General features: G+C 40.4%; 50 protein-coding genes, 1 tRNA gene and 2 pseudogenes (1 of these 53 only partly in view). 41 read left to right on the forward strand and 12 right to left on the reverse strand.

Annotated elements, in window-relative coordinates; translation table 11 throughout:
* Nucleotides 1–910, forward strand: partial view of a nitrogenase cofactor biosynthesis protein NifB gene (gene nifB, locus FXW07_RS15075; RefSeq protein ID WP_229396124.1) — the 3' portion only. The gene continues 56 nt to the left of window position 1, outside the view; 910 of the gene's 966 nt are visible here — the last part of the coding sequence; its start codon lies off the left edge, out of view; it ends in the stop codon at nt 908–910.
* Nucleotides 911–1,131: 221 nt separating this feature from the next.
* On the opposite strand, the gene FXW07_RS15080 is transcribed toward nifB, so the two are convergent.
* Nucleotides 1,132–1,308, reverse strand: a complete 177-nt coding sequence (locus tag FXW07_RS15080; protein ID WP_048118722.1) for a 4Fe-4S binding protein — start codon at nt 1,306–1,308, stop codon at nt 1,132–1,134.
* A 473-nt stretch (nt 1,309–1,781) separates the two neighbouring features.
* Between FXW07_RS15080 and FXW07_RS15085 the strand changes: the two genes are divergently transcribed.
* On the forward strand, nt 1,782–2,762 hold the full coding sequence (locus FXW07_RS15085; protein WP_229396155.1) for a methanogenesis marker 2 protein: 981 nt from the start codon (nt 1,782–1,784) through the stop codon (nt 2,760–2,762).
* A 210-nt stretch (nt 2,763–2,972) separates the two neighbouring features.
* Here FXW07_RS15085 and FXW07_RS15090 read toward each other — a convergent pair whose 3' ends face one another.
* A complete protein-coding gene (locus tag FXW07_RS15090; protein WP_048118716.1) occupies nt 2,973–3,287 on the reverse strand; it encodes a hypothetical protein in 315 nt (104 codons plus the stop codon).
* A 903-nt stretch (nt 3,288–4,190) separates the two neighbouring features.
* Between FXW07_RS15090 and FXW07_RS15095 the strand changes: the two genes are divergently transcribed.
* The 5 genes from FXW07_RS15095 to FXW07_RS15120 all read left to right on the forward strand — a co-directional run bounded on the left by FXW07_RS15095 (nt 4,191) and on the right by FXW07_RS15120 (nt 9,264).
* Nucleotides 4,191–4,505 carry a DUF5611 family protein gene (locus tag FXW07_RS15095; RefSeq protein WP_048153991.1) on the forward strand — a complete coding sequence of 105 codons (315 nt, stop codon included), beginning with the start codon at nt 4,191–4,193 and terminating at the stop codon, nt 4,503–4,505.
* A 67-nt stretch (nt 4,506–4,572) separates the two neighbouring features.
* On the forward strand, nt 4,573–5,085 hold the full coding sequence (locus FXW07_RS15100; protein WP_229396125.1) for a chorismate pyruvate-lyase family protein: 513 nt from the start codon (nt 4,573–4,575) through the stop codon (nt 5,083–5,085).
* 199 nt (nt 5,086–5,284) lie between these two features.
* Nucleotides 5,285–5,356, forward strand: a tRNA-Thr gene (locus FXW07_RS15105).
* Nucleotides 5,357–6,291: 935 nt separating this feature from the next.
* A complete protein-coding gene (locus FXW07_RS19470) occupies nt 6,292–8,706 on the forward strand; it encodes a PGF-pre-PGF domain-containing protein (protein WP_276573355.1) in 2,415 nt (804 codons plus the stop codon).
* Between the two features lie 384 nt (nt 8,707–9,090).
* The gene (locus FXW07_RS15120) at nt 9,091–9,264 is read left to right on the forward strand and encodes a hypothetical protein (protein ID WP_229396126.1); all 174 of its coding nucleotides are present in this window, start codon (nt 9,091–9,093) and stop codon (nt 9,262–9,264) included.
* Between the two features lie 641 nt (nt 9,265–9,905).
* Here the strand turns inward: FXW07_RS15120 and FXW07_RS15125 are convergent.
* Both FXW07_RS15125 and FXW07_RS15130 read right to left on the reverse strand, forming a co-directional pair.
* Nucleotides 9,906–10,556: a methyltransferase domain-containing protein gene (locus FXW07_RS15125; RefSeq protein WP_229396127.1), complete on the reverse strand. Its 651-nt coding sequence runs from the start codon at nt 10,554–10,556 to the stop codon at nt 9,906–9,908.
* Nucleotides 10,557–10,906: 350 nt separating this feature from the next.
* Nucleotides 10,907–11,899: a hypothetical protein gene (locus tag FXW07_RS15130; RefSeq protein ID WP_229396128.1), complete on the reverse strand. Its 993-nt coding sequence runs from the start codon at nt 11,897–11,899 to the stop codon at nt 10,907–10,909.
* Nucleotides 11,900–12,214: 315 nt separating this feature from the next.
* Here FXW07_RS15130 and FXW07_RS15135 point away from each other — a divergent pair, with 315 nt between their 5' ends.
* The 5 genes and pseudogenes from FXW07_RS15135 (at nt 12,215) to cydB (ending at nt 18,793) form a co-directional block, all read left to right on the forward strand.
* Entirely contained in the window at nt 12,215–13,147 is a 933-nt protein-coding gene (locus FXW07_RS15135) for a class I SAM-dependent methyltransferase (RefSeq protein WP_229396129.1), read from the forward strand.
* A 922-nt stretch (nt 13,148–14,069) separates the two neighbouring features.
* Nucleotides 14,070–15,322 (forward strand): annotated as a pseudogene (gene prf1 / locus FXW07_RS15140) (peptide chain release factor aRF-1).
* A gap of 333 nt (nt 15,323–15,655) precedes the next feature.
* Nucleotides 15,656–16,066: a Fur family transcriptional regulator gene (locus FXW07_RS15145; RefSeq protein ID WP_229396130.1), complete on the forward strand. Its 411-nt coding sequence runs from the start codon at nt 15,656–15,658 to the stop codon at nt 16,064–16,066.
* A 364-nt stretch (nt 16,067–16,430) separates the two neighbouring features.
* Nucleotides 16,431–17,747 carry a cytochrome ubiquinol oxidase subunit I gene (locus tag FXW07_RS15150; RefSeq protein WP_229396131.1) on the forward strand — a complete coding sequence of 439 codons (1,317 nt, stop codon included), beginning with the start codon at nt 16,431–16,433 and terminating at the stop codon, nt 17,745–17,747.
* 2 nt (nt 17,748–17,749) lie between these two features.
* Nucleotides 17,750–18,793 (forward strand): cytochrome d ubiquinol oxidase subunit II, encoded by a 1,044-nt coding sequence (cydB, locus tag FXW07_RS15155; RefSeq protein ID WP_229396132.1) that lies wholly within the window; start codon nt 17,750–17,752, stop codon nt 18,791–18,793.
* Nucleotides 18,794–19,085: 292 nt separating this feature from the next.
* On the opposite strand, the gene FXW07_RS15160 is transcribed toward cydB, so the two are convergent.
* Nucleotides 19,086–19,451, reverse strand: coding sequence for a hypothetical protein (locus FXW07_RS15160; protein WP_048123708.1), 366 nt, complete (start codon nt 19,449–19,451; stop codon nt 19,086–19,088).
* A 272-nt stretch (nt 19,452–19,723) separates the two neighbouring features.
* On the opposite strand from FXW07_RS15160, the gene FXW07_RS15165 reads away from it, so the two are divergent.
* The 3 genes from FXW07_RS15165 (at nt 19,724) to FXW07_RS19390 (ending at nt 22,255) form a co-directional block, all read left to right on the forward strand.
* Nucleotides 19,724–20,611, forward strand: coding sequence for a DHHA1 domain-containing protein (locus FXW07_RS15165; protein WP_229396133.1), 888 nt, complete (start codon nt 19,724–19,726; stop codon nt 20,609–20,611).
* A 382-nt stretch (nt 20,612–20,993) separates the two neighbouring features.
* Nucleotides 20,994–21,218, forward strand: a complete 225-nt coding sequence (locus FXW07_RS15170) for a hypothetical protein (RefSeq protein ID WP_229396134.1) — start codon at nt 20,994–20,996, stop codon at nt 21,216–21,218.
* Nucleotides 21,219–22,126: 908 nt separating this feature from the next.
* On the forward strand, nt 22,127–22,255 hold the full coding sequence (locus FXW07_RS19390; RefSeq protein WP_255679102.1) for a hypothetical protein: 129 nt from the start codon (nt 22,127–22,129) through the stop codon (nt 22,253–22,255).
* Between the two features lie 358 nt (nt 22,256–22,613).
* Here the strand turns inward: FXW07_RS19390 and FXW07_RS15175 are convergent, their stop codons facing one another.
* The 5 genes from FXW07_RS15175 to FXW07_RS15195 form a co-directional block, all read right to left on the reverse strand.
* Nucleotides 22,614–23,747: a TIGR04279 domain-containing protein gene (locus tag FXW07_RS15175; RefSeq protein WP_229396135.1), complete on the reverse strand. Its 1,134-nt coding sequence runs from the start codon at nt 23,745–23,747 to the stop codon at nt 22,614–22,616.
* 246 nt (nt 23,748–23,993) lie between these two features.
* Nucleotides 23,994–24,857 (reverse strand): hypothetical protein, encoded by an 864-nt coding sequence (locus tag FXW07_RS15180; RefSeq protein ID WP_229396136.1) that lies wholly within the window; start codon nt 24,855–24,857, stop codon nt 23,994–23,996.
* Between the two features lie 333 nt (nt 24,858–25,190).
* A complete protein-coding gene (locus FXW07_RS15185) occupies nt 25,191–26,150 on the reverse strand; it encodes a hypothetical protein (RefSeq protein WP_229396137.1) in 960 nt (319 codons plus the stop codon).
* A gap of 700 nt (nt 26,151–26,850) precedes the next feature.
* Nucleotides 26,851–28,653: a TIGR04279 domain-containing protein gene (locus FXW07_RS15190; RefSeq protein ID WP_229396138.1), complete on the reverse strand. Its 1,803-nt coding sequence runs from the start codon at nt 28,651–28,653 to the stop codon at nt 26,851–26,853.
* A 486-nt stretch (nt 28,654–29,139) separates the two neighbouring features.
* The gene (locus tag FXW07_RS15195; protein WP_229396139.1) at nt 29,140–32,094 is read right to left on the reverse strand and encodes a TIGR04279 domain-containing protein; all 2,955 of its coding nucleotides are present in this window, start codon (nt 32,092–32,094) and stop codon (nt 29,140–29,142) included.
* Between the two features lie 1,339 nt (nt 32,095–33,433).
* Here FXW07_RS15195 and FXW07_RS15200 point away from each other — a divergent pair.
* Nucleotides 33,434–33,601 (forward strand): hypothetical protein, encoded by a 168-nt coding sequence (locus tag FXW07_RS15200; protein ID WP_197078830.1) that lies wholly within the window; start codon nt 33,434–33,436, stop codon nt 33,599–33,601.
* An 858-nt stretch (nt 33,602–34,459) separates the two neighbouring features.
* Here FXW07_RS15200 and FXW07_RS15205 read toward each other — a convergent pair.
* The gene (locus FXW07_RS15205) at nt 34,460–34,630 is read right to left on the reverse strand and encodes a hypothetical protein (protein WP_229396140.1); all 171 of its coding nucleotides are present in this window, start codon (nt 34,628–34,630) and stop codon (nt 34,460–34,462) included.
* Between the two features lie 53 nt (nt 34,631–34,683).
* Between FXW07_RS15205 and rpl3p the strand changes: the two genes are divergently transcribed.
* The 25 genes from rpl3p (at nt 34,684) to FXW07_RS15330 (ending at nt 48,535) form a co-directional block, all read left to right on the forward strand.
* Nucleotides 34,684–35,697 carry a 50S ribosomal protein L3 gene (gene rpl3p / locus FXW07_RS15210; RefSeq protein ID WP_048118683.1) on the forward strand — a complete coding sequence of 338 codons (1,014 nt, stop codon included), beginning with the start codon at nt 34,684–34,686 and terminating at the stop codon, nt 35,695–35,697.
* A gap of 6 nt (nt 35,698–35,703) precedes the next feature.
* Nucleotides 35,704–36,465 carry a 50S ribosomal protein L4 gene (gene rpl4p, locus FXW07_RS15215; RefSeq protein ID WP_048118681.1) on the forward strand — a complete coding sequence of 254 codons (762 nt, stop codon included), beginning with the start codon at nt 35,704–35,706 and terminating at the stop codon, nt 36,463–36,465.
* Entirely contained in the window at nt 36,462–36,710 is a 249-nt protein-coding gene (locus FXW07_RS15220) for a 50S ribosomal protein L23 (RefSeq protein WP_048118677.1), read from the forward strand. Before rpl4p ends, FXW07_RS15220 begins: the two co-directional genes overlap by 4 nt.
* 10 nt (nt 36,711–36,720) lie before the next feature.
* Nucleotides 36,721–37,437 carry a 50S ribosomal protein L2 gene (locus FXW07_RS15225; RefSeq protein WP_229396141.1) on the forward strand — a complete coding sequence of 239 codons (717 nt, stop codon included), beginning with the start codon at nt 36,721–36,723 and terminating at the stop codon, nt 37,435–37,437.
* A 15-nt stretch (nt 37,438–37,452) separates the two neighbouring features.
* On the forward strand, nt 37,453–37,863 hold the full coding sequence (locus FXW07_RS15230; protein WP_048118671.1) for a 30S ribosomal protein S19: 411 nt from the start codon (nt 37,453–37,455) through the stop codon (nt 37,861–37,863).
* An 11-nt stretch (nt 37,864–37,874) separates the two neighbouring features.
* Nucleotides 37,875–38,330: a 50S ribosomal protein L22 gene (locus FXW07_RS15235; RefSeq protein ID WP_229396142.1), complete on the forward strand. Its 456-nt coding sequence runs from the start codon at nt 37,875–37,877 to the stop codon at nt 38,328–38,330.
* The gene (locus tag FXW07_RS15240; protein WP_229396143.1) at nt 38,331–39,266 is read left to right on the forward strand and encodes a 30S ribosomal protein S3; all 936 of its coding nucleotides are present in this window, start codon (nt 38,331–38,333) and stop codon (nt 39,264–39,266) included.
* Nucleotides 39,266–39,469, forward strand: a complete 204-nt coding sequence (gene rpmC / locus FXW07_RS15245) for a 50S ribosomal protein L29 (protein WP_048108859.1) — start codon at nt 39,266–39,268, stop codon at nt 39,467–39,469. The genes FXW07_RS15240 and rpmC overlap by 1 nt, the downstream gene beginning before the upstream one ends.
* Entirely contained in the window at nt 39,459–39,791 is a 333-nt protein-coding gene (locus tag FXW07_RS15250; protein ID WP_229396144.1) for a ribonuclease P protein component 1, read from the forward strand. The genes rpmC and FXW07_RS15250 overlap by 11 nt, the downstream gene beginning before the upstream one ends.
* Nucleotides 39,792–39,795: 4 nt before the next feature.
* Nucleotides 39,796–40,125 carry a 30S ribosomal protein S17 gene (locus FXW07_RS15255; RefSeq protein WP_229396145.1) on the forward strand — a complete coding sequence of 110 codons (330 nt, stop codon included), beginning with the start codon at nt 39,796–39,798 and terminating at the stop codon, nt 40,123–40,125.
* Nucleotides 40,122–40,520 carry a 50S ribosomal protein L14 gene (gene rpl14p / locus FXW07_RS15260; protein WP_048118652.1) on the forward strand — a complete coding sequence of 133 codons (399 nt, stop codon included), beginning with the start codon at nt 40,122–40,124 and terminating at the stop codon, nt 40,518–40,520. The genes FXW07_RS15255 and rpl14p overlap by 4 nt, the downstream gene beginning before the upstream one ends.
* A 10-nt stretch (nt 40,521–40,530) precedes the next feature.
* Nucleotides 40,531–40,881, forward strand: a complete 351-nt coding sequence (gene rplX, locus FXW07_RS15265; RefSeq protein WP_048118649.1) for a 50S ribosomal protein L24 — start codon at nt 40,531–40,533, stop codon at nt 40,879–40,881.
* A 13-nt stretch (nt 40,882–40,894) separates the two neighbouring features.
* Nucleotides 40,895–41,602: a 30S ribosomal protein S4e gene (locus FXW07_RS15270; protein WP_229396146.1), complete on the forward strand. Its 708-nt coding sequence runs from the start codon at nt 40,895–40,897 to the stop codon at nt 41,600–41,602.
* 4 nt (nt 41,603–41,606) lie between these two features.
* Nucleotides 41,607–42,104, forward strand: a complete 498-nt coding sequence (locus tag FXW07_RS15275) for a 50S ribosomal protein L5 (RefSeq protein WP_229396156.1) — start codon at nt 41,607–41,609, stop codon at nt 42,102–42,104.
* Nucleotides 42,105–42,257, forward strand: coding sequence for a 30S ribosomal protein S14 (locus FXW07_RS15280; protein ID WP_048118645.1), 153 nt, complete (start codon nt 42,105–42,107; stop codon nt 42,255–42,257).
* Nucleotides 42,258–42,267: 10 nt separating this feature from the next.
* A complete protein-coding gene (locus FXW07_RS15285) occupies nt 42,268–42,660 on the forward strand; it encodes a 30S ribosomal protein S8 (RefSeq protein ID WP_229396147.1) in 393 nt (130 codons plus the stop codon).
* Between the two features lie 15 nt (nt 42,661–42,675).
* Complete coding sequence (locus FXW07_RS15290; RefSeq protein WP_229396148.1) at nt 42,676–43,206, forward strand: 50S ribosomal protein L6; 531 nt, start codon at nt 42,676–42,678, stop codon at nt 43,204–43,206.
* 10 nt (nt 43,207–43,216) lie between these two features.
* On the forward strand, nt 43,217–43,654 hold the full coding sequence (locus FXW07_RS15295; RefSeq protein WP_229396149.1) for a 50S ribosomal protein L32e: 438 nt from the start codon (nt 43,217–43,219) through the stop codon (nt 43,652–43,654).
* Nucleotides 43,655–43,656: 2 nt separating this feature from the next.
* Nucleotides 43,657–44,109, forward strand: coding sequence for a 50S ribosomal protein L19e (locus FXW07_RS15300; protein WP_048118636.1), 453 nt, complete (start codon nt 43,657–43,659; stop codon nt 44,107–44,109).
* Between the two features lie 16 nt (nt 44,110–44,125).
* A complete protein-coding gene (locus FXW07_RS15305) occupies nt 44,126–44,650 on the forward strand; it encodes a 50S ribosomal protein L18 (RefSeq protein ID WP_229396150.1) in 525 nt (174 codons plus the stop codon).
* A 9-nt stretch (nt 44,651–44,659) separates the two neighbouring features.
* Nucleotides 44,660–45,286 (forward strand): 30S ribosomal protein S5, encoded by a 627-nt coding sequence (locus FXW07_RS15310; RefSeq protein ID WP_229396151.1) that lies wholly within the window; start codon nt 44,660–44,662, stop codon nt 45,284–45,286.
* Nucleotide 45,287: 1 nt separating this feature from the next.
* Nucleotides 45,288–45,749, forward strand: coding sequence for a 50S ribosomal protein L30 (locus tag FXW07_RS15315; RefSeq protein WP_048118626.1), 462 nt, complete (start codon nt 45,288–45,290; stop codon nt 45,747–45,749).
* A gap of 10 nt (nt 45,750–45,759) precedes the next feature.
* Nucleotides 45,760–46,182 carry an uL15 family ribosomal protein gene (locus tag FXW07_RS15320; protein WP_048118622.1) on the forward strand — a complete coding sequence of 141 codons (423 nt, stop codon included), beginning with the start codon at nt 45,760–45,762 and terminating at the stop codon, nt 46,180–46,182.
* Nucleotides 46,183–46,324: 142 nt separating this feature from the next.
* Complete coding sequence (gene secY / locus FXW07_RS15325; protein WP_229396152.1) at nt 46,325–47,803, forward strand: preprotein translocase subunit SecY; 1,479 nt, start codon at nt 46,325–46,327, stop codon at nt 47,801–47,803.
* Between the two features lie 84 nt (nt 47,804–47,887).
* Entirely contained in the window at nt 47,888–48,535 is a 648-nt protein-coding gene (locus FXW07_RS15330; RefSeq protein ID WP_229396153.1) for an adenylate kinase, read from the forward strand.
* A 196-nt stretch (nt 48,536–48,731) separates the two neighbouring features.
* Here FXW07_RS15330 and FXW07_RS15335 read toward each other — a convergent pair.
* Nucleotides 48,732–49,238 (reverse strand): annotated as a pseudogene (locus FXW07_RS15335) (IS1634 family transposase); the annotation flags it as partial.

Here is a 49,238-nt window from a genome sequence, read left to right on the forward strand (position 1 = left end):
CCTGAGAAAAATTGCCGAACATCCCTGCTACGACAAGAAAGCCCAGCATAAGTACGGGAGAATTCACCTGGCTGTGGCTCCTTCATGTAATATCCAGTGTAATTTCTGCGTCAGGGAATTTGACTGCGTAAACGAGAGCCGCCCAGGAGTTACAAGTAAGGTTCTTACTCCACAGGAAGCCCTTGAAAAGACAAGGCAGATTATAACAGATTATCCCTTTATCAAGGTTGTCGGAATTGCAGGCCCGGGTGACCCTCTGGCCAATAAAGAGACTTTTGAAACCTTTGAACTGATCAAAAACGAATTTCCTGAACTCACGCTTTGCATGAGTACAAACGGGCTCTTGCTTCCCGAAAAACTGGAGGAAATTCTGCGTGTAGGAGTTTCGACATTAACGGTAACAATAAACGCGATTGACCCCGAAATTCAGGCAAAAATCGTGGATCATGTAGTTTATCACGGGAAGGTATACAGGGGAATCGAAGGCGCAAAAATCCAGATAAAGAACCAGCTTGAGGGCGTTAAAGCGGCTGTAGATGCAGGTATTGTTGTCAAGGTAAACACCGTACTTGTCCCGGGAATTAATGACAAACATGTGGTTGAGATTGCCAGAAAACTCAACGAACTCGGGGTCTACATAATGAATATCATGCCCCTTATTAACCAGGGAGCTTTTGCCGACATTGAGCCGCCTACCGCAGAGGAAAGAAAAGATGTACAGCAGGCATGTGAACCCTACGTCTTGCAGATGCGCCATTGCAGGCAGTGTAGAGCTGATGCATATGGATTACTTGCTCAGGATATGTCGCAGATGAGTGAAGAACGCAGAAAGCTCATAAAAATCCAGACAAAAGAGGATATCGAAAAAGCAAGAAAAATCCTTAAGGAAAACGGTGAGCAGGAAGCTTGAGATGAGAAGGAAATCAGGCTTTATTTCTCCAGTAGCATGAGTAATTTTTAGCTCTGGAATCAAAAAAGCTTTTTAATAAGAATTCAGGAATGAAGTCAAATAAAAGTTCTGGCTTGAAAACCTGATAAAAGAGTTCAGGACCAATACCTGAAAAGTCGGAGTAAGATTACTCCGCTTCTCAGACCTATTTAAAAACGCACTTAAAATTACATTTATAATAATTACTCGATTGTGATTGCGTTGTTCGGGCAGGCATCTTCGCATGCACCGCAGTCAAGGCATTCGTTTTCATCGACGACTGCAATATCATCGTCGCTGAGAGAAATTGCAGCTGCTGGGCATTCGTCTACACAGGTTCCACAGCCAGTACAGGAATCGGCATTAACTTTTGCTACCATTTTTTTCACTCCTATTCTAACAGTAAGGGTTTTTTATATATCAATACTTATATTAAATTGCCTTAATAAGATTGAATTACTTAATAAAAAGCTGTCGCTTCTTCTCTGTGAAACAAAGAACAAAAAAGATAAAGGATAAACGAATAGGTACTCACGAAAATATCTCAGGATTCATTCATAAGAGATGTTTTGTAATTTATCTAAGCCCATCGATAGCGTACTAATCGTACTACTTATATTTGTATTACCGACATGTTCTCATATTTGTATTACCGACATGCTCTCATATTTGTACTAATTACTTGTATTTATACTACTGAAATACTCGTATTTATGCTACTGAAATACTCGTATTTATACTACTGAAATACCCGTATTTATTCTACTGATTACTCGCATTTGTACTGTTAATATTCGTATACATGCTACTGAAATACTCGTATAAATTCAAAAACAAAAAAGGAAGCCTGACATTGAACCTGGAAGAGCTTGCAGAAAGGATAAAAAACTTTGAAGGGGTTACCCGAAAAAAACAGATTGAGGATATCGTTTCAGTTTTCAAAGCCGTTCGTCCGGAATATCAGAACGCTATCGTTGATTTCGGAGACGATGCGGCAGTTATTGATATAGGAGGAGATGATGTTATCCTCTTTGCAGCAGATGGGATCTGGGGAAAGCTACTGGATGCCAGTCCCTGGTGGGCAGGCTATGGAGCCGTAGTCGTTAATGTAAATGATATTGCAGCAATGGGGGGAAAACCTCTTGCTATGGTAGATATTGCTTCCTCTAACTCCGAGACAGCCTGTAAGGAACTCATGGAAGGCCTGGCTGAAGGGGTCAGGAAATTCGGGGTTCCGGTTGTAGGTGGTCACGTCCATCCTGATACTGATTATAACTCTATTTCCGTTGCTATTATCGGGATAGTAAAGAAAGATTGCGTAATCCGGAGCGATACTGCTCGGCCTGGAGACCTGGTTATTGCAGCTTACGATATGGACGGAAAAATAGGGCCAAATTCCCCTTATAGCTGGGACACAACATCTTTTAAAGATCCGGCAGTGCTCAGAAAGAGCTATCTTGTAACCCAGGAAATTGCAAAAAGAAAACTTGCTACTGCAGGAAAAGACATAAGCAATCCCGGGCTCATAGGAACGCTTGGAATGCTCTGTGAAACAAGCAGAGTTGGCGCAGCCGTAGACCTTGAAAAAGTCCCGAGACCCGAAAACGTGGATTTTGAGCAGTGGCTAAAAGTGCATCCCGGAACAGGCTATGTGTTTACTGCTGATCTGGAAAAGGCCGAAGAATGCAGAAAGGTCTTTGAAGAGGCTGGGCTTACGGCTGCTGTTATTGGAAAAATTGAGAAAGGTTCAAAACTCGATATGTATAATAAAACAGGTAGAGTTACGGTATTTGATTTTTCAAAGGAAAGCATTACAGGCATCTGTTCCGAATAATAGGAACTTTTCTGCCTTTTTCCTTTTTAACATGTTTTCTCTTTTAAAGTTCAGATCTTCACTTTTCGTCAAAAAAGATTAAATTTTCATTGTTGTTTTTCAATCCGGAATTCCATTTTCTTCAAGCTACTGACCCAAAGAGATTTTACCGGATTGAGAAACCTTACTGGGGTTATTTGTAAAATCTAGCCGAATTGAGAGTTCAATTAGTTACTGGCTTTCTATCCAGTCTTTCATTTCATCATAGAGGAATTTTTCAGCAGCCTGAACCTTCTCCAGAGGGCCACGGAGAACCAGGAGTTCTCTTTCTTCGCTGTTTGCTATGCCCACGAACACCTTCCTGGTAACAGGTTCAAGCCCGAACTCTTCAACAATATCGTAAATAATAGATACAACCGTGCCTGGGGGGATTATAAGGTCATACAGTTCTTCAATATTAAGATCTTCACATCCGTTACCTTTTTCCTTTTCCTTTTCAAGTTGCTTTGAGGCAATTAAGTCTTCCAGATTAAGTATCTTATGCATCCTTGGGTCACCTTCTTATTTTTCCTTCTATTTTTCCTTCTATTTTTCTGTTTGCATCTTCGATCAGTTTTGGTCAGCTTCAATAAAAAGAAGCAGGTTTAGTCAAGCGGAAAGGTTTTTTGTTTGCGAATTGTTAGAGTAATGAACATTGCTAAAGTAATAGCATTGTTAGAGTAATGGACATTGTTAAAGTAATAGACATTGCTAAAGTAATGGACATTGTTAAAGTAATATAAGGTAAATCAAACTAAACATTACGATATTAAACTTTGAGATATCTCAGGTAGTTACTCAGATCTTTTTTGTATCAACTTATGATAGGTATAATCATATTTATGATTGATTCTCATTGGCATTATCTGTTAAGACCTGAATACCTAATTCGAACTATATAATTATTAAATTATAAAATTGTTTCATAATTCAAGAAGCTAAGTTCTAATTCTGGATGTAATTAGATGCGAATTTGAGGGCGAAAGTAATGAAAAACGTATTATATACTCCTATATTGCACATTTCGAATCCCTGCCAATTTGGGATAATAATCCCTTGATATTTGGTCGTTTTGTTAATGGATAACTATAATAATTATAATTTTGTGATTTTTAATTATACCAAAGTATCAAAAATCGGAATGTGAGTATATTCGGAATATGTGAAAAATTAGTTAATTCTATGTCAAATAATAACCAATGTTAAATATGAGCAGAGTTAAAGTATTAGAGTACAACTTGAAAAAATAGTAACGCCTCCTTTACTTATTATGATGTACAGAAACGTAAGTAAACATACTGTATTTCAAGGATATAGGAAAATGTAAGGGAATATGAGGAAAATGGTTCTAAGCAGACCGATTCTGAGCAAACTTTATCTGAGATGAAACTCTCTTATAAGAGGATAGCAATGCAGCAGTATAAATTGAAGCGCGGTTTTAAGCCGGATATTGACAGGATTTATTCTGTAATGGCGGAGTGTTTTTCCGGGGAGATCTCCAAAAGCGAAGGAGTCCTTGAAACCTCCTATGGAGCTATGTCAGAGATTAAAGTCTGGATTGAGAAAAAAATGCTCTATGTGGACACAGTTTCCGATAAAACAGTAACTGATGATGGAACTGTCCTGCAGACCAATAAGGCCTTCCGGGATTTCCTGTATAAGGCTACCGGTTACACAGCAAAAGAGCGAGTAAAAAATGCTAAGAAAGAAGTCGGTGAGGAGTAAAACTCCTGACGACTTAATCCTATTTTGAAATTTTTTCTACCTGACACCCCTACCTTGAGGTATCTTTTTGAGTGGCGATTTTCTGGAAAAACTGAAGAGCTTTGAGATTCCCACCTGCCTGCGGGTCTGCTGCGGAACCGACGGCTCTGTGACCTTTCTGCTGGAAATAATGACCCGAAAGCCGGTAAATGTAACAACTGAGTCTCAGTATACCATTAAGGCTGACAAAACGATTGCTGCGCTTCTCGGCGTAGAAGAAGGCAGTGAGGTAAACGATAGAATAGTCAGGCTCTCTGCAGGGAACACAACTTTTGTCCATGCAAGGTCCCTCTCCCCTCTGGATCGCATGCCTGATACCATGAAGGAACAGCTCATGCGGGCTGACATCCCGATCGGCAGAATCCTGCGCAGCCATAACCTTGAAACCAGACGCGACATGGCTGAACTTGAAATTCTGGAAGGGGAATCAACTTTCGACGGCATACCTGTCCTTTCTCGCTCCTATAAGATCGTCCACAATAACCATGTCCTCATGTGGATTAACGAGCGCTTCCCTATAGATGAGCGCTGGAAGTTATAAAGGGAAACCTCGGGGAATGACAACTTAAGCGATAAAATTGGAATAAAACAGCTTTTTTCAAGCAATTTATTTCCAATTTATTTAATACAAACTCGCAAATTTTCCAGCAGTCAGGGGAAAAATCCCACTGATTTCTGCTTTCACTCGAAACCTTTATATCTCTGCTGTGATATTTTGGAGATGCTCTTTGAGCATCATTGCCTTGGTGGCTTAGGGGTATAGCGCGTCCTTGGTAAGGACGAGGTCGCGGGTTCAAATCCCGCCCGAGGCTTTTTTCTTTTTTTGTTTAAAGTCTTTTTTTCTATTTTGTCCTAATTTTTTACTTGGAATTTCATTAAGGCATAGTACTGTAGGCAGTGTAGAGAAAGTTCTGTAAAATATGATTGACTCTTTCTTGGCTCTTCGTTGTTTTGTGGATATTCTCATAATATTCTCACAAAAACCAATGCGGTCTTGAATTGAAAATCATCTTATCCATAGGAAACGACGAAGAGCCCTTTCAATTCTTTCACCACAAAAAACAGGATGCGGAGTCAATGGTTGATATTGTCTCATTTATAAAAGATTATTTTTCGATCAGGAAGATGGAATCTGCCGGAGTAGGTCATGTTTGGCTATTTCTGAGAATATTATATTTTTAAATGAGTTACTACCAATTTGGTAGGAATTGGTAGTCTTTGGTAGTCTTTGGTAGTTTTTGGTAGTAATTGACATTAGAGTTTCAACCATTATTTTTTACTCCTTTACACCTGTACATATAACTCTGGCCTCTTTTTATCAGTTCAATGTAACCAAGCTTTGCAAGATATTGCATATCATTCCTTGCTGTATCGTAAGCCACATTGTATTTACGATGGCAAGATAAAGAATTTGACCATTACAACCCCCAGAATTCTCATTCTTAAAGAAATCTTTACTCAGGTCAACTATTGCGTCTGCAACTATAGAGGCAAAATTAAACCCGTTTATTAGGCGAAGACGAAACATTTGTTCCTTCGTCATCCCACTTTTTAAAACATATATGTCGTTCATATGAACTGCCAAAGATACATTTGGGTCGTGGGGTCATATGAACCAGTAGGAAATTATAGTCATATTTTGAGTATCCAGCCAATACAGGTTAAAATTAGAAGGAAAGGCTTAAAGAATATTGAAATGCAATCTCTAGATATATTTTTAAAATGTTTGTAGGGCGAAGGAAAATAAATGACAAATAAGAAAAAATTGAATTCAATACCTTTAACCGCATCACTCTTGTTTTGTTTAGTTTTTGGCTCATGTATGGCATCGGCTGGAACAGAAACTCGGCTCACTCATGGTGAGCGATTAACATCAGAAATATCTTTCTCTGGCAACTACGTTTTTTGGACAGAGAGTGCTGGGAATGACGTACATGCTTATGACCTGACTACAGGAAAACGAACAGATATCAGTGGTCATGCTGCAGACGGCCAAATTAATGCGCATGAAAAAACCCACATAAAAACAAGTACTACTGCATTTAGTCCATCTATCTATAATGATAAAATCGTATATGCAGATAATCGCAATCTAGAGACCAATCCAGATGTAAGAGAAAATGACGCTGGCAATAGTACGGTGACGAAACCGAATTGTATTAATGTAACTCCCCCACAGGTACAGGTGGCAGATTTTGCTGCACCTAACGATACTATAGTGTATAGTTTTTGGCCCAGCTGGTTTTACCTTGAATCCTATCAACCAGATTGGAATACCTTAACTCATGTTTCATATTCTAAATGGACTGTAAACAATGATGGCACACTTACGGACCCCACAAATATGAGTAACTATTATGTAATTAGGGATCAGGCACATCAACGTGGAGTAAAAGTAACGCTGTGCATCTATTCAGATGACCCATATGTAATGGACAGTGTAATTGCAAACCACCAGACAGATTTCATAAACAATATCTCAAATTCGTTACAGATGTATGGTGCAGATGGAGTGAATTTAGACCTGGAAACGCCGACCGATATAAACAGTATCACTGGGACTTCAAATGTTCCTTTATTTGAAAATTTAATGGCAAATCTTCATATAACGTTAAAAGCTGCGAATCCCGCTTATCATATTTCTCTCGATGTTCCCTGGGGCATAAAATATGCTGCAACCTTCAAAAACGCAAATCTTACAAAATATACCGATTCCGTTTTTCTCATGAGTTATGATTATTGTAATCGTAAAACCACTGCTCCCAATTCACCATATAACAGTTCAATTCGATATGATGCGATTGACTCGATAAGTGAAACATCAAAATATTTTAATAAAAATCAAATAATATTAGGCTTGCCTTTTTATGGTTATGATTATTCGACAGACTCCAATCAACCAGGAGCAAATATTACCAGGGAACAAGCCGTATTTATAGGAACTGCGGTGAATAATTCTCAGGTTCATGGTAGAATTTGGGACTCCGATTCCAATACTCCCTGGTATTTTTATAAGGCTGGTGATACATGGCATCAAGTATGGTACGATGACGATGAATCACTTAAATTAAAATATCAATATGCAAAATCCGAAAATCTAGGTGGAGTAGGTTTTTGGGCTTTGGGATACGAAAGAAATTATTCTAACATCTGGAAAGTGTTTCAATTAGATCCTGTAGCGGACTTCAGCGCCAGTGTCACGAGTGGCTATACCCCTCTCTTAGTCCAGTTTACCGACTTGTCGCAACACGCAATATTAAGGAATTGGAACTTTGGAGATGAAAACACTTCAACTGAGCAGAACCCATTGCACACTTACTCTGCAGCAGGAACCTATATTGTTAACCTGACAGTAAGCAATGGAAATCATACGGCCTCAAAAACTGCTACAATAATTGTGTTTGAAGAAAACAACTCAAGTGGTGGCACTAGTGGAAGTGGTCATAGGAGCTCAAGCGGTGACAGTAGTGGAAGTGGCCATAGCAGCTCTAATGGTGGAGGAGGTGGAGGCGGGTCTCCAGAGCTTCAAAGCAATGTCCAGGTAAAGGAACTTTCACAAGCTGCTGTTATAAATGGAAAATCTGTAACGTTCGATTTCCCAAAAAATGTAACCTGTGTTGTGTATGTGAATTTTGATGCAAAGAAAACTTTCGGGAAGACAACAGCCATTGCTGAACAGCTTAAAGAGAAATCTTCTCTGGTTTCCATACTGCCCGATGGTGAAGTCTACAGATCCTTTAATGTCTGGGTAGGAAATGGAGGAATTGCAACTTCAGAGAACATGGAAAATCCAATCGTGTGTTTCAAGGTTGAAAAATCCTGGGTAAAGGACAAAGATATCGATAAATCTTCTATTACTCTTAATAGATACAACGATAAAAAATGGGAGCAGTTTCCAGTAAGTCTTTCAGGAGAAGATGATGAATTCTTATATTTCACAGCCAAAACTTCAGGGTTCTCTTCATTTGCAATAACGGGTACATCGAAACCATTACCTGAAGAAATTGTAACGAAGATAGAGATTGATTACCCTGAAACAATTAACAATACCTCAAGTAAAGAACCACAGACTGAACAAAAAGAAATTCCAAGCACACCAGGTTTTGAGATTTATTACGGAATAGCCAGCCTGTTTGCAGTGCTCCTGTATAAAAGGAAGTAAAAAAGGCAAAATCCAGAATTAGATGTGAAATGAGAGGTTGATCCTCTCATCTTTTTTGGAGCGGGGGCGCGAACATACCACGTTGCTTGCAGCAGGATGCGCCAGCACAAAGTTGAATTTTGCTCCTACCTGCTTGAAATATACAAGAACTATTAATAGTTTAAATTAATAATTGATATGAAAAGCTTTTATATTTTTATTATATATGCTTATATTGTGGGGAAAAATAATATGAGGCTGGTGAGTGATTCTTTCAACCTTCTTGATGTTCTGTCAAGTCTATGGAAGCTAAGAACTTTTTTTTCAGCTACAGTTGAACCTATAAAACGACCAGTTATCATAAACTTAAAAGTACAGTAAATTATATGAAGAGGTGAAATCTTAATGAGTCACCAATTTCCTCCAAAAAAGAGAGGTCAGAAACCAAAATTTGATCATGAAAAAATCGAAGAACTCCTCAAAGCAGGCGAGAAACCCTTTAAAATTATGCTTCTATTGGGTTGTTCCTATGGGGTTTTACGATATGTACGAAAGAAAATGGGAAGAAAAAAAGTATAATTTTGAAAAAATATTCTTTTGTATTCGGTTAAGATACGATTTATAAAATGTGTTGCTTTTAATGCATTTTCCCGTTAACCTATTATTGTTAAGTTTATGAGTCGTTGAGGTGAAAAATATGACTAAAAAACTATTTGCAATCACTTGTACCTTCTTATTCATAATAGGTCATATGTTCAAGCGATGGAAACATATGCAAAAATCTGTTTTCTGGCGAGGGTTTCTAAGCGAATCTATGTGGGTAGAAGACTATGAAAATCTATCGCTTTTCAAGAAGCTGGTTTTTTGGGTGAATTATCCTTTTTCTTATGCTAAATTTTTATGGGTTGTCGTATGGGACCGTATTGACAGATTATTCACTAGAGATTCAAGAGCAAGATATACTAAAGTAAAGATGGAATTCCAAAAATCATGTAAAATACAATAATAGAAAAAGTTATTAGATATCTCGTATCAATAACCACTTTTCCATTTTCAGCATTACCTGCAATCTTCACACTTTTCTCAAAAATTGAAAATTAGAGAATTTCAAACCGTTGAAAATGGGGAATTATTAACCACTGTTGACAACTTTTAAAGTTAACATTGTCCACTATCCAATTGTATTAACGAAACGAGTCTTGACAGGTAAACAAACTTTTTCACATAGGTTTCTGTGCCTTAAATCTTACAGTATAATTCCAGAGATTTCCTGCAACTTTATCCAGGATAAAACCAGCTTCTTCTCCTAACTTAATAGTAGTAGATTTTAAAGGGTAATCTGGATCAAGTAAAAATTCTGTTACTGCAAGAATTCCACCAGGTTTCAGAACTCTTTTCATCTCCTTTAAAGCCCTATTTTTGTCTGGGAGTTCCTGAAGAACTGTTACCGTATACACCAAATCGAATGAATTATCATCAAAGGGTAGTTTATGCACATCTCCTTCTACAAGCTTGATATTTTTGATATCTCTGTTTTCTGGTCTGGATAGTTTCTTCTTTAGCTGCAGTAACATTTTTGGTTGAATATCAAGAGCGTATACTTCTCCTGTAATTCCACTGGCCTTTGCAGCGAAGGTTGTAAACGCTCCGCTTCCGCATCCAACTTCCAGAATACGCATTCCTTCTGTTATCCCGCTTCGCTTTATTACTTTATCAGGAGGTTGCAATTTTCTTCTAAAACCACTATCTAAAAAAGGTCCCATAAATGCTGGTGGTGAAAATACATAAAATCTTTTTAGAATTCTTAATGCAATTTGCAATAAAACAAAAAAACCTAAAATTTTCAGTAAACTCTTTGTAATTACCCGCATATCTAACCACTTTTAGAATACCAATATTTCTGAATTTCTTTAGTTCTGAAATTCATTTTTACACACTGAAATATTATCAAAAAAGCATTGGAGACTATGGAATCATTTGTTCTGAAACAGAAAAGTAATTCCATGTTTGATGTAAGCGCAGCCAGATTGTTAGGCATATCTTATGAATTGTTTAGTATCATTAATATAATAGTTTATCTGTGATATAAATTCAAACCTGTAATTAAAAAGTAAGTAATAAAGGTCATTATTCTATATTGTGATCATATCATGTCTATTTTCAATAAAGTCGATGTAGACGGCTTAGTAGCATTTTGCCAGATATGCAGTAAATATTGCTTTTAGCTCTCAGCTTTGAGCTTGAGGTCATATAGATAAATGTCTCTTACGTCAGGATATTTCGAATTTTTGCCATCTGCATATACGATTTTATCTCCATATATAGATGGTTTAAATGCATTGGTGCTGGTAGTTATGCGGGTTTTTTTGGTAGTAGATATGTCATACATGTAGATGTCCCCAATACCAGAAAAGATAGCTAATGTATATACTATCCGTTTGCCATAGATTGCAGAATCAGTTGCATTTCCACTTTTGGTAACCTGAGTTATTTTATGGGCAGTAATATCATACATATACACATTGCCTGATTCTGTCCATACAATGACATTTCCGTAGATATCGAGTCCGCTGGACTCGTAACTTGAACTATTTGTAGTTGTTATTATGCTTGTTTGGTGAGTACATATGTCATACATGTAGATATCATAACCACCGCTGTTGTTAGCTTGAGACCATACAACTGTCTTATCATATATAGCAGAATATCCGTGAACAGTGGCTATTTTAGTTTCATTGCCGGTATTGAGATCGTACAGATAAATTCCGTCATTTTTGTGATCTTGACCATAAGAATAGTTGCTATTAGTATAGACTATATAATTACCATAAATATCAGGAACATGCCGGTAAGATGCTATCATAGTAGGGGCACGCCGTTCAGATGCTATCACAGTTTCGTTACCTGCAGAAACGTCGTATATATAAACGGCATCACCCATATCACCAGCCCATACGACCTTATTTCCATGTGCATGAGTTCGGCCGGTTGCAGCATGACCATCAATATCTATTCGTTTTCCTGTGGTCAGGTCATAAGCATGTACATCATTTCCAGCACTTTCCGTCCAAAAAACATGGTTTCCATAGAATGATATTCCTGATGTTAATCGCTCACCGTGAGTGAGCTGAGTTTCTGTTCCAGCCGATGCGACTGTTACTAATGCAACGAAAAGAAAGAAAATTAAAAATGCTGAAAGAACTTTATTTTTCATACTTTTCCTCGCTGATAAACTATACCTCTGCACGCAGAATAATCCTGTAGAAAATCAGATTAGGAGCTAACATAGAGCAGGCCAGAGAAATCCAGTACTTTTCCCCATAAATTACTCAATAGGCTTTCTTGTGTGATGGCATCTGAGCTGGTACTATAAACGGAATTATATCAAGTAGACCTGAAAATCATTTACGATTAAATTGTATCTTCAGTAGTCGCTTTCAATTTTGCCTCTGCAAAAGATAGATTTTTAATTTGAAAAATTGATTAATGTTGACCTTAAATGAGCAGATAATAAAGGAGAATATTATGTATGGAAATGTCTGAGAATGCAGAGAAAGAGTTCAACAATATGAACAAAATATTTAAGGAAATAACAGGACCAGGCAGCAAGACAGCCATGGGAGTTTTACTTGCCAGACATTTTGAATCGCAGAAGCCCGAAGACGAACGAATCTGTTATGACCCCTATGCAGTCTATTTCATCAACCCGGAGATTTTAGAGTGGGGAGCTAACCATCCGGATGAAGCAAGAAAAATGCATGAGCAGCTGGACAGATTTTTTCCGGGAAGAAATAACTCAATCGCTGCTAGAGTCAGATTCTTTGACGACTTTGTTAAAAAATCAATCGATGAAGGTATCGAGCAACTGGTTATATTAGGTGCAGGATATGATTCACGTGCCTATCGGATTGAAGGATTGGAGAAAATCAAAACTTTTGAGGTAGACCATCCTGCTACACAAAATATAAAAATGGAAAAACTAAAAATGATCTTTGGCAGTTTGCCAGATCACGTTGTCTATGTCCCTTGCGATTTAGAAACCGAAGACTTTGGTCAAAGGTTGATAGACATGGGATATAGCCGGCACGTTAGGACTCTTTTCCTGATGGAAGGGCTCTTAATGTATCTTCAGCCAAAGGTGGTAGATGAAATCCTATCCTTTATTGTAAAGAACTCAGGAAAGAACAGTAGCATTCTCTTTGATTATTTTCCCCAATCTGCAGTTGATGGAAGTTCCAAGCTTGAGGCGGGGAGGAACATTCGGAATCAAGTGTCACAGCTGGGAGAACCGTTTAAGTTCGGTATCAAGGAAGGGACAGTTGACATATTCCTTACACAACGTGGATTTACACAGGTATGCAATGTAACTATGGAAGATTGTAAAAAAGCCTATTTTCAAGGAATAAATAAAAACAGAATAGTTGATAGCCTGAAGTCGTTCGTCTACGCCGTTGTTCAATAAATTTATTGTATCGGCTAAAAAGGGATAGCAACCGAAAGGACATGAGTAAATCGATAGAGTCGAAAATGGAGAGATTATGAGCCTATCCGAAAGTCATGCATATAGTAAAGTTACTATCGGTATGTAATATCCAATACCAATCTGAGTATGAAACTGCTAGTTGTAAATATAAAGTAAGTCACAAAGTAAGTCGCAAAGTAAGTCACAAAGTAAGTCACAATACTTTTCGGATAGGTTCTAAGTGCCATTAAAAGTCCAAATTACTTGAATCGGATTAAAAACGCTATCAGACAATATTTGATTTGAAAATCAGTACTGTGGAATATGAGATCTTCAATCGAGTATCTAAGAAAATTTAAAATCATAATTAATATTTAAATGTTGTTTGCTAACAAAACATTTGACATGAAAATATTATTTGTTCAGAACCAATTTTTCATATAATTTATTTTAAATAAGTTTAGGAATAATTGTAGGTTGTAACCCCACGAATAAGAGAACAGATTAAAACGAATGGATCAAAGCGAATGGATTTATGCCACCAAGAAAAAACGGATGGATCAACAAAAACGGGCACCCGAAAATAAGGTTGTGATGGAAGATCTCAACTTGTTTCGGTGCAAATATTGATCGCATGCAACGGTTCATGGACATATAATGCCCATGAACCCTGTTCTTTCCATAATTTTTATGTGCAAAGCCATTGTGTATTTGCAAATTCACTCTCATAAATATGAATCTAAGTATAAATATAAATATAATAGTCATCGGTGATACTTACAACTCGGAGTCTTTTCCACGGGTTTCGATGACTTCCTTATACAAATAAAAAACAAGGGATAACAGATGGTTGAATTGCTTTTATTAAGTCGGCTTTATTTTGCCACACCAACTGAGTTGCATTTTTATGAGATAGGAGGAAATCGAAACGGCTGAATACTGTACATATGAAAAATATGTATTAAAAAAGAAGCTTGAGATTCTTAAAAATAAAAGTGGAAAGAACACAGAATTACTTTCCCTTTATATTCCTTCTGATAAACAGATTTCAGACGTCATATCTCATTTGAGAGAAGAACATGAGCAGGCTTCAAGCATTAAGTCAAAACTTACCGGCAATAACGTACAGGGAACCCTTGATTTTTTGTTGGCAAAGTTAAGATCTCTTAACAAAATACCCGAAAACGGGATAGTTTATTTTGCAGGAACTGTCAGTGCCGGAGCTAACAGGACAGGCATGGTAAATGAAGTTCTTTTTTCTCCAGAACCTGTTGTAGATTACATATATCACTGTGATTCCATTTTTTATCTTGAGCCCCTTGAGGAAATGCTCAGAGAGTGCAGTACTTATGGGCTCATACTTCTAGATCTAAGAGAAGCAACTATCGGTATGCTTGTAGGCAGGCAAACTGAAGTTATTAAGCATCTCCACTCCACCGTCCCTGGCAAACAAAGAAAAGGAGGTCAGAGTGCACATCGTTTTGAACAGCTCAGACGCATTTCGATTCATGATTTTTACAAAAGAATAGGGGATGCTGCAAGTGAGGCATTTCTTGAAGTGGAATCATCTGAACTTAAAGGCATTCTTATAGGAGGGCATTCCCCGACTAAAGAAGAGTTTAATGAAGGTGGATTTCTACATTATGAGCTTCAGAAAAAGGTTCTTGGACTTTTCGATACAGGGTATACTGATGAATCAGGTTTTTCTGAGTTAATAAATGCAGCAGAGGATACTCTCCAGGGTATTGACTTGATTAAGCAAAAGAAAGATATGAAATTATTTTTTAAAGAACTCGCTACTGAGTCTGGTAAAGTATCCTATGGAGAAGACAGTGTAAGGGCAAATCTGGAACTAAAGGCAGTTGATGTGCTTTTACTTTCTGAAGACCTGCGATCTGAAAGAGTAACGCTCAAATGCAGTTTTTGCGGATATGAGAATAAAAGAACAAGAAAATGGAAGTCCAATGAAGTTATTCCTGCGGCTGGAAATTGTCCTGAATGTGGTTCTGCGCTTGAAGTTACGGATATTACTGATATCGTTGGAGAATTTCAGAACTCGCTGATATAGGCAATGCAAGGACTGCTTTTATATCAACAGATTTCGATGAAGGTTCTCAACTTATGATAGCCTTCGGTGGAATTGCTGCAATCCTTAGATATAGCACAGGGGTGTAGGTTAGTTCAGAAGTGTAGGTTAGTTCAGAAGTTTATTAGTTAACGAATTATATTAAATTCAAAATAAAGATGTAAGAAACTATAAATTTTATTTAAAAGACGTACAATCTTGCTCTGGCAAGTTCTATCCAACGTTACTGTTCTTTAGCTGTACTTTTAGTGGGGAAAACTGCAAGCTACGGCGCCAGAAAAAGAAAGCAGTTACAAGGCTTCTCTGAGTAAAGAAATAATAGAGATAATAGTAATTATTAAATAATAATAAATATCATTTAGTAATAGATATCATGTATATCTAAGTAAACCTGCTTTCACAGGTAATTTAGGTGGACAGCAATGAAGCCCACAGAGAAAGCTGACATGAAATACACAAACCAGAGAGTCGAAATACTTACTTTCCTGCGCGAACACGATGGTCATCCCACTGTAGACGAAGTTTATGATGGGGTTAGAAAAAAACTGACGCGTATAAGCAAGGCTACCGTATATAAAAATCTCAAATTCCTTACGGAGAAAGGTTTACTGGAGGAGGTGAATGTAAAAGGAGTCTCAAGATTTGAAGCAAATTTCATTCCACATCACCATCTAATCTGCCGGGAATGTGGAAGGATGGAGGATTTTAATTCGGAACAATTGTTGGATTACTCGATGAAGATAGCTGAGGAAATAGAAGGATTTACTATTGTTTCAACGAGCACTAACTTCTATGGTGTCTGTAAGAAGTGTAAGGAGTCTCAGGGAATCTAAGGGGTCTCAGAAATCTAAAGAGTTTCAGAAATCTAAGGAATATAAAGAGTCTCAGAAATCTAAAAAGTCTAAGGAATGTAAAAGAATCTAAGGAATCTAAAAAGTTTCAGGAAACATAATTTGAGCAGAACATCAAGGGGAAACAGTATGTTATCCGGGTGCACAATGGTATATTCTTCAGATGGTCAAATATATAGATCCGGTGACATACAGCATTTTACTTCAGATTCTCACTGATGAGATTGAGCATGAAGATGATCTGCAAATCATGGACGGAAGATATCGGCTTGCTTCAACGCAAATATGCTTGCAAATATGATCCTGTGAAGTAAGTAACAAAACGAGGGAAAACGAGGGGTAATGAATGATTGAATTGCTTTTATTAAGTCGGCTTCAGTTTGCCATAACAGCTGCGTTCCATTTCCTGTTCGTTCCACTAACATTGGGACTTGCATTGTTAGTGGCAGGCATGGAAACAATGTACTATAAGAACAAAGATGAAAACTGGCGAAGGATGGCCGACTTCTGGGGTAGGATATTCAAGATAAATTTTGCAATAGGTCTGGTATCAGGTCTTACATTGACTTTCCAATTCGGCACTAACTGGGGTGCCTATGCAGAATTCATGGGAGATGTCTTTGGACCGCCTTTAGCTGTGGAAGCATTACTGGCTTTCTTCCTTGAAGGTACTTTCTTTGGCGCATGGATATTCCTGAACCGCGACCGTCAGAAACTAAAGGCATTTTCTATGTGGATGGTCGCTCTGGGCACTAACATTTCATCATTATGGATTATCATTGCTAACGGTTTTATGCAGCATCCAGTCGGCTATAATATGGCTGCTGATGGGAGTAAGGTGGTTATGACAGATTTCCTTGCTCTAATAACGAACGGCTATGTTTGGTACATGATGGTACACACTCTGCTTGCAGCTTACCTGTTGACCGCATTTCTGATGATGGGGATCTGTGCATATCATTTCCTTAAAGGAAACAACAATGAAGTGTTCAAGAAGTCTTTCAGAATAGCAGTTGCCATAGCACTTGTGACTGCAGTCGTGCTTCCTGTTCTTGGCCACGGTTATGCACAATATGTTACTGAGCTTCAGCCTGCTAAAGGAGCGGCAATGGATGCGATATGGGAAACAGGTTCAGGCGAACCCATGTACCTGATACAGGTCCCTGATTCAAGCACTGGTTCAAATAGTGTTCAGTTGCTGGGAATTCCAGGTCTTGCAAGTTTCCTGTATACAGGAAGTTTCAGTGGAACAATAACAGGACTTAACCAGCTACCTCATGATGAATTGCCACCTGTAGAAATGATATTCTGGAGCTTCAGGCTGATGACAATTCTGGGGTCCCTATTCATTATCGAGGCTCTATTAGGCTTATATCTTCAAAAATCAGGCAAGCTGTACACATCAGATAAGTATCTGAAGCTGATGATGTGGTCTATTCCTCTTCCATATATTGCCATAACTGCCGGCTGGATTGTAGCTGAGGTTGGAAGGCAGCCATGGATAGTATATGGTCTGCTAAAGACAGCAAATGGCATATCATCGGTTCCCATATCGGATGTGTTGTTAAGTATCACCCTTATAAGCGCATTCTATCTGATCCTGATGGTCTTTGAGATATACCTCATAAAGAAAACCGTAGTTAATGCTACAGGAGTTGAGTGAATATGTTTGATTTCCTTACTCATGATACGCTTGCCGTTATCTGGTTCTTCCTGTGGTGTGTAATATGGGGGGTTTACTTTATTGCCGATTCCTTTTCCCTTGGAGCAGGTATTCTAACACCCTTTATTGCCACAGATAAAGTGCAGAGGGCACAAATCCAGAGCTCTGTTGGTCCTTTCTGGGGCGGTAATGAGGTATGGCTCATCCTGGCTGCAGGCGGAACATTTGCTGCATTCCCTCTGGTATTCTCGAAGATGTTTACATTCCTTTATATTCCGATGCTGCTGCTTCTTATCGGCTTAATTGCAAGGGGAATTTCCATAGAATATCTCCACAAAGACGAGAATCCCCAGATACAGAAGATCCTTATGGGGGGATGGTTCGCTGGAAGCCTGCTGATTTCTCTTGTCCTGGGAGTTGCATTTGCTAACTTCTTCAAGGGGCTCGAAATTGCTTCAGGAGGAGTTTATGAAGGTACTCTTCTAGGACTTTTCAGTCCGTATGCATTGCTAGGTGGCGTCCTTTTCGTGCTTATGAGTGTTACTTCAGGTGCGCTCTGGATCAATGTTAAAACTGAAGGTGACATAGCTGCAAAAGCAGGTAATCTGGCAAAGAAGAGTACTCTTATTGTACTTGTACTTGCCCTGGTCTATCTAGCATATTCCTTTGTGGGTATAGAAGGTTTTACGACCAATTATTCAGCTACGCCAGCTATGTATTTATTGCCAGTTCTTGCGGTAGTGGGAGCTGTCCTTGCTGTGTTTTTTGCAAAAAAGGACAGAGGATTCCCGGCTTTTTGCAGCAATCTCCTGACGCTTCTTTTTGTTGTTGAAAGTGGGCTTGCAAGTATCTATCCTTACATGCTTAAGTCCTCTATTTCTCCTGAATACGGAATAAATATCTTTGAAGCAGCATCAAGCCACATGACTCTGAGCGTCATGCTTGGAGGAGCATTGGTATTCGTGCCCATAGTCATCATCTATCAGCTTTGGGCATATACTTTGTTCAAGGAGAAAATAAAAGAAACAGAGCAGGTTGAATACTGATCTACTTTCTCTTTTCTTTTACTTATTTTTCACTTATTTTTTACTTTATCTACAAAGAGGTAAAAAATGCTAACCTTCGCTAAATATCCCAAAGCATGAAAGCTTTGAAGAAGCTCAAAATATAAATAAAAAAAGTTAAATGATAAAACTATTATAAAAAGACTAAAAAGTCAGCTCTATTCTTTTTCATATGCGTGAAATTCACTCAGGCACATGATCCTGATTTTTGCCCATAAATTAAAAAAAATTAAGGGCAGAGTATAGAGCAAAGTTTAGAGACAGAACTATCCATTTAGTCTTTTTCTTCGTTCTCTTCAGGGTTCAGAAACTCTTCATAACACATAATACAGATACATTTATCTTCAGCGGTTATGTCTTCAGAGTCCACCTTGGGGCCACCAGGTTTTATAGTTCCTTTCTTTAATACATAGAAGTGTTCACCGAATTCGACGGGTTGCCCGCATCTCGAACATAAGAAGGGCGGATTCTCAACCGATTCAGTTGCACACTCAATGCATATCAGATCAGACTTATCCCCGTGAACGTCCTTGAATTTTATTGGTTTCATGTCCTGGCTGGTATCAACGACCAGCACGTCTTCCAGCAATTCCCGACCACAGATATTGCAATATTCTTTAGTCTTGTCGCCTCCCTTCATTATGTCACCTCTGTTCTTCAAAATATTTTTTTCACAAACTCATGCACTAAGCCTGCAGGGGTTTTAATGTCTCCTTTTTTTCACTCAACTTTATCCCTTTTTGGCTTATATTATAATTATATCAACTTAGATGTTTAAAACTATTTTTATTTAAATGCATTATCACTTAATTGAGAATCTTCCACATCGGGTTTTCTTTAAATATATTATGAAATTAAATTCACAGCAGAAAATATGAGAAAGAAATCCAATAAAACAATGGGGAATCGAAAATGACAGATGATAAACGCATGATTTTAATTTATCACCATGACGATAATGACGGATGCTGTGCAGCCGTTATTGCTGGTAATTCCTATGACCGGAATGAATTTGACATAAAATTTGTTGCTATAAATTATGGCAAAGAGTCTTGGAGTGAGGGGGAAATAAAGGCAGCGGAAGAAGTATGGCTTGTTGACTTTACCAGCGATAAAATGGATGAATTTGTAAAAGTTTGCGGACCTAAACTAATCTGGATTGATCATCATAAGACCGCTGTAGAGAAATTTCCGGATCTTTGGAATTCAAGCAGTATTCCGGGTATTCGGTCTCTTGAAAAGGCAGCCTGTGTACTTACATGGGAGTTTACGCATCCTGAACATACTTCCCCTCCGGTGGCCGTTGCTTATATTGGAGATAAAGACCTGTGGAAGTTTGAATACCCTGAAACCAGGGCTTTCAACGCAGGATTTAATCTGATGGTGAAAACCCCCTATGATGCCGTATGGGATGTGCTTCTTGGTCCGGAATATGAGGATACCGTAAACAATATGATATCTATAGGGAAATTGCTTCTCGAAGCTCAAAACTACAAGCTCCAAAAAGCCTTTGACCGTGGGGTGGATTGCACTTTCCATAACTGGAAAGCCAGGCTTGTAAACACTACCGGAAACATCTCCGAGCTTGGAGAGTTCATCTACAAGAAGCCTGAATATGATATTGCTGTTATGTGGCAGGCTGTAGAGGATATGGTGGTATTCAGCTTGAGATCCGATTCAGGAAATCCCAACTCGCCCGATTGTGCCGAAATCGCTCAACAATATGGCGGAGGAGGACACAGGAATGCTGCTGGATTCCAAAAAAAGAACATGGATTTTCCAGGCCTGCTTTTTACATGAAATTACCCCTGATGGCCTGGAGCATAATCAAGTTCTGGATTCTAACTTTATCGTGGTGCTATCAGGTAAAATAGCTCCAATTTGACCTGGAAATCCCACTGACTCTTTTTTTGTGGATTTTGCGTTTCTGTAAAATAGTACTTGAAGTGATCTTTTTTTCACAAATATCTAATTTATTCATACCCGAGCTTTTAGAAAAGTATTTATATTTTAAAACTACCTTATTCAAGAAAATTCGTCAGGACATATAAATAGTAGTGGGATCTATTGACCTGGAGGTTAGTTTACGTTTAAAAATATAATTCAGTTCTATAATGTAAATGGTTTGACTAGAAGTCCTTTTAAGCACAGTCTGACGGTACTACTTAATAATTTTATAAACATGGAGTTTAGTCCTCTATACTGGTTTACCCTTCCAGGTTTTGTTCTTTGTTCAGTCGGGTTATACGTAGGTCTTGATTTATTACAGACTTTCTATCTTGGCGGAAGTCTTACCTTCGGGCCAACGGTTTTGATGGTAATTCTTACCGTTATAGGGACGGGCATGATTTTTACCGGAATTTTGCTTCACTCTATCTCAGGTTTACTGCAGTATATAAGAGAATAAACTGATATCTCGGGTTTACTGCAGCATCTATGGGAATAAACTGATAACTCCAAAAGATTTACTTAATTAGCTTACCTAAAACCAATTTTGTTCTCAAATCAGTAAAGTTTCATACCTATTTCATGGCCAGAAACTCAGTTAATTATTGGAACACAGGATTTAGAGAAACGATTTTAAGTTTTGGGATGAGCTCAATATTTTTTCTTAATATTGATTTCTGTTTTCCAGTAGTCTTTCTTAATAGTGTTTTTCTCTATCGCTAATAAGCTATATCAATATTGATCTGCGCAAAAGGAATAAGAAAGGCAATTGACTGAAAACGCACATGAAATTCTTCTAATCACAAGCACAAATAAATGAAAGTACTTGAAGAACTTTCATGCCGTGCGACAAGAAGTTATGTCATGAATTACTTTAATGCTGCCTTTTCCATTTGGGGTAACCCTACCAGAATGTGCGTCATTAGTAATGATGGGGTGCAAAGCTTCTGGGACAATGTGAAGCTCTCTGAAAATCCATTTCAGACTATTTGCTAGGGTAAGAGTTCCATGGGAAACGTAAAGTGAACCATTGTAAGAGTCGTTAAGTTCGCCAAGCGAAACTGGATTGATACGCTTGAACCAACAGGTATGAAATCAGGCTTTAACGGTGGCATGACGTTAAAGCAAATGGACAAACGGTTTCCGGCTCATAGATGGCCCCTAAAGAACTCATAATTATTCATGACATAGAACTTGGTAAGCCCTATTTGTTCCCTTAAAAAGGGTAGGAACTTCGTAAGGAGCAACAATGACAAAGAGGGTAGAGGATTCAGTAAAAAGCGAATGCTGATCTGTAATAGATCAGATAGAGGTTCAAACTTTGCCTCGATCCGAAAGGATGCTGACTTACTGATGGTGTTTTCTTGTGTGAACGGAAACAAACTCACGAATGTAAGATACTCAAAGACACCAACAGGTGAGAGGCTTACAGACAGTAAAGTTAGTGGGCTGTTATCCAGAATCACAAAATCAGTTATGCAAATAACTGATGCCTGATACAGAAAGGGTTTGAAAACACTCGAGCCGTATGAGGGGAAACTTTCAAGTACGGTTCCTAGGGGAGAAAGGAGGAGCAATCCTCCCGACTTACCCAACAAATAAATATAGAACAGTTTGGAACTATTGATGAGTATTTTACAATTAAATAGAGAAAAGCAAAATACAATGGTAAAAAAATCAAAAAAAAAGGCGGTTTCATAAAGAAAACCGCCTTTAAGCCTTTAACTCTATTCTGTCTTTTGCTGTTTTTAGAGTTTTAGCTTTGTTTTAACCTTTTCTGAATTTCAACATAGATCAGATCCGGCTTAAATATGTTTTTGGAGTCCGGGATCTCTGTCAGCTTCGGAGTCTCCGATTATACCGGTGAGGTTCCGTCTGCGCTTATTTTCAGTTTTTGCTGGTCTATGCCTACAAGACCTTTGCCAGGTTCATAGGCGCCTGTAAAGAGGAGGTAATTTCCTGGCGTGAGATCAAAGGCTGTCAAGGAAAGGGTAGTCTGGTTCTTCTCGCCTATGCTTATAGTACCGTTACCTTCTCCAATAAGCGTCTGGAATCCGTTTGCAAGTTCACTCTTGTTTACGGAGCTTATGCCCAGGGTCCTGAGGTCGACATCGTTAACGGAAACATTGGTTCCATCTATTGTTCCATTGCTGTCAACTTTCATTTCAGCTTTATAGGCTTCTTCATTAATCAGCAGGGCACCGTAGGTAAACTCTCCGGCAGGTGCATTTTTCAGGCTCATCTGAACATCAAGGTTGTCTCCTTCCTTAATATTGTTGGCGGCCGTCGTTTTCAGTTCATAGTCAACTACTTCAAAGCAAGTGGCTGAAAGAACTTTCGTTACGTTTTCTTCTTTGTCGCCCGCAAGTGTTATGACGATGCCGTAACTCCCAGGCTCAAGAGAGTTAAATGTAAGGGGTTTAGACAGGTCTCCGCACTTGTCCAGAGTCGCGCATGTTTTAGTGTAGTCAACGCCTTTTAAGATTTCATTCAGGCTCTTGCATTTTGCATCCACAAGAGCTTTTTCCATGGAACTCACATCAAGCCCCTTGACAAGATAAATATTCACTGCTTGTTTCTTAAAGGCTACAGGACCATTATAGTCCATTTTCACAGTCTGTTTTTCAGTATAAAACGGATGTGTGGAGTATGGATATGTGTATTTCAGTTCCTCGTCTTTGTCCTTATTTATTTTAAATACAATTCCTTCTTTTTCCACACAATTAGTCCCACTGTAAGTAAAGCTAAGAGGCTGTGGAAGCTGGATTTCTTTTCCTCCGGTGAGTTGAATCCATCCGCCATTATCTTGGCTGTCATCATGATCTGCAAAAATGACGCTATCTCCATTTTTCTCTATAGATGCAATCCAGAGTCCTTTTTCGCAAACAGCGGCTGATACCGAAATAAGTGCGAAAATGCAGATTAGAGCAGCAACGGTTAATTTACATTTTCTGAGATCTATTCCATTTATTCCTATTTTTTTATTCAATCGTTACACCCCTAAAATTAATATTTGTTTTATCCCGGACTTTTGCTATATATTCTTACTTTTGTCTATTATCTACTTCATTAATTATTAAGCTTTCATCCGCGAATTTCTTTTTTAATTAAATTAATTCATATTCATATATTTTGTCTATTAGACATGTCTACTATTAATATGTATTTATAGTTTATCGAAAGTGTCTTCAAAGAATTCTAAAAACAATCGTATTTAAAATCCCTCAGTACATTATTATGACTTTTTCCTCTTTAAATAAACCACAAATAATATTAATACGGCTAAGATTCCTGCTATCCATATCTTCTGAGATTTCAGGTTCTGGAAACTCTCGGCAAGTATATTTTCTTCACTGGAAATATTTCCATTGTCTATTTCTTCTTTTATTTTCGCAGTTATTTCCCCGACTTCTCCCTCACTTGAGTTCTGTTCCGAGGAGTTTGTTTCGGAAGAGAGGCTTTCTGATGGCTGTAATTCTATTTGCTTTGTAGTGCCCTCAACGTTTACTTCAAAACCACCTGCTGGTATAGACTTAGTATTATATTCATAGCTGAAACTTCCATCAGAATCTACTTCAATCTCTTGCATGGCTGTTATCTTGAGTTTGACACTAGAACCACTTGCCTTTCCGTCGATCCTGATCTTATATGTTCCTGGAGGGACATTTGACTGGGAAACGGTAGCAGTGCCATCTTTTGCCTCTGCGCTTCTAGTTAACCATAGGAGCAGCTTTGCTCTCACGTTCAAGTCATCTGCCCCTACAGCCTTCACGGTAAAACTGTTGTCAAAACCAGAGGGGATTACTACATCTTCAAGCAGGTACTCATATTCTCCATCCTGAACCTCCACATCTTTTTCAAAGGATACCAGCACTTTCGCGGTATCTCCCTCAAAACCGGTTCCTTTTATCTCCATTGTATCCCCAACAACTGGATTTTGGGGAGTAAGTTCCCAGTTACTTGAAGCAACTGCTCCAGGAGAAATGATCAGGAACAGGAAAACAGGAAGTAAAAACAGGAGCTTCAAACTTTCCATATTCTTTGGATTTTTGATAAATGTAAAAATGGGCTTTACGAACTCTATTTCTTCAGGAAGCAATTTCTTTAACCTCTCCTCTTAATATTTTCTGATTAGAAAGGCTATTGTCCATTGAATAGCTATATTACAGGTCTATTTTTCTTTATATATGGACTTAGTATAAAAATCCTAGACAGATATAGGACAAATAATAAAACTAGTTTATATATTTTTCTTTTTAGTATTTAGTGTTGTTTGCAGCAAAACATATCCAGCATACAGGTTTTTGCATTCAGCTATAAAGAGAAAGGATTATAGCCTGCTACATCCCTTCTCTCACTATTTTTTCAAGTTTTTCTGTTATTATCAAGGCTGAATGGAAATTTTCCAGTCTAGTTTTCTGGTTTTACTTTCTTATTTTTTCATTTTCTTCAGCACAGCAAGCCCTATCAGCAGGGTTCCTGCAAATCCTAAAAGGAAAGAGGGAAGTTTTGGAGGGTTTTTTAAGACTTCTGCTAATGAATTTGCCTGAATGTATGGCTTGACATCTTCTAATATGAATGATTTTGGAGTTTCGAGAATGGACTTAATTCTCATAAGCGAAGAAATTTTATTTATTATTGAAGAGTCATTATCTCCGGTAGAATTCTCAGAACTAGATATCAAGACCGACCCGCGTGTACTTCCACTAGATTTTCCCACATTTTCCTGGACCGTACCTCCAGAACTTTCGTTATCTTGTTCTTCACTTGTATTCTGTTCCGAAGAGTTCATTTCCGAAGTCAGGTTTTCTGAAGATTGTAATTCTACCTGTTTTGTAACGTCCCCAACATTTACTTCAAAATCACCTGCCGGTATAGACTTAGTACTATATTCATAGCTGATGCTTCCATCAGAATCTACCTCAACTTCTTGCACGGCGGTTATCTTGAGTTTAACACTAGAGCCACTGGCCTTTCCATCGATCCTGATCTTATATGTTCCTGGAGGGACGTTTGTCTGGATAACGGTAGCAGTGCCATCTTTTGCCTCTGAGCTTTTAGTTAACCATAGGAGCATTTTTGCTCTCACATTCAGATCCTCAACCCCTTCGGCCTGCACAGTAAAACTGTTGTAGGAGCTTGAGGGAATTATTACATCTTCAAGCAGATACTCGTATTCTCCATCCTGGACCTCCACATCTTTTTCGAAGGATACCAGCGCTTTCGCAGTATCTCCCTCAAAGCCGGTCCCTGTTATCTCAATTGTATCTCCAGAAGCGGGATTTTGGGGGGTAATTTCCCAGCTACCTGAGGCAGCTGCCCCGGAAGAACTAATAAGGAATAGGAAAACCGAAAGCAAAAGAAGGAGTCTCAAATTTTCGTTATTTTTCAAATTATGGATAAATGTAAAAACTGGTTTTATTGGATTAATTTCTTCAGGAAGCAATTTTTCGAACCTCTCCTCTTGGTATTTTCTTGACTAGAAAGGCTATTGTCCATTGAATAGTGTATTAAAGGTCCACTTCTTATATCTGGACTAATTATAAAAATTCTAGACAGATATAATAATGAATGATAAAACTGGTTTATATATTTTACTTTTTAGTATTCCACACTGCTTACAATAAAAAATGTGTATCCATATACAGGTTTTTAGGCAGTGCACACTTTTTTCTGTAAAATCACAAATCTAATAAATTACTGGGTAGAAAATTCCATATAAGGGGATCAATTTTTTCATTGTACGCAAAAACTTGACTTCAAATATACAGCAAATTTGAGGCTGTAGGTTTTACATCAAGTCTTAAGGAGAAAGAATGTAGATAGCTACAATCCGTTCTCCTTATATTTTTCAAGTTTTTCTGTTGTTATCAAGGCTTAATGGAAATTTTCCAGTCTGGTCTTCTGGGTTTAATTTATCGGTTCCACTTCTTTTTCCTCAGTGCTGCAAACCCTATCAACAGGGTTCCTGCAAATCCCAACATGAAGAGGGAAGGTTTGGAGGATTTCGCACGATTTTCTGCTAATGAGTTTGCCTGAATACTTGGCTTGACATCTCTGGATATGAGTGATTTTGGGTTCCGAGAATGGACTTAATTCCCGTAAGCTGAGAGGTTCTTAATTTCATCTAAGATATACTTCTGAAGGTATTTTCCGGATATGGATTTCAAGTCCAAACCGTACGAATTTTCGGGGGATATTCTCAGCTTTTTCTGGGATATACCTGCCAGACCTTCATTATTTTCATAGGCTCCTGAGAGGAGAAGATAGTCTCCTGGGGGAAGTTCCAGGCTTTTCAGGGAAAGGTTACTCTGGTTTTTCTCACCTATGCTTATCGTACCATTATCTTTTCCTATAAGAGTCTGGATCTCATTCTTAAGTTCATCTTTTTCATTTTCGGATTCATATCCACTCAAATTTGTTTCCAAACTCCTGATAAGGTCAACTCCGTTCACAATAGGCCTTATTTTAGTGGTCATCCAGATTGATTTCGTGCCTTTAGATGCTGTATAGGCCCCATCCTTTATCAGTACAGTCCAGTAAGTATAATTATCCTTATCAGGTGCATTCTGCAGATCCAGGTTGACTTCTACGTTTTCGCCTTCTTGAATGGTATACGGGACTCTGGCTTCCATTTGATATTTGAGAACTTCAAAATATTTTGCTAAAAGGATCTCTTTTTCGGATCCTGTTTTTTCCGTTTCGTTTCCGGCAAGGGTTATAAGGGTCCAGTAGCTTCCAGCCTGAAGAGGGCCCAGTGTCAGAGGAGAAAGGTCTCCGTTCTTGTTCAGGGTCGCAGGTATCCTGGCATAAGCTTCTGTATCATTGTTTAAGACATCCTCAAGCCTAATTGTGCTTTCATTCAGACCTGAAATTCCATTTTCTGGAGAACTCGGGCTGTGTTCCTTGATGAGGTATATATCCACATTCTGTTGTCCTAAAGCTTCAGGTCCGTAGTAGCTTAACTTTATGCTCTCATTTACGGTGTAAAATGAACGAAGGGAATAGGGATATGACAATATGAACATCATATTGTTCCAGCTATTTTTCTCTGTTTTTATCTCAGGTGTTATCGACTCGTTTCCCTGGCTGTCTGTCCAGTTATATGCTTTTACTTCAGATGTATCTCCAGGGCTTTCGTCATCAGTTCCTTCAGTTGAATTCTGCTCAGAGTAGTTCATTTCTGAAGGCAGACTTTCGTTATTTTGTTCTTCACTTAAGTTCTGTTCCGAGGAATTTGTTTCTGAAGGGAGGTTTTCTGATGGCTGTAATTCTATTTGCTTTGTAATGCCCTCAACATTTACTTCAAAATTACCTGCCGGTATAGACTTAGTATTATATTCATAGCTGAGATTTCCATCAGAATCTACCTCTATCTCTTGCATGGCTGTTATCTTGAGTTTGACACTGGAACCATTTGCCTTTCCGTCAATCCTGATTTCATATGTTCCTGGAGGAACATTTGTATGGGAAACGGTAGCAACGCCATCTTTTGCTTCTGCACCTTTAGTTAACCATAGGAGCAGCTTTGCTCTCACATTCAAATCATCTGCTCCTACAGCCTGCACGGTAAAACTGTTGTCAAAACCAGAGGGAATTACTACATCTTCAAGCAGRTACTCATATTCTCCATCCTGAACYTCCACATCTTTTTCAAAGGATACCAGYACTTTCGCRGTATCTCCCTCAAAACCRGTTCCTTTTATCTCCATTGTATCCCCAACAACTGGATTTTGAGGAGTAAGTTCCCAGTTGCTTGAGGCAGCTGCTCCGTGAGGAAGAATCAGGAACAGAAAAACAGGAAGCAAAAGCAGGAGTCTCAAACTTTCCTTATTCTTTGGATTTTTAATGAATGTAAAAACGGGCTTTATTAACTTAATTTTTTCAGGAAGCAATTTTTTAAACCTCTCCTCTTTGTGTTTTCTTGACTAGAAAGGCTATTGTCCATTGAATAGCTATTATAAATCGACGTATTATGAATCGATGCATTGTGAATCGACGTATTATGAATCGATGTATTATGAACCGATATATTATGAATCGATATATTATGAACCGATATATTATGAATCGATGTATTATGAATCGATGTATTATGAATCGATGTATTATGGATTTACTTCTTACACCTAACTTATTTGTAAAAATTCTAGACAGACATAAGGACAAATAATAAAACTGGTTTATATATTTATTCTTTTTAGTATCTTGTATTGCTGCAGTAAAACCCATCCAGTGTACAGGTTTTTGTATCTAGCTATAAAGAGAAAGGATTGTAGCCTTCTACATCCTTTCTCTCGATCTTTTTTTCAAGATTTTTGATTTTTTTGTAACTGGATGGAAATTTTCCGACCTGTTTCACTAAGTTTAGTTTACGGGTTTCATTTCTTTTTCCTTAGTACTGCAAATCCTATCAGTAGGGTTACTGCAAATCCTAACAGGAAGGAGGGAAGTTTTGGAGGGTTTCTTAAGACTTCTGCTAATGAGTTTGCCTGAATATATGGCTTGACATCTTCGAGTATGAATGATTTTGGATTTTCGAGAATAGACTTAAGTCCCATAAGCGGAGAGTCTTTGAATTTCGTCGAAGATTCATCACCGAAGGTATTTTCTGAGCCGGGTTTCAAACCCAATCCTGATACGTTTTCGGCGGATATCCTCAGATTTCCCTGAGATATGCCTGTCAGGCCCTCATTATTTTCATAGGCTCCTGTAAGGAGCAGGTAGTTTCCTGGGGGAAGGTCCAGGCTTTTCAGTGAAAGGTTGTTCTGGTTTTTCTCACCTATGCTTATCGTACCATTATCTTTCCCTATAAGGGTCTGGATCTCGTTCCTAAGTTCTTCTTTTTCGTTTTCGGATTCATGTCCACTCAAATTTGTTTCCAAACTCTTGATAAGGTCAACTCCATTCACGATAGGCCTGATTCCGGTGGTCATTCTCCAGGTTGGGTTCGTGCCTTCAAATGCTGTATAGGCGCTATCTTTTATCAGTACAACCCAGTAAGTAGAATTATTTTCATCAGATGCATTCTTCAGATCCAGGCTGACTTCTAGGTTTTCGCCTTCTTGAAGGGCATACGGAGCTCTGGCTTCCAGTTGATATTGGAGAACTTCAAAATATTTTGCTAAAAGAACTTTATTTTCTGATCCTGTATTTTCCTCTTCGTTTTCTGCAGGAGTTATAAGGATCCAGTAGTGACCGGCCTGAAGAGGGTCCAGCCTCAGTGGAGTAAGGTCTCCTTCTTTGTTCAGGGTCGCAGGTATCTTGACATAAGCTTCTGTATCATTGTTTAAGACATCCTCAAGACTAATCGTGCTTTCATTTATATTATATGAAGTTCCATTTTCTGGAGAACTCGGACTGTATTTCTTGATAAGATATATGTCCACATTCTGATGTCCTAAAGCTTCAGGTCCATTATAGCTTATATTCACATTATCATTTGTAGTATAAAACGAACGAAGGGGATAGGAATATGACAGTATTAATTTAATATTGTTCCAGCTATTTTTCGCTGTTTTTATCTTAGGTGTTTCCGACTCATTTCCCTGACTGTCTGTCCAGTTATATACTTTTATTTCATTTACTTCCTGATTCAGACTATTCGTCCAGTTTTCTTCAGATTTCACTACTTCACTTTCCACACTATTTGTGCCATTGGAAGTTTCTGTGCCTTCGGAAGTTCCTGTGCCATTGGAAGTTTCTGTGCCTTTGGAAGTTTCTGTGTCGTTGGAAGTTTCTGTGCCTTTGGAAGTTTCGTTGGAGGTTTTGGTTTCAGTTTCCACTTCAGAACTTTTTACGCTTTTCGGTTCAGTAACTGTTTCGGTTTTTGTTTCATTTTTCGCGTTGGTATTGTTTTGGACGACTGTTCCATTTGCTGTTATTATTTTATATTTTAAGTCAGATACATTGCTTTCTGAACTGGTTGTTTTATTTTCGTTAACTGCTGTGTTATTTGCTGTTATTATTTTGCATTTACAGTTAGATCCATTGCTTTTTGAACTCGTTGAGTCATTTTCTTCGCTGTTTTCCTGGCTATCCGTATCTTCACTGTCGGATTCATTTTCTTGAGCGATTGTTTTATTTACTGTTATTAGTTTATACCCGCTAGATACATTAGTTTCTGAACTTTTTGAGTCATTTTCTTCGCTGTTTTCCGGGGTTTCGGTACTTGTTCCTGCTTCTGTTTTTGACTTATTATCTTCTACAGTTTCCTGAGTTTCTGTACTTTTGTTTTCTCCTATTTTATACACATTGTAATGTAAAAGAGAGTTAGCTAATTCAGCCCCTTGCTCAGTGTCTTCTACTGTTTCCTGAGTTTCTGTACTTGTTCCGGTTCCGGTTTTTGACTTATTGTCTACTACTGTTTCCGGGGTTTCGGTACTTTCTTCTGCCCCTGTTTTTGACTTATTATCTATTACTGTTTCCTGAGTTTCCGTACTTGTTCCGGTTCCAGTTTTTGACTTATTATATACTACTGTTTCCGGGGTTTCGGTACTTTCTTCTGCCCCTGTTTTTGACTTATTATCTATTACTGTTTCCGGGGTTTCGGTACTTGTTCCGGTTCCAGTTTTTGACTTATTGTCTACTACTGTTTCCGGKGTTTCKGTACTTGTCCCGCTTCCGGTTTTTGACTTATTATATACTACTGTTTTCTGGGTTTCGGTACTTGTTCCGGTTCCGGTTTTTGACTTATTATATGCTACTGTTTTCTGTGTTTCTGTACTTGTTCCGGTTCCGGTTTTTGACTTATTGTCTACTACTGTTTCCGGTGTTTCTGTACTTGTCCCGSTTCCGGTTTTTGACTTATTATATACTACTGTTTTCTGGGTTTCGGTACTTGTTCCGGTTCCGGTTTTTGACTTATTATATACTACTGTTTTCTGGGTTTCGGTACTTGTTCCGGTTCCGGTTTTTGACTTATTATATACTACTGTTTCCGGGATTTCGGTACTTGTCCCAGTTCCGGTTTTTGACTTATTATATACTTTCGTGCAGGAGGAACATTTGCTCCCGGTATTGTTTTTTTCATCACTTTCTATGCAGTAGGAGCACTTATCTCCGGTATTGTTATCTTCGCCACTTTCTGTGCAGTCAAAGCAGTCAACTTCGGTATAATTTTCGTCTACTATGCAGTACAAACAGTTATCCTCTGTCTCATTACTTACTCCAGTGTCTGACTCATGTACTATTTTGTCCCCTGTCTGACTATTGGTTTTGCTTTCCGCACCTGTAGCTGATATTGAAATTACTGAAAAAATTAGAACTAAAGTAATACAGATTAATCTCCATTTTCTACCAGATGTTTCATTGTAAATTCCTGTTTTTTTCTTCAATAAGTGCACCCCTTAATTATCCTCTTTTCTGCGTAAGTTTAAGTTTTTACATTTCTTTATGCATTTCATATGTGATTTGAAGTTTTATTTTAGCATGATTTGGTATTCTGCAAATTTATCAAGATAAATATCTTTTATTAAAAGATTTTAAGGGAATTTTAATAACATGTTTATATTTTATAATGAACTATATTCTGTAAAGTCTTTTCATTTTTCAAATTTTTTTATCTTTGAATAACCTGTAGTAACAATAATATTATTAGGACTCTTGAGTCTACTTATCTCGACTTTTCATTACTTAAACTCTTCTTTCTTAGTTCAAATTCCCTTAATATATTTTCCTTCTGGATTTGACTTGGATCAAAAAGAAGTTTTACTTTCAGAGCCAGGCTTTCTGCAGATTTCTGCTTGACCGCGGGGTAATGTCTTCAATAATCAAATTTTCGGCTCTTCGTCATTTCCTACGGATAAGACGATTTTCAGTCCAAGACCGCATTGGTTTAGAACTATAACGCAGTTGAACTGAAAAATCAACATCATTGGAATGTTAATTGTCTAAAACGTGATTTTAATTATACATTCTTTGACGCAATTGATTTCGTTCCTCAAGTGCGTAAGTCCTACGGTTTTCATGGAGGACATTATGAGGATATCCATGCAAAACAACAAAGAGCAAAATTTTCTGTAATAATTTCACAGGCACTGAGGCAACTGTGTCAGAAAAGGCAATAAATACCAAAGTTTTAGTCAACATAACAGATTTTTTCATGCGTATTCAGCTAAGTGAAAAATCGTGACAACCGCGTCCATTTTCACAATGTTTGTTAAGTATTTTATTAAGTTATGGGCTGAAATGGGGTGTCAATTTCATGCAAACAGGCCAAAATTGAAGCTGGTTTTTAATGCAAAATCGATAGCTTCTGGCAAGAAAGTTCCTTAACCGGCGTCTGATAAAAATATTTTAGTTTAAATGTATTGGCAGGCGGAGACCCATGAACACTTCAACATTTAGAGGCTGTCCAACAACTCATTTCAGGTAAAAACATCAAAAAACATCTAAAAGAGGCACTTTATGTTTTAAATTAAAAAGTACTATTTATTAGAAATTATGATTCTTGAAACTATTTACCTGGTTATCTTAATATTTATGACCCTAAGTGAAATCATATAGACATCATTGACTAATAATAATGAGATTTACGGGAAAAATACACCATTCATTCTCATGGTTATCAGTTGCAGCTTGAATAGCTCATTATTTTTAGTCTTTATAAAATATGATTTAAAATTCATTCATAAAATTAGTTCCAGAGTTAAGTGTAAAAAGTGGTGATGTCCAATGAGTTATATAAGAAACGTTTATATAAAAAAGATTTGTCCTGTTTGTGGAAATGAATTTATTGTCTTAGAAACCATGGAGAAGAAAGCTGTTTACTGCACTCTTCACTGCCTCTCAATATCTGAATATGAGCAGAGTAATAGCGTTTCTCCTTTAATAGCTACATAATTCCGGTGGACTGTAGTAGCAGAACTGAAATCATAGTCTTATGAGCAAATATCCGAATTCAGACTAAAAAATAGGGAAATTCGATACAAACTTCAATTACCAGATCCCATTAAATTTATTTCTGTAAAGTGATCTACTAAACAAGCTCGCATATTAAACAAGCTCGCATATAATAGTTATTATATTACTTACAGGCCGACTGTTACATACATTCAGGTCGGTCTATAAGTTTTTGCTGGCCGATAAGTAGAGATGGTATTCTGTCAACTGTGATCCCATATTTCAACTCTTCTATTTAGAAAGTATAAGCTCGGACGCTTTTGTCTATTTATTTTTGTTCTCTCCTGTGATGGATTCTTCTTTCTGAATTCTCTTCTCGCCCTGCAAAGGCTTTATATATTAGATATGCTATGTAAAGGCAAAGTACATGCAAGATGGAAGTTTCACGCACTTTAGTGCTTGAAATTATCTAATCAGATCAATGTGATGCTTAATGCTAATATCCTGGAAATTTCCGGGAGATAGGGTTTTCTGCCGTGCTTTACGGAAGATTTCCTGCATTGAAGATAAATCCAGTGAGAAAAGTCGGATCAACATGAGTGTTAAAGGGCCAATGCTTTGAAACGCCCGCTTTTGGCGTCCTGAGACGCCTAAAATCGCACGAAGCTGTTCAAGTTTTCGATGAGTTGCGGTTGCAGTCACTGAATAATGAAGTTTCAATTAGGGGACTGAATTTAAAATCAGGTTACCATATACTGAAGTTTCAAATCAGACTACTGAATGTTTCAAATCAGTGCCAGATGCCTGGATTTGGGTCTGCCAGGATCGTAAAATCGATCCTTTAAGAGTATGCTCCTGCTAGACAAGCTGGGAAGAGGATCGGATATTGCAGATGCCTGAAGGAATTAGGGTACCGGGAGCATAAAGCTCTGGTCTGCTCGAGGCATACGTGCCAGGCAGGTCTAAATACGTCCCTCCCCACCTGGTAGCGTTCGGGGAATCCAGTGTATTTTTTCTTTTTCCACTCATGTTGGGCCGACCGGAGGGGCTGGCATTTTAATTGAAATTTACGGAGTAGAAATATGGCAAGCATACACCGACCAAAACGAGGTTCCCTCGCATATAGTCCACGCAAAAGGGCAAAGAGCCACATTCCACGGTTCAGAGCCTGGCCGGAGGCTACAGGTGAACCAAGGCTACAGGGTTTTGCAGGGTACAAGGTGGGCATGACCCACGTGATCATGGTTGATGACACAAAGAACAGCCTTACCCAGGGTATGGAAATCTCCGTACCTGTAACTGTCATCGAAACTCCCGCAATAAGGGTTGCAGCTATCCGGGCTTATGCAGAAGACACCACCGGAGAAAAGGCAATCGCTGAGGTATGGGCAACAGACCTTGATCCTGAACTCAAACGCAGGATCCCTATACCAAAAGGGGAGAACATGGCTGAAACCCTTGGGAATATCGGTAAAATGATAGAAGAAGGAAAGGTAAGCGATATTAAAGCAGTTACCTATACTCTGCCAAAGAGCCTTACCGGGGTCCCCAAAAAGACGCCCGATATCATGGAATCCGGAATTAGCGCCAGAGATCTCAACACCAAGTTCGAGTACGCAAAATCAATTCTCGGCACCCTTGTAAGCATAACCGATGTTTTCAAGACAGGAACACTTGTTGATACAGCTGCGATTACTATCGGAAAAGGTACTCAGGGCCCTGTCAAGCGCTGGGGCATCCAGCTTATGAAAGGCAAACACTCCAGGCAGGGCAGTCTCAGGCAGATTGGTACTCTTGGTGGTTTTGGCCTTCGCCGCGTCTCCTGGAGAGTCCCGCAGATGGGTCAAACAGGATATCACCAGAGAACCGAGTTCAACAAGCGCATCCTTAAGATTGGATCCGATGGAGAAGAAGTCACTCCAGAAGGCGGCTTTATGAATTATGGCTTTGTCCGTGGGGATTACGTGCTGATCAAAGGCAGCGTTCCCGGGCCTTCCAAGAGACTTATCAGACTCAGAGATCCGATCAGGGCAAAGAAAGCCGACCTTGGCGAACCGAATATCCTTCACATAAGCAGGGAATCCAAGCAGGGGTGAAGTGAAATGGCTACAGCAAAAACAATAGACCTTACAGGGAAGGTTGTCAGGGAGATTGAGCTTCCCGACGTGTTTGACGTGGATTACCGACCTGACCTGATTAAAAAGGCAGTGCTTGCGGCACAGGCAAACAGGCTTCAACCCTATGGTCCCCGTCTCTATGCAGGGATGGAAACTTCCGCAAGAGGCTGGGGTTCAGGGCGAGGCGCATCCCATATTCCAAGGCTCGTAAACAGCAGCAGAGCTGCAAGAGTCCCGCACGCAAGAGGCGGAAGAAGAGCCCACCCACCAAAACCGGAAGCTGACAGAAGCGAAAAAGTCAACACCAAAGAACGCCGCTATGCAATCCGCTCCGCAATCGCAGCAACCAGGGATCCAACCCTCGTAAGCCTGAGGGGCCATATCTTTGAAGCCGAGCTTCCGATTGTTACGGAAAACGCTCTTGAAGACCTGGATAAGACAAAGCAGGTAATAGAATTCCTGCAGGCTATCGGAGTCTACGAAGACGTGCTCAGGGCAAAATACGGAAGACACATCAGGGCAGGCCGCGGAAAGCTTAGAGGTAGAAAATACAAGCACAAAAAGAGTATCCTTATTGTTGCAGGAGAAAGTGCTCCTATCCTGAAGGCCGCAAGAAACCTCTCAGGAGTAGACGTTGCAACAGTGGATTCACTTAATGCCGAACTGCTCGCACCTGGTACTCACGCAGGGCGCCTTACTATCTGGACAGAATCCGCAGTTGAGAAACTGGAAGGTGCATTCCAATGAGCTCCATTAATTATCCTTTTGTTACTGAAAAAGCGATGATGCTGCTTGATGAAAACAAGCTTCAGTTTATCGTGGATACCAGGTCAAACAAAAAGCAGATCGTAGAAGATGTTGAAAAACTGTACGGGTTCAAGGTAAAGGCCGTGCGAACCATGACAACCATGAAGGGCACGAAAAAAGCAATCCTGACATTCGAAGATCCTGAATCTGCACACGAGATTGCAACCCGGATAGGACTAATGTGAGGTGTGATGTATGGGTAAAAGAATCATATCACAAAACAGGGGTAGAGGTACTCCGACCTACAGAGCTCCTTCTCACAAGTACAAGGCAGAACTGAGGCACCCCCGTGTTGACGAAAACACGTCGATTCAGGGGAAAGTCATTAATCTCGAGCACGACCCTGCTCGCTCAGCTCCGATAGCAAAAGTTGCCTTTGAAACTGGGGAAGAACTTCTCCTGCTTGCCTCAGAAGGAATTGCAGTAGGGAGCACAATCGAGTGCGGAGACGATGCCGATGTCAGGCCAGGAAATATAGTTCCTATAGGAAAGGTGCCTGAAGGTTTCTTTATCTGCAATATCGAGTCAAAGCCAAATGACGGCGGCAGATTCGTGCGCTCCTCTGGTGTATACGCAACTGTCGTAACCCATGAACCTAACAGAACTGCAGTAGCAATGCCTTCAGGTAACATTAAATGGCTTAATCCGAAGTGCAGAGCAGTTGTCGGTATCGTTGCAGGCGGAGGCCGTGTGGACAGGCCATGGCTCAAAGCCGGGAAAAAATACCACAAAATGAAAACAAGAGCTGCTAAGTATCCCAGGGTTTCAGGAGTTGCCATGAACCCACGTGACCACCCATTCGGTGGAGGTGCCTGGAAGCACCCGGGCAAGCCCACAACGGTTAGCAGAAACGCTCCGCCTGGAAGGAAGGTCGGACTGATTGCAGCTAGAAGGACCGGAATGAAGCGCTGATGAGGGGTGTTCGTTATGGTTAAAAAATCATCATCAAGATTACCAAAGAGAAAGGGTGAGTATACCTACCGCGGGAAAACCGTCTCAGAACTTCAGGAACTGAGTCTTGAAGAGTTTGCAGAACTCCTGCCTTCAAGAGAACGCAGGAGCATTAAACGCGGGTTCACTGAAGGGCAGAAAAAAGTCCTGCATGAGTTTAAGGAAGGAAAGAAGGTCAGGACTCATCACAGAGACCTGATCATCCTTCCGGAAATGATCGGACAGACTATTGAAATCCACAATGGGAAAGGTTTCGTGAGTGTGGACCTCCAGCCTGAAATGATCGGGCACCGTTTTGGAGAATTCGCACCCACAAGATCAAAAGTTTCACACGGCAGTGCCGGTGTGGGAGCAACCCGTTCAAGCAAGTTCGTGCCACTGAAATGAGGTGAGAGGGAATGGCAAGAATTAATTATTCAGTTAAAGGAGACCCTGAGACAACCTCTAAGGCTATGGGTTCTGAACTCCATATTTCCCCTAAAAAGTCCCGTGAAGTCTGCTGCAAAATTAAGGGCATGAAAGTTGCTGAAGCAAGAAGGTTTTTAGAAGATGTAGTTGCTTTAAAGCAGGCAGTTCCCTTCAAAAGACACCACGATGGAACTGGACACCGAAAAGGTCCAATGGCTGCAGGCAGGTACCCTGTTAATGCTTCAAAAGAGATACTCAAGATTTTGAAGAATGCAGAAAGCAATGCCGAATATAAGGGCCTTGAACCCGCAAACATGTATATTATCCACGCTGCAATTCAACGCGGCAGGGTAATTCACGGGTTTATGCCGAGAGCCAGAGGACGGGCCACTCCCAAAGACACAGACACTGTAAATATTGAGATGATTCTTTCCGAGGTGCGCTAAATGGCAATAGAGAGAAAATTCGTAAATGATGGGTTTGTCAAAGCCTCCATGGACGAGTATTTCGCAGAACAGCTGAACAGAGCTGGATACGGCGGTATGGAGCTTAACAGGACCCCAATGGGCACCCAAATTGTTATCTATTCTGAAAAGCCTGGAATGGTAATCGGGAAAGCCGGAAAGGTCATCAGAAAGCTTACCCGGGACGTTGCAACCAAGTACAATCTTGAAAACCCGCAGATTGACGCTCAAGAAGTTAAGAAACCTGAACTTAACGCTCAGATGATGGCATCAAGGCTTGCAGCTTCAATTGAGAGAGGCTGGTATTTCAGGAAAGCCGGACACAACACCCTTCGTGCAGTCATGAATGCAGGTGCACTCGGCTGTGAAGTTGTTATTTCCGGGAAACTCACAGGTGCCAGGTCAAGAGTTGAAAAATTTATTGACGGGTACGTAAAGCATTCCGGACATCCTGTAGAAGAGGTCGTAGATGAAGGGTTTGCAGTAGCAGTCAAAAAGCTCGGGACCCTTGGCTGTAAAGTCAGGATCATTCAGCCAGACGTTGTCCTTCCTGACTCATATACTACCAGGGAACCAAGTGAGCCTGTAACTGAACCGGTTGAAAAGCCTGCAGAAAAACCTGCTGCAAAACCAGTTGAGAAACCTTCCGAAGCTCCTAAAAAGGAAAGCGTGGCAAAACCCAAAACTCCTGCAGTAGCACCTGAAAAACCAGTAGAAGCAGCTGAAGTTGCAGAACCTGAAGAAGCCGAGGAAGAACCTCAGGCTGAAGCAGCAGAAGACTTTGAAGAGGCTGAGGTCATTCAGGTTGAAGGTTCAGAAGAACTTAGAAGACAGGTCAACGGAGTCTGGCAGCACAAGCACGAGGGTTATGACTACTGGCATCCGATGGCAAGGGTTCACAAGGAGGCTAAGGAATAATGGCAATCCTCAGATCCAGAGAAATCCGGGATATGTCACTTGACGAAAGGGCTGACGAACTCGAGACTCTGAATAGTGAACTGGTCAGGGAACGTGCCCTTACTTCCGCAGGCGGAGCTCCTGAAAACCCGGGAAGAATCGGAGAAATCAGAAGAACGATTGCCCGGATAAAGACAATTCAGCATGAGCTAAATGAAATCTAAAGTGGAAATTCTACCTTCGACCCTTATCTACCATGAACTGATAGGGCTCGAAATTCAGGTGATTCGTTCCACTAATCCAGCATTGATAGGAAGCCGCGGCCTGGTGATTGACGAAACGAAAAATATGTTAATCATAGAAAACTCAGGGTCGCGGGAACTGAAGATTCCAAAGGCGGATTCGGAATTTCTCTTCCGAATCCCTGCCGAGCTCTCAGAAAAAGGCCGCAGATCCGATACATTCGTTAAAATTCAGGGAAACCTGCTGCTCTCACAACCCGAAAATCGGATCAAGAACATTAAAAAGTTACGCAAATGGGGCTAAACTCATGGCAAGAGATATTGGATTGAACATACCGGCGCCATCAGAAGAATGTAATGATTCATACTGTCCCTTCCACGGAACACTTCCAGTAAGAGGTCAAATCCTTGTGGGCACCGTGGTCAGCAGCAAGATGGACAATACGGTAGTTATTGAAAGGCAATACATGAAATTGGTGCCGAAATACCAGAGATACGAGAAGAGACGCTCGAAGGTTCACGCACACAACCCACCCTGCATTTCAGCAAAAGTCGGGGATATCGTTACGATTGCAGAATGCAGACGTATAAGCAAAACAAAGTCCTATGTGGTAGTTAAAGCGGAGGTGCCCAAATGAAAGGCATACGCTCCAACATCCCAAGGGCTCTCAATGCAGGTGCTAAGGTTCCCTGTGTGGACAACACCGGAGCCAAGGTCGTTGAGATTATTTCTGTCAAGAAATACAGAGGGGTAAAGAACAGAATGCCCTGCGCAGGAATTGGGGACATGTGCGTCGTCTCAGTAAAAAAAGGCACACCAGAAATGAGAAAGCAGGTTCTCCTTGCAGTAGTGGTTCGCCAGAAACAGGAGTTCCGCCGTCCGGATGGGTTGCATGTGTCCTTTGAGGACAATGCCATGGTAATCACGGATGAAGAAGGAATTCCAAAAGGCACGGACATAAAAGGTCCTATAGCAAGAGAAGTAGCTGAGAGGTACCCCAAGATCGGGACCACAGCATCTATCATTGTCTGAGGTGGCGAAAATGGTATCCAAACAGCCTAGAAAGCAGAGAAAGGCAAGATATAATGCGCCTCTGCACGTCAGACAGAAATTCATGGGCGCAAGGCTTAGTGAAGCACTCTCAAAGGAGTACGGCACAAGAAGCGCCGCAGTTATAGCGGGAGACACCGTGAAGGTCATGCGTGGAGATTATAAGGGAACTGAAGGAAAGGTCCAGGCCGTTTCGCTTCAGTACGGTACAATTTCTGTGGACGGCGTTATTTCCACCAAAGTGGATGGCACCGAAGTCTCAAGACCGATATACCCCTCCAATGTTATGATCACAAAACTGGAACTGAAGGACGGGCGCAGAGCATCAAGTATTAAGAAGTGAGGCAGGTGATTTTGTGACACACCAGAAAAGATTATCAATTCCAAGAAGCTGGAAGGCCGGAAAAAAAGGTTATAAGTGGGTCTCCACCACTCGCCCAGGGCCTCACAGTCAGGCACGCAGTCTTCCGCTCGGAATTATAATTCGTGATATTCTCAAGATTGTAGATAATAGCAGGGAAGGCAAAAAGATTCTCTCGGAAGGCAAAGTTCTTGTAGATGGGATTCCCAGAAAAGACCTCAGGTTCCCGGTTGGGCTTTTTGACGTAATTACACTCCCTCTCATAAATGAAACGTACAGGATGTTCCAGGACGAAAAGGGACGTCTGGTACTTCACAAGCTGGATGCAACAAACGTTAACAAATTGTGCAGGATCAACAACAAGACTACTCTCAAAGGAGGAAAGGTTCAGCTTAACCTGAATGACGGGACCAACATTCCGGGTTCTAACGAGTACGGTACAAAGGACTCTCTGATCCTCTCATTGCCTGACAAGCAGATAGTAAAGCACCTGCAGTTCAAGGTCGGCAATCTGGCAATGGTAGTAGGCGGCCGGCACTCTGGAGAAATCGGAAAGATCACTGAAATCAAGGAAGTTAAGAGTTCAAGACACAATACAGTCGCGATTTCAGGGGAAACCGATTTCGAAACAATTGAAGATTACGTTATTGTCATTGGCGAGGACAAGCCTGAGATCCGGCTCGGTGGTGAGATAATTGAGTAATATTATGCGCACTCCCGTTGTTGAGAAAGTAATTGTCCATATGGGTGTTGGAGAAAGTGGCCAGCATCTAGTAAATGCCGAAGAAATCCTCAAGACTGTTACAGGGCAGGGAGTTGTCAGGTGCTTTGCCAAGAGGACCCTTCCGGCTTTCTCGATCAAAAAGAACGAGCCTATCGGCTGCAAAGTAACCCTGAGAGGCCAGAGAGCCCAGCAGTTTCTCGAGACTGCTCTTGGTATCGTTGATAAGACTCTTGTCAGATCCCAGTTTGATTCCCTTGGAAACGTCTCTTTCGGAATTGAAGAACACACTGATTTTCCGGGCATGAGATATGACCCGAATATCGGGGTTTTCGGAATGGACGTAACAGTTGTTATCAAGCGCCCTGGAGAAAGAATCTGCAAGAGAAGGATTGCAACAAGGAAGATCCCGGCTAACCACAAGGTCACAGTTGAGGATGCTATTGCTTTCCTGAACGATAGCTATGGCGTGGAGGTCATGTAAATGGCGGAGACTATAAATAAGTCCGGAAAAGGAGTAAACGTGTGCAAGCGGTGTGGAAGAAAGCAGGGACTTGTCCGCAAATATGACATTTACCTCTGCAGGCACTGTTTCAGGGAGATTGCCCACGATATGGGTTTTGAGAAGTATTCATAAGGTGATTAAAATGGTATTACTTGATCCTCTTGCAAATGCCCTTTCCACAATCAAAAATGCCGAAGCTATTGGGAAAAGTTCCTGTATTATCAGGCCTGCCTCAAAAAACATTGGCAACGTGTTGAAGGTTATGCAAGATCTCGGCTACATTGGAGAATTCGAGTTTATCGATGATGGAAAAGCCGGAATCTACAGTGTAACCCTTGTGGGAAGAGTCAACAAATGCGGTGCAATCAAGCCGCGGTATTCCGTAGGAACTGACAGCTTTGAACGCTGGGAAAAGCAGTTTCTGCCGGCAAAGAACTTTGGCGCCCTTATAATAACTACTTCAAGCGGAGTTATGTCCCAGTACGAAGCCCGTGAGAAGAAGATTGGTGGGCAACTTCTTGCTTATGTGTACTGATGGAGGGAACAGGAAATGGTTAAGGAAATTGCAAGAAAAATAGAGGTTCCTGAAGGAATTTCCGTTTCTATCTCTCAGGATGTGTTTACAGCCAGTGGCCCTCTGGGGACTGTAGAAAGAAAACTATGGTATCCTGGAATCAAGATCTACGTCAGGGACGGCGAAGTAGAGGTAGATGCAGAATCTTCCAGGAAAGAACAGAAAGCCATGGTAGGCACTTTTACTTCCCACATCAAAAACCTTATAAAAGGCGTAAATGAGGGTTTTGAGTGCAAGATGACTATCCTGTACGCTCACTTCCCTATGCAGGTAAAAGTTGATGGTAAGACCCTCATAATAGGAAACTTCCTTGGAGAAAAAAAGCCAAGAGTCGCAAAGATTCTTGGTGAAACAAAGGTTAAGGTTTCTGGAAATGAGGTGACTGTTTCCGGAATCAACAAGGAAGATGTTGGGCAGACTGCCGCAAATATTGAACAGAAAACCAAGATCAAGAGATTCGACCCAAGGATTTTCCAGGACGGAATCTACATTGTGCAGAAGCCCTGAGGTGGTTATGATGGCAGAAGAATTAAAATCAGAAAGTACTTCAGTTTCCACCCTTGATATGGACTCTGAATCCAGGCGATTATTCAATGTGAGAAAAGTCCAGAAGGGAAAGAAGCCCCAGTTTAAGAGAGCAGCCTGTCATAAATTTAAGAGGCTTGACAGCAACTGGAGGCGTCCGAGAGGTTCTCAGGGTAAACAGCGTCGAAAGTATGTCTCAAAAGGTGCCCATGCCCAGGTAGGGTACGGAAGTCCTGCTGCAGTAAAAGGATTGCACCCTTCCGGTTATTCTGATGTGCTTGTTTCCAGCGTTGCTGAGCTTGAGCTCGTTGATCCTTCTTATGAAGCTATCAGGATAGCATCGACAGTAGGCTCAAGAAAGAAAGCTGTTATTATCACAAAAGCTGGAGAACTCGGTATTAAAGTACTGAACCCTGGAAGGAGTGAATAAAAATGTCAGATCTGGCCAATCAAAGAAGGTTAGCCTCCAAGATTCTCGAATGCGGACTTGACAGGGTATGGCTTAATCCGGAAGCCTCCGAAGAGATCGCGTCGGCAATTACCAGGGAAGATATTCGCGGGCTCATTGAGAAAGGCACTATTAAAGCCAAGCCGATCAAAGGAGTCAGCAGAGGCCGAGCCAGAGCTCTTGCTGCCAAGCGCAAGTATGGGCACTGCAAAGGTCAAGGTTCAAGAAAAGGTAAGAAAGGGGCCCGTACTCCTAAGAAGGAGCAGTGGATCAAAAAGATCAGGGCTCTTAGAAGAAGGCTCAAGGAACTGCGTGCAGATGGAACACTTGATAAATCCGTGTACTGCAGACTTTACAGAAAAGCAAAAGGCGGCGAATACAGAAGCGTTTCCCACCTGAACTCCCACCTTGGGTCTGAAAAACTGTTAAAGAAATAACCTGGAGGAGCTAAATATGGCAACAGGACCAAGATATAAGGTTCCTTTTAGACGAAGAAGAGAAGGACGCACTAATTACCACCTGCGACTCAAGTTACTGCTCTCAAGGCAGGACCGTGTGGTTGTCAGGAAGAGTGCAAGAAATGTTCAAATCCAGTTAATAGCTCCAACCCCAGAGGGGGATATAACTTATTCCTCAGCCGCTTCGAGTGAGCTTGCTAAGTACGGTTATACAGGGTCTACTGGAAACACAACGGCTGCATACCTTACAGGGCTCCTTTTCGGGCTTAAAAGCTTGAATAAGGGATATGAAGAAGGAATTCTGGATATAGGACTTCAGGCTTCCTCTGCAGGTTCCAGAGTCTATGCTGCGCTTAAAGGCATAGTAGACTCGGGTTTTGAAGTCCCCTGCAGCCCTGAAGTTTTCCCTTCGGAAGAGAGAATCCGGGGAGAGCACATTGCTGAATATAGAGAAGAGAGCTCAGACCTGCCAGAGCAGTTTGAAGCAACCAAAGAGAAAATCTTTGCTGAATTTAGTTAAGGTGATTAAATGGCATTCGATGAAGATTGGGTTCCAAAAACCAGGCTTGGAAAATTAGTCATGGAAGGACAGGTTGCTTCCATGGAAGAAGCAATCAAATCAGGCCTGCCTATCAGGGAGCCTCAGATAATTGATATGCTGCTTCCTGACCTGGAAGACGAGGTGCTCGATATTAACATGGTCCAGAGGATGACTGACTCCGGACGCCGTGTGAAATTCAGAGCAACCGTAATCGTAGGGAACAGAAATGGCTATGTAGGGCTCGGGCAGGCAAAGGATGTGCAGGTAGGGCCTGCTATCCGTAAAGCAATTGATGCTGCAAAGCTCGATATCACCTATATCCGCAGAGGCTGCGGGTCATGGGAATGCGCCTGCGGTCTGCCTCACACCGTTCCTTATGAAGTAACCGGAAAGGCAGGCAGTGTAAGCGTAACTCTTATTCCGGCACCAAGAGGCCTTGGAATTGCTGCAGGAAATACTGCAACCAAAGTGCTGGAAAAAGCCGGAATTAAAGACGTATGGACCAAGACCTTCGGTACTACCCGGTCTACTCTTAACTTCGCAAAGGCAACCTTTGACGCCCTTAACCAGGTGAATGTTATGAGGCTGCCAGTCTACTGTAAGGAGGATGCCTGATATGTATGCCATTGTTAGGTTGAGAGGTCAGGTTAATGTCCGGTACACGATTGAAGATACAATGAAGATGCTTCGTCTGCACAAGGTTAACCATTGTGTGTTTGTGCCCGAGAATCCTCATTTCAAAGGTATGGTCCAGAAGGTGAAGGACTACGTTGCCTTTGGGGAAATTGATGCAAAGACTTTTGCAGAGATCCTCGAAAACCGTGGAAGACTCGAAGGCAATACTCGCCTGACTGAGGAATACATCCGGGAAAACACAGCCTATGATTCAATTCAGGCTTTTGCCGAAGCTGTTGTTGAAGGAGAAGCTACCCTTAAGGACGTTCCAAAACTGAAGCCCGTTTTCAGGCTTCACCCTCCAAGAAAAGGACATGCAGGGATTAAAAGAACCGTAAAGCAGGGCGGCGAACTCGGAGACCACGGCGATGGTATCAATGCACTCCTGCACAAAATGAGATAAGGTGGTTGGAATGGATACAAAGAAGTTCAGAGGATCCAGGACCTGCGGAGGCGGGACTCATAAAAACAGGCGTGGAGCCGGAAACCGCGGAGGCCGTGGAAAAGCCGGAGGCTGTAAGCACCACTTTGTAAGAGCTATGCTCAGGGGATACAGCTACGGAAAGCATGGTTTCAAGCTCCCTGCTGAGATTTCCAGGGATGTTTCCATAGTAAATGTGGGAGAACTTGACGAACTTGCCCCTTACCTTGTTGAGGAAGGGCTTGCAGAAATCAAAGATGGTGCGTACCACATTAACCTTGAAAACCTCGAAATCGAAAAAGTACTCGGAAGCGGACGTGTTACGAAGAACCTTGTGGTCACTTCTGAAGGATTCTCCGCATCTGCCCGCGAAAAAATTGAAGCCGCTGGCGGAAGTTGCATCGATGCCGAATAAGTAATGTCACCTGGCATTACTTATTTTAATTCTTTTGGTAACTTTTTCATATTAGATGTACTATACTTACCAATGTCTTACGGTAAAACGTGATCTAACATTTTAAATATTATAATAAACTATATTTTGAATGGTGTAATCGATGACTCTCAGGGATACGTTAGAACCGTTTTTTAACAAGTTACCTGCAGTAGCAAGTCCGGAAAAACACGTCCATTTTAAGGATAAGCTCTGGTGGACTCTGGGAGTCCTTTTGCTGTACTTTGCTCTGGCAAATGTACCGCTTTTTGGGATGTCCCAGGACTCGGTTGACCTTTTTGAATCTTATCGTGCCTTCTTTGCAGGCGCGTCTGGATCTTTAATTCTCCTAGGTATCGGGCCTATTGTAACGGCTTCGATTGTCCTGCAACTTCTTGTTGGAGCAGATATCATTAAATTGGACCTGTCAGATCCCAAAGATCAGTCATTCTTCCAGGGAGCTCAGAAGTTCCTTGTGTTTGTCATGATCATACTGGAAGCTCTGCCGCAGCTACTTGGTGGCTATATCCAGCCGGATACAGGACTTGCTTCTGCTCTAGGTGTAGGCCTGGGAGTAATCACCTTCCTGCTTCTTATCCAGATCTTTATTGGAGGCGCGCTGATCCTTTTCATGGATGAAGTGGTTTCCAAGTGGGGCATCGGGTCAGGAGTTGGACTTTTCATTGTTGCGGGAATCTCCCAGCAGATTGTTACAGGAATCTTTAACTGGCAGTATGATTCTTCCGGGCTCCCGGTCGGGCTGATTCCAAAATGGATTTATATCGCCCAGAACGTCGGAGCAGATTACCTCTTCTCAGGTGAGGGTGTAGTGTTCATGCTGGTCAGAGGAGGAATTCTTGCACTGCTAAGCACAGTTGTTATCTTCTTACTTGTGGTATACGTGGAAAGTACAAGAATCGAAATCCCTCTCGCCCATAGTGCGGTTAGAGGAGCTAGGGGCCGTTTTCCTGTTAAGTTGATATATGCATCAGTCTTACCGATGATTCTTGTCAGAGCTCTTCAGGCTAATATCCAGATGATTGGAATTATTCTTGCCAGTCGTGGAATCACTTTCCTTGGAGAGTTCCATGGGTCTACGCCTCTAAACGGGATTATGTATTATCTTGCTCCAATACACAGTCCTTACGATTGGATTCCATCTCTTGTGAAAGAGTCCTTTTCAAGTTATGGGGCGGTTACACCTGCAAACTGGCAGATTGTACTTCATGTATTTACAGATGCTACTATGCTTATCGTAGGTGGAATCATCTTTGCACTTTTCTGGATAGAAACAACTGGTATGGGAGCTAAACCCACTGCCCAGAAGATTTTCAATTCAGGTATGCAGATTCCGGGTTTCAGGAGGAATATTAGCAGTATTGAAAAAGTTACCCAGCGCTATATCCCAAAAGTTACTGTAATAGGTGGAGCTTTCATAGGGATTCTTACGTTGATTGCAAGCTTGCTCGGTACTCTTGGAAGTACAAGTGGTACCGGACTTTTGCTGGCTGTCAGTATCGTATATCGTCTCTATGAGGACATAGCTTCCGAGCAGATGATGGAAATGCACCCAATGATCCGCTCCTTCTTTGGGGAACAGTAAGAGGTTCTTTTTGAGCTGTAATAAGGACTCGAATAAGAGAGATGTAATGTAAACAAACTAAAGGATAAACACAGGGATCTTCAAATGAATATAATACTCTTTGGGCCCCCCGGTGCCGGAAAAGGCACCCAGGCCAAAAAAATGGTTGACAACTATGGAATCCCGCAGATCTCCACAGGGGATATCCTGCGGGCAAATGTCAGGGAAGGAACAGAGCTTGGGCTTGCAGCCAAGGGATATATGGACAAAGGAGAACTTGTTCCTGATGAGGTACTTATAGGGATAATTAAGAACCGTCTGAAAGAACAGGACTGTGAAAAAGGTTTTATCCTTGACGGATATCCAAGAACAATACCTCAGGCTGACGCTCTTGCAGTCATCCTTGATGAGATCAATAAGCCCATAGATGTTGTTCTCAACCTCGAAGTTCCTGATGAAGAACTGGTAGAAAGAATAAGCGGCCGCCTTATGTGCAATTGTGGTGCTAGCTATCACAGGACTTTTAACCCGCCGAAAAAAGATGATGTCTGTGATATTTGCGGGAGTAAGGTTTTTCAGCGCGATGACGACAAAGAAGAGGCCGTCAAGAACCGTCTCAATGTCTATAAAAAACAGACCGAACCCCTTATTGAGTATTACACAAAGCAGGGATTTCTGGTAACTTTAGACGGTACAAAAGATATTGATGAGGTCTTTGAAGTAATAAAGGCAGTTCTTACAAAATTTGCCTGAATTCTTCATTTCTTTTTTATTTTATTAAATCTCTGAATTTTTATATCATCAAATCGTCTGACTTATTTATTTTATTAAATATTCCGACTTTTCTATTATAGTAAATCTTCTGATTTTTATATTTTATTTAATAATCTGACTTTTCTATTTTATTAGCTGATATTGTATTTATCCTAGCTTCGGCAGGTTAACGCAACTAGATATATATCTTTTCATATTCCTCCCCCATGAGACTCAATATTTTCCAGTGAATTTCTTCCATATTCAGTATTTCTGACTTTGTTTTCCCTTTTTTCTGCGTTATAAGTTCTGTAATTCCTTGAAACTTGAAAAATATCCATCTCATTGTTGGTTTTTTTGTTGGTTTCCCTTTTTGATCTGGAACCGTTTCATTTTCTTCTTCTAACTTTGTCCTTAATTTCCATTCTGCAATTGCATAAATCATTAAGCAGAGAACCATTATCATTGTCAACGCTTCAATCCTTGATTTATTCTTGAGATACACCTTCGATATGCTAAAGGTATCACTTTTCAAAAATCGGAATCCTTTTTCTACTTTATCCTGTTCTTTGTAATACTTCAGCATCTCTTCAGGAGAAAGACTGATATCATTACTTGCAAGAATGAAAAGTCCCATTTTTTCCATTTCTTTTAAAACAAAAGCATCATTAACCTTTATAATTCAATCAATCCTGTAAAATGT

This window comes from Methanosarcina sp. DH1, assembly GCF_020804205.1.
Lineage (GTDB): Archaea > Halobacteriota > Methanosarcinia > Methanosarcinales > Methanosarcinaceae > Methanosarcina > Methanosarcina vacuolata.

What these genes read in the sequence shown, in the direction of transcription:
- FXW07_RS15080 (WP_048118722.1), bottom strand. Translation starts at nt 1,308, where the DNA reads ATGGTAGCAAAAGTTAATGCCGATTCCTGTACTGGCTGTGGAACCTGT.
- FXW07_RS15090 (WP_048118716.1), bottom strand. Translation starts at nt 3,287, where the DNA reads ATGCATAAGATACTTAATCTGGAAGACTTAATTGCCTCAAAGCAACTT.
- FXW07_RS15095 (WP_048153991.1), top strand. Translation starts at nt 4,191, where the DNA reads ATGCAGCAGTATAAATTGAAGCGCGGTTTTAAGCCGGATATTGACAGG.
- FXW07_RS19470 (WP_276573355.1), top strand. Translation starts at nt 6,292, where the DNA reads ATGACAAATAAGAAAAAATTGAATTCAATACCTTTAACCGCATCACTC.
- FXW07_RS15120 (WP_229396126.1), top strand. Translation starts at nt 9,091, where the DNA reads ATGAGTCACCAATTTCCTCCAAAAAAGAGAGGTCAGAAACCAAAATTT.
- FXW07_RS15125 (WP_229396127.1), bottom strand. Translation starts at nt 10,556, where the DNA reads ATGCGGGTAATTACAAAGAGTTTACTGAAAATTTTAGGTTTTTTTGTT.
- FXW07_RS15130 (WP_229396128.1), bottom strand. Translation starts at nt 11,899, where the DNA reads ATGAAAAATAAAGTTCTTTCAGCATTTTTAATTTTCTTTCTTTTCGTT.
- FXW07_RS15135 (WP_229396129.1), top strand. Translation starts at nt 12,215, where the DNA reads ATGGAAATGTCTGAGAATGCAGAGAAAGAGTTCAACAATATGAACAAA.
- FXW07_RS15145 (WP_229396130.1), top strand. Translation starts at nt 15,656, where the DNA reads ATGAAGCCCACAGAGAAAGCTGACATGAAATACACAAACCAGAGAGTC.
- FXW07_RS15150 (WP_229396131.1), top strand. Translation starts at nt 16,431, where the DNA reads ATGATTGAATTGCTTTTATTAAGTCGGCTTCAGTTTGCCATAACAGCT.
- cydB (WP_229396132.1), top strand. Translation starts at nt 17,750, where the DNA reads ATGTTTGATTTCCTTACTCATGATACGCTTGCCGTTATCTGGTTCTTC.
- FXW07_RS15160 (WP_048123708.1), bottom strand. Translation starts at nt 19,451, where the DNA reads ATGAAGGGAGGCGACAAGACTAAAGAATATTGCAATATCTGTGGTCGG.
- FXW07_RS15165 (WP_229396133.1), top strand. Translation starts at nt 19,724, where the DNA reads ATGACAGATGATAAACGCATGATTTTAATTTATCACCATGACGATAAT.
- FXW07_RS15170 (WP_229396134.1), top strand. Translation starts at nt 20,994, where the DNA reads ATGGAGTTTAGTCCTCTATACTGGTTTACCCTTCCAGGTTTTGTTCTT.
- FXW07_RS15200 (WP_197078830.1), top strand. Translation starts at nt 33,434, where the DNA reads ATGAGTTATATAAGAAACGTTTATATAAAAAAGATTTGTCCTGTTTGT.
- FXW07_RS15205 (WP_229396140.1), bottom strand. Translation starts at nt 34,630, where the DNA reads ATGAGTGGAAAAAGAAAAAATACACTGGATTCCCCGAACGCTACCAGG.
- rpl3p (WP_048118683.1), top strand. Translation starts at nt 34,684, where the DNA reads ATGGCAAGCATACACCGACCAAAACGAGGTTCCCTCGCATATAGTCCA.
- rpl4p (WP_048118681.1), top strand. Translation starts at nt 35,704, where the DNA reads ATGGCTACAGCAAAAACAATAGACCTTACAGGGAAGGTTGTCAGGGAG.
- FXW07_RS15220 (WP_048118677.1), top strand. Translation starts at nt 36,462, where the DNA reads ATGAGCTCCATTAATTATCCTTTTGTTACTGAAAAAGCGATGATGCTG.
- FXW07_RS15225 (WP_229396141.1), top strand. Translation starts at nt 36,721, where the DNA reads ATGGGTAAAAGAATCATATCACAAAACAGGGGTAGAGGTACTCCGACC.
- FXW07_RS15230 (WP_048118671.1), top strand. Translation starts at nt 37,453, where the DNA reads ATGGTTAAAAAATCATCATCAAGATTACCAAAGAGAAAGGGTGAGTAT.
- FXW07_RS15235 (WP_229396142.1), top strand. Translation starts at nt 37,875, where the DNA reads ATGGCAAGAATTAATTATTCAGTTAAAGGAGACCCTGAGACAACCTCT.
- FXW07_RS15240 (WP_229396143.1), top strand. Translation starts at nt 38,331, where the DNA reads ATGGCAATAGAGAGAAAATTCGTAAATGATGGGTTTGTCAAAGCCTCC.
- rpmC (WP_048108859.1), top strand. Translation starts at nt 39,266, where the DNA reads ATGGCAATCCTCAGATCCAGAGAAATCCGGGATATGTCACTTGACGAA.
- FXW07_RS15250 (WP_229396144.1), top strand. Translation starts at nt 39,459, where the DNA reads ATGAAATCTAAAGTGGAAATTCTACCTTCGACCCTTATCTACCATGAA.
- FXW07_RS15255 (WP_229396145.1), top strand. Translation starts at nt 39,796, where the DNA reads ATGGCAAGAGATATTGGATTGAACATACCGGCGCCATCAGAAGAATGT.
- rpl14p (WP_048118652.1), top strand. Translation starts at nt 40,122, where the DNA reads ATGAAAGGCATACGCTCCAACATCCCAAGGGCTCTCAATGCAGGTGCT.
- rplX (WP_048118649.1), top strand. Translation starts at nt 40,531, where the DNA reads ATGGTATCCAAACAGCCTAGAAAGCAGAGAAAGGCAAGATATAATGCG.
- FXW07_RS15275 (WP_229396156.1), top strand. Translation starts at nt 41,607, where the DNA reads ATGCGCACTCCCGTTGTTGAGAAAGTAATTGTCCATATGGGTGTTGGA.
- FXW07_RS15280 (WP_048118645.1), top strand. Translation starts at nt 42,105, where the DNA reads ATGGCGGAGACTATAAATAAGTCCGGAAAAGGAGTAAACGTGTGCAAG.
- FXW07_RS15285 (WP_229396147.1), top strand. Translation starts at nt 42,268, where the DNA reads ATGGTATTACTTGATCCTCTTGCAAATGCCCTTTCCACAATCAAAAAT.
- FXW07_RS15290 (WP_229396148.1), top strand. Translation starts at nt 42,676, where the DNA reads ATGGTTAAGGAAATTGCAAGAAAAATAGAGGTTCCTGAAGGAATTTCC.
- FXW07_RS15295 (WP_229396149.1), top strand. Translation starts at nt 43,217, where the DNA reads ATGGCAGAAGAATTAAAATCAGAAAGTACTTCAGTTTCCACCCTTGAT.
- FXW07_RS15300 (WP_048118636.1), top strand. Translation starts at nt 43,657, where the DNA reads ATGTCAGATCTGGCCAATCAAAGAAGGTTAGCCTCCAAGATTCTCGAA.
- FXW07_RS15305 (WP_229396150.1), top strand. Translation starts at nt 44,126, where the DNA reads ATGGCAACAGGACCAAGATATAAGGTTCCTTTTAGACGAAGAAGAGAA.
- FXW07_RS15310 (WP_229396151.1), top strand. Translation starts at nt 44,660, where the DNA reads ATGGCATTCGATGAAGATTGGGTTCCAAAAACCAGGCTTGGAAAATTA.
- FXW07_RS15315 (WP_048118626.1), top strand. Translation starts at nt 45,288, where the DNA reads ATGTATGCCATTGTTAGGTTGAGAGGTCAGGTTAATGTCCGGTACACG.
- FXW07_RS15320 (WP_048118622.1), top strand. Translation starts at nt 45,760, where the DNA reads ATGGATACAAAGAAGTTCAGAGGATCCAGGACCTGCGGAGGCGGGACT.
- secY (WP_229396152.1), top strand. Translation starts at nt 46,325, where the DNA reads ATGACTCTCAGGGATACGTTAGAACCGTTTTTTAACAAGTTACCTGCA.
- FXW07_RS15330 (WP_229396153.1), top strand. Translation starts at nt 47,888, where the DNA reads ATGAATATAATACTCTTTGGGCCCCCCGGTGCCGGAAAAGGCACCCAG.